This window comes from Staphylococcus sp. HMSC055A09 (assembly GCF_001809655.1).
GTDB classification, from domain to species: Bacteria; Bacillota; Bacilli; order Staphylococcales; family Staphylococcaceae; genus Staphylococcus; species Staphylococcus capitis.
The window spans coordinates 138,454-196,124 of record NZ_KV798369.1 but is presented as its reverse complement, the minus strand read 5'-3'; the positions used below and the strand labels follow the sequence as shown (position 1 = coordinate 196,124).

Here is a 57,671-nt window from a genome sequence, read left to right as displayed (position 1 = left end):
ATCCGTCTACTTACGGCTGAAGAAATCTATGAAGAATTACTCGAAGTAGGTGGCAACCATTTTAATCATGTCACTATCTCAGGAGGTAATCCAGCCCTAATTAAAGGAATTCAAGATTTAGTAGATTTGTTTGAAGAGAAAAATATTTATACAGCATTAGAAACACAAGGAAGTAAATTCCAACCCTGGATGACTCAAATTAATGATTTAACCATTAGTCCTAAACCACCTAGTTCAATGATGAAACCAAATTTAAATACATTAGATTCAGTTATTGATCAATGTGTACATGACACACTTAATTTAAAAGTTGTTATATTTAATGAAGAAGATTATGAATTTGCAACAATGATTCACCATCGTTACCCTTCAATTCCATTTTACCTTCAAGTGGGTAATCCCTATTTAGAAGATGAAGTCGAAAACCATACTGATAAATTATTAGAAAGATATGAAGAACTAGTAGACAGAGTGATGGAAAGTGATGAGATGAACCATGTTTATGTACTTCCACAATTACATACATTATTGTGGAGTAATAAAAAAGGAGTTTAAAATAATTAATAAGTTAAAGTTTCTTGAGTGTTATGTAATGATTAAGTTTATGTTAATTGATATAATGTTGAGATGAAGAATTATGGATAGGAGTTCAACATGATTATATTTATATTAATTAATATTGCCGTTGTCATACTCGTTACCGGTTTAGACTTATATCGGCATCAATACAAACAACTTAAGTTTAGCTCCATATTATTATCAATATCAATCAACTGTGTGATTGATATATTTGTGATTGATAAGTTTAATTTCATAACTTTATTCACTACAATTTTATTTTTAGTATGGACATTTTTACAGATATATTTAAATCACAAATTATATCCATTTTTGATAAAAGAACAAAAATTTATCGCTACTATATTTGCCATAGTCATCAGTTTAGCTCAATTTATCACTGATATTTCTAGTGAACAATCTGTATACATGTCTTTACCTTATTTAGCCCCAGCGATATTTATTATTGGCGCTGTATTACTATTTGTAGGAACCTTTAAGTTATCTGAAATCGAACACCTGTCTTTATTGCGAAAAGTTAAAAGACCTATCACCACTGGTACAATTATTATAATTTTATCATTGACTTTAATGATGATTTTGACACCATTTTGGTATGTATTTGTGATTATTTACTTCCTATTCATAGCATATATTTTGTGGCAAGGTATCTTTTTTGTGAAAGGAAACTTATAATACTTATACTTTGTTAATCGTAATAAGAACTCTTAATTTCCTCACCTATTTCCAACATCTATATTTGGACTGAGATAATCATTGTTATCTCAGTCTTTTTTTACCTTCTAATCCTCCACTTTTCATTTTAATCTTTAAAATCACATTAATACTTAAATCTATAAATAAAAATTATTTTGATTTAATTCTTTTTTAAATGTAGTTAATAAAAAGTTAATGGTTTATATTTGTTACTCCGATTAAACTTATCTTAAATACAAATAGAAAAGAGGAATACATCATGAATACCAAATATTTATTAGCAGTAAGCGCAATTGTGACATCCCTTACTTTAGGAGCTTGTGGAAATTCTAATTCAAATAATGAACATGCTCACGACAAAGATAAACAACAAGAAGAAAGCAAAGTTAAAACTGATAAATCAAAAAAATTATCTGGTACATTTAAATCTAAAAATGGCGAAAAGGTCGAAGGTACAGCAAAAATTGAAAATGGCAAATTGATGCTTAAAGACTATAAGTCATCTAAAGGACCAGACCTATATGTATACTTAACGAAAGATGGCAATATTAAATCAGGAAAGAAAATTTCAACAGTGGATTACAACAAATCTCAACAAACATTTAATTTAAAAAACATTGATTTAAATAAATACAACGAAGTAACAATTTATTGTGAAAAGGCTCATGTCATTTTCGGTGGCGCAAAATTAAAATAACTTAATCACATATTCATATGTTTGTATTGAGAGAAAGAGAGAGGAAAAACTATGAACAAGTTAAGTTTATTAATAATTTTTATCATTCGCGTAGGTTCTGGAATTGTCATTTTCCGGCAAGGTTTGGAGAAGTTTACAGGCGATTTCACACTTAATGGTCTAGTACCTGTCATTCGCGATAATACAGATTCTCCGCAATGGTATAAATGGTTTTTCGAAAATATTGTCTCCCATTCCACAGGTTTATTTAACTTCATTATCCCGTTAGGAGAAATGGCAATCGGTCTAGGTTTAATCTTAGGCGTTTTGGCTTATACTGCAAGTTTCTTTGGTGCCTTTGTTATGATAAATTATATCTTAGCAGATATGATTTTTACGTACCCTTTACAATTAGCATTCTTTATAATCTTATTAATGAGTCACTCACTAATTAATAAGATTTCACTTAAAGAAGTTATCACTCAATTAAGAGTACGTAACAACCGAGGTGAAGACAAGCATGACCCACTTACTAATCGTAGATGATGAGCAAGATATTGTAGATATTTGTCAGACTTATTTTGAATATGAAGGTTATCAAGTAACAACGACAACAAATGGTAGAGAAGCCATCAAATTGCTGTCATCAGAAATCGATGTCATGATTTTAGATATTATGATGCCTGAAGTTTCAGGTTACGATATTGTAAAAGAAATGAAAGCACAGCAACTTGATATTCCTTTTATTTACTTAACAGCTAAGACACAAGAACACGACACAATTTACGCTTTAACATTAGGCGCTGATGATTATGTTAAGAAACCATTCAGCCCTAGAGAACTAGTATTACGGACAAATAATTTACTTGCACGTATTAGTAAATATCAATCTAATCATCAGACCGAGCAACTTGAATTTAACGGTCTCATTTTGAAAAATCAAAGTAAAACATTAACCATAAATAGTGAAGAAATTCCTATGCGTATTAAAGAGTTTGAATTATTATGGTACCTTGCCTCTCGTGAAAATGAAGTCATTTCCAAGTCAGAACTTTTAGAAAATGTTTGGGGATATGATTACTACGAGGATGCAAATACTGTTAATGTTCATATCCATCGCATACGAGAAAAATTAGAGAAACATCATTTCATCTCATATACAATAACAACGGTATGGGGGTTAGGATATAAATTTGAAAGGAGCCGATAAGCATGTTCTCTATTCGTAGCCAAATCGCTATCGGCGTTATTTCCAGTGTACTCTTAACAACCATTATACTGGTCATTGCGTATAAACTTATGTGGTTCAATGGTCACATGACCTTAAGCTTAAGCATTACGACAATGATTACAAGTTGTTTAACACTATTAATATGCAGTATCTTTATTAATCCTTTAATCCAGAAAATTAAACAATTCAACATTAAGACGAAACAGTTCGTCAACGGTGAGCATTTAATAGATGATGATACTTTCCAATCACCCAGAGAAATTAGAGAATTAAATGACTCATTCAATAAAATGGCAGATGAAATCACTAAACAAATGGACATGATTAAAAATGAACAACAGGAAAAAACTGAAATTATTCAAAATCTTGCCCATGATTTAAAGACACCACTTGCAGGAATTATTTCATATACTGAAGGTTTACGTGATGGAGTCATCCAAGAACATCAAGAAGTACATGCAGCCTATGAGACGTTAATTAAACAGGCCAACCGTCTATCCACCTTATTTGATGATATGACACATGTGATATCACTTAACACAGGTCGTTCCTATCCATTAGAATTAATTCAATTGGATCAGTTACTTGTAAATATATTACAAACCTACGAACAACGTATTAAACTTGAACATCGATCATTGGAAGTTAATTTCTGTAGTCGTATTGACGCTTTTTATCAATATCGTCCTCCTTTAGAGCGTATTTTGACTAATTTATTAGATAACGCATTAAAATTTTCTAATTATGGAAGTCGAATTGATATTATTATTTCTGAAAATGCTAATAAAGATAGCATTAATATAGCTATTAAAGATGAAGGCATTGGTATTATGCATGAACTTCAATCTCGCATCTTTGAAAGAACATTTAGAGTAGAAGATTCAAGAAATACGAAAACAGGTGGTTCGGGACTAGGATTATACATTGCCAGTGAACTTGCACAACAAATCGATGCCTCAATATCAGTAGAAAGTGAACTTAATGTGGGAACAACTATGATGCTTACATTAAAAAAGTTTAACTTTTCGTAAAAATTACAAAAGAGAGTATCAAAACTAATTTTGTTTTGATACTCTCTTTCCTTTAATAAACATGTTCTTTATAACGATCTTGTTGCTGACTAGCTTGGGTTTTAGACTTAACTTGCGCACTTTCCCTACGATAAGTACTCAATTTATAATAGTCATCTCTATTTTTATATTGTGGTGTTTCAACTTTATTATGTGTTTGTTTCTGACTAGATTCATTATCAATAGGTTTAAGATTAGTCGCTTGTACAATATATTTCGGTCTATGTTTAACTTCATAGTATATACGACCGATATATTCACCTATCACGCCAATAGATATAAGTTGTATCCCCCCTAATAGGAGGATCGCAGCAATAGTTGTGAAATAACCAGGTATGTTAATACCTGAAATTAAAATATTAATAAATAAATAGACGATATATAAAATACTAATTGAGAAAGTAAACATTCCTAAATAAATCATCATACGCAATGGCTTATTATTAAATGAAATCAAACCATCAATACCATAATTTAATAGTTTTCTGAATGTCCACTTCGATTCGCCTGCTTCACGTGTCACATTTTCATAAGTGAATATCTTAGTATTATAACCTATCCACTCAAATAATCCTTTCGAAAAACGATTATACTCATCAAGTGATGTTAAGGCTTGCACCGCACGTTGGCTTAGTAATCTAAAGTCACCCACACCATCCTCAAATTGAATATCCTCTACAAAAGTATTGATCATTTTATAATAAAAACGAGACATAGATTTGCGAGCGAAGTTTTCACCTTTACGGTCTCTTTTAGCAATAACTTGATCATATCCCTCTAAATATCCTTCAACCATTTGAGGTATATATTCAGGAGGATGTTGTAAATCGCCATCAATCATCACTACAGCATCATGATCAGTGCTATTTTGATAACCAGCAATCATTGCAGCTTCTTTTCCGAAATTTCTACTAAATGATAGAAACTTAACATGGCTATCGTAAGCAGCAAGATTTTGTAAATGGTCAATCGTAGTGTCCTTGCTACCATCATCAATAAATAATAAATCGTATTCATAGTTTTTAACTGAACTATCCTTCGACATAATTTCAGTCAATTTGTCATAAGTTTTTAATACGACTTCGCCTTCGTTATAACAAGGAACGATGACTCTGACTTTCATCTGATTACATCCTTTTCTATAAATTGATTTAATAATATTTTATCAATTTCTTAATAGTATATTCTAGCCAAAACTATTTATTTACATAATCTTAACTTTAGCTCAATACTTATTTCTACCCTTTATTATAAATTAATAAATATATTTTCTTCAAAAATAATGTAAAAAATAGAACTTTTTAAAGTTTACGCAGTCAATCATCACTATGCTTGATACTATTTCAAATCTCCTATACTCACCTCATCGGGGTCTTTACCTTGACGTGCACCTTTATTTAAACTATCAATTTCCGCAACATCTGTGAGTTCTAAGTTAAAATCCAATATATCAAAGTTTTCTTCAATTCGTTCTGGTGTCTTAGATTTAGGTATAATCATTCGATTATGTGCTAAATGCCAGCGTAAAACAATTTGAGCAGGCGTTTTATCATAACGTTTCGCTATATCTACTATTGTCGGATCATCTAATAAACCTCTATTTCTCATTAGAGGCATCCATGCAGTTACCTTAATGTCATGGTCATCACAAAATGCTTGAACGTCTTCCTGGTTGAAATAAGGATGTAATTCTATTTGGTTAACTTGAGGAACTACTTCCGTTTCCTTCATTAACTTTTCCAAATGATGCTTTTTAAAGTTGCAAACTCCAATAGCTTTAATTTTACCTTCTTCATATAGTTTTTCTAAGGCTTTATAAGATTCTATGTACAAACCATCTTTTTCGCATGGCCAGTGAATTAGAAATAGATCAATATAGTCTAAACCTAAGTTTTCTAAGGACTGATTAAAATATTCAATCGTATTGTCATATCCTTGATAATCATTCCATAATTTAGATGTAATAAATAAATCTTCTCTATCTACTCCTGAATTCTGTAAAGCTTTACCTAATGCTACTTCATTTCCATAAAAATATGCAGTATCAAAAGCACGATAACCTGTTTCTATAGCAGTATTCACTACATTTTCCATATCTTCATCAGTAATTTTATAAACACCTAAACCAATTGAAGGCATTGGATATCCATTATTTAAAACTTGTGTATCATTTACCATTTATATTTCTCTCCTTTTTATCCAAACTTTTCATAGGTTTGGAACAAAAATATAATTTATTAAAATTAATTTTGTAGTTCTCTCCCATCATGAATGATTTGAAATATTTCTTTTAAATTGTGTCATTAAGCATAACTTATCGCCTATATGAGATACAAATAAAGACGCTTAAACATTAAGTTTAAGCGTCTTAAAAGCATTATGAATCAGAATTTTCACTTTCATCTTCTTCATCTACAGATGGTCGATGATTATTAAATTCATATTTTAAATTGATCCAAATAATTTGATGATTGTCGATTTCAGTAATAACCCAACGATCATACTCAGTATCAACATAATCATCTTTTTGTAAATTCGTATTGCGTGATTGAAGCCAACCACCAATTGTATCTATGTCTTCAGAATCTTCAAATTCGATACCATATTGTTCATTAAGATCATCTAATAGTACACGACCATTAATCTGATATGTTGAATCGTCCAATTTAACGATGTCATTCACTTCATCATCATCAAACTCATCACGAATTTCACCAACGATTTCTTCTAGAATATCTTCCATAGTCAAGATACCAGCTGTGCCACCATATTCGTCAATGATTAAACTAATATGCACATGTTCTCTTTGCATTCTTATAAGCGCATCACTTATGCGAGTAGTTTCTGAAATCATTGGCAACTCATGAATGTAGTTTGCAATTTTAATCGGTTTACCTGAAGCATATTCTGTTAAAAATTCTTTAACGTTTATAAATCCTTTTACATGGTCTTTATCCCCATCTTCAGTGATAGGATAACGGGTAAATTGATGTTCTTTTATCGTTTCAAGTAACTCATCCACGTTAAATGGTTCATTGAGTGTAACCATTTGCGTACGTGGTACCATGATATCTTTTGCATGGCGTTCGTCAAATGAAAAGATATTCTGCATATATGCAAGCTCTGTTTGATTGATTTCTCCGCCGTTATAACTGTTATTTATAATAATTTTAATTTCTTCCTCTGACATCGCATCCGATTGAGCGTCTGGATCGAAACCAAACATTCTTACAATCACACGTGCCGAACCATTCATTAACCAAATTAATGGTTTCATGATATTACCGAAGTAATAAAGCGGTCTTGAATAAAGTAATGCGAGTTGTTCAGTATGTTGAATCGCAAATGATTTAGGTGCTAATTCACCTAATACCACGTGTAAATAAGTCACAGCAATAAATGATATAACAAATGAAATTGTCGTAGTTAATGCATCAGGTAAATGCAATAAGTCGAATAGAGGATGTAATAACTTTTCAAAAGTGGGTTCCCCTAACCAACCTAAACCTAATGATGTAACTGTGATACCTAACTGACATGCAGATAGGTAATAATCTAAGTTAGCTATCATTTTTTTGACTATTTTTGCGCTTCTATTTCCTTCTTCAACTAATTGTTCAATTCGCGTCGATCTCACTTTAACAAGTGCGAATTCAGATCCAACGAATACCGTAGTTAATGCAATCAAAAGAAAAAATGTGATTAAACTAATTATGGTCGAAGTTTCCAATTAATTCCCTATTTCTAGGGATTCACCTCCATATTATATGTGTCACGCATAGGTAACACGTTTTTAAAATCATCGTTATTAAATAAGTGACGACTACATGTTAAGACCTTCCCATCGTGACACCCCCCGAAAAAAATGTAATTTCTTCTATTTTATCATACATCGTTTCTAGAATGTTAAATATAAACTCAATGCTATATTATAATCAAAACAATTGTCCTAATCAATGTTACACATTACTTTCCAAAATGATGTGGCACACCGTTTTTAATTGTTGTTTTTACATTGCACTCATCGTCTAATATAACAATATCTGCATCTTTACCCATCTCAATGCTTCCTTTAACATCGTCTATGCCTAAAGCAATAGCTTGATTTAAACTAGTTACGCGCCATAAACGTTCTAAACTGTCTCCTGTAAAATTAATCAAATTTCGTAGGCCGTCATTCATTCTTAAGATACTGCCAGCAAGCGCGCCACTTTCTAAACGTGCTTCTTTATCTTTTACAATAACGTTTTGACCTCCTAAATCATATTCACCCTCCGGCATACCTTTTGCTCGCATCGCATCAGTAATTAGATAGCAATTCTTATTACCTTTAAGTTGGTAAGCAAGAGCGATAGAAGCAGGATGTGAATGTACACCATCAACAATCATTTCAGTTTTCAAATTTTTATTTAACCACGCAGCACCAAAAACACCTGGATCACGATGAGCAAATCCAGTAGCAGCATTATATAAGTGGGTCACGTGTTTAGCGCCACTCATAACAGCTTCATTAGCCTCATCGAACGTCGCTACAGTATGACCAATAGAAAATATAATATTATCCTTTAAGGCCTTTAACGTTTCTTGTGCTCCTTCAACCTCTGGGGCAAATGTAATGATTTTAATTAAACCATCTGCCACTTTTTGGAAAGCGTAAATTTGATCGGCGGAAGGACGCTGAACATATTTAGGATGTTGCGCTCCTACTTTATGTTCTGAAATAAATGGTCCTTCTAAATGAACTCCAGCTATTTCTGCTGCGTTAGCAATGTCTTGATGTGCTTTATAAGTCACAATATTTTTCAAAGCTCGGTTAATATTCTCTGTAGATTGAGTCATTGTTGTCGCTAAGAAGGAAGTGGTACCTTCAGATAGTAGTGATTCTGCTAAATGTTTAAGTCCGTCATATGAGGCATCCATTGCATCTTCGCCATATCCACCATGTATATGTATATCTATAAATCCTGGTAAAATATGTTGTCCCTTAGCATCGATATATTGAATTGATTCATTAGTATCTGTTTCTTCCTCTTGAAAATGCCCGGACCCGACGCTTAAGATTTTGCCTTCTTTAATGTGAACGAAACCTTTGTCAATCGTTTGTTCCTCTGTGTATATTTTCCCATTCGTTATTACATATTCTGACATTCTTTAAACCTTCTTTTCTTTATATTGTCATATTGTTCTTCAGCTATTTTATTATATCTTTATTAGCGCCTCTTATCATTCATTTCTATTTATACCTGATACCTATCTCATATTAAATGCATTTTCTCTACTTAGAAAAATGCATTAAAAAAGCCCTTGCCAAACAACAATGTTCTAGCAAGAGCTCTTCATAATTTATATTATTCATCCATAGCTTTAGATGCTTGGATTTCATTTTTAGTAACTTTTGGTTTTAAGAAACCGTATAATAGTGCTGAAACTAACGTACCTACAACTAATGCAAGTATAGTTTGTAAGACATGACTGAAGTCAGTTGCAAGAATTACGATAATACCACCATGTGGTGCGTTAATTCGAGAGCCTAGACCTAGTGCAATTGCACCTGCAACTCCTGAACCGACCATCATTGATGGAATCACACGTAACGGATCAGCTGCAGCAAACGGAATTGCACCTTCAGTTATAAATGATAATCCCATTACATAGTTCGGAACGATTGAACCTCTTTGTTCTTTCGTAAATTTCTTTCTAAAGACTAACATTGTTGTAGCAATAGCTAGTGGCGGAATCATACCACCAATCATAGCTGCTGTAATTGGCGCAGCATTTCCTTCAGTTAATGCTGCAGTAGCGAATACGTATGCAGCTTTATTGAATGGTCCACCCATATCAATTGCCATCATCGCACCTACAACTAGTCCTAATAACATGATGTTTGAACCTGATAAACTATTTAAACCATTTAATAATAAATGATTAAGCCATGAAGCTGGAGGATTAAAGACATAAACCATTAAAAGACCAGTAATTGTTACTGAAAGCACTGGATAGATTAAAGTTGGTTTTAACCCTTCTACTGCTTGCGGTAATTTACGTGTAATATATTTTATTCCTTGAGTTAAGTAACCCGCTAAGAAACCTGCAATAATACCACCGATAAATCCTGAACCACCTGAAATTGCTAGCATACCACCAACTAAACCGGCAGCAAAACCTGGTTTATCTGAAATACTACGAGAGATGAAACCTGCTAAAACTGGAATAATTAATGCGAAGGCACTATTTTTACCAATGTTCCATAATTGTTCTGCAAACGCATTGTGCTCAGAACTTTTAGGATTAAATGAATTTGGCCCGAATAAGAATACTATCGCCATTAAAATACCACCAGCAATTACAAGTGGTAACATATTAGAAACACCATTCATTAAGTGTTTATAGAATGCTTTACCAGGGCTAAGTTTCTCTTCGTTTTTATCGTCATTCTCTTTTGCACTATCGCCACGAGCAACAAATGGTTTGCGACTAGTGTCTAATGCAGTGTTAATTAATTCCTCAGGACGTTTTATTCCATCTGCCACTGGCACTTCAACAACATTCTTACCATTAAAGCGATCAGTCTCTACATGAACATCTGCCGCAACTATAATACCAGTTGCACGTTCAATATCTTGTTCAGTTAAATGGTTTTTCACACCACTTGAACCATTAGTTTCTACTTTAATTTTAACATTCATTTTTTCAGCTTGTTTTTTCAAAGCATCTCTAGCCATATACGTATGTGCAATACCCGTTGGACAAGCAGTTACAGCTAGAACATATGGCTCATTACTATCATTAGCATGCTCACTTGCTGAGGTACTTGCCACAGCACCTGAAGCATTTGCTTCATTTTCTTGCGCTTCTGCTTCTTCCTCTTTAGTAGCTTCATCATCAGCTTCATCTATAATTTGTAATACCTTTTCAGGAGATTCAGCATTAATTAACTTCTCACGTACATTTTCATCCATTAAAATGCCTGAAAGTTTAGCAAGTGCATCTAAATGAGTTTGTGCGCCACCTTCTGGAGCAGCAATCATAAAGAATAAATGTGCAGGTTGCATATCTAAACTTTGATAATCTACACCTTCTTTAGATTTACCAAATGCGATTGCAGGAGATTTTACAGCTGCAACTTTTGCGTGAGGAATCGCAATACCTTCACCAATTCCCGTTGTACTTTGTGATTCACGGTTATGAATAGCCTCTTTAAATGAAGCAACATCACTAAGTTTTCCTGCTTTATCTAATTGATTGACTAATTCATCTATAACCCCATTTTTATCTGATGCAGATAAATCCATTGCAATTGTATCTTTAGTTAATAATTCTGTGATTCTCATTAAATTCACTCCCCATCAAGTACAGAAACCGTAACTTGAGATTTAATTTTTTCTATAGCATCCCTAGTTGCTAAATCTTCTTCAAACGCAGTTGCTGTTCCTGAAGCCACTGCTTGTTTAAAAGCATCTTGGATAGACAATCCTGATTCTAAGCCTGCTACCATTCCAGCAACAGTACTATCTCCAGAGCCTACAGTATTAATGACTTTACCTTGTGGATTCTCAGCTTTAATACTTTGGTGTTCGTCCACATAAATCGCACCGTCGCCACCTAGAGAAATGATCACGGATTGTGCACCTTTTTTAAGAATTTCTTTACCGTATTTAACAACATCATGATCACTTGATACAGTCGTATTAAACATTACTTCAAGCTCATCTTTATTTGGTTTAATAAATAGTGGTCGGTACGGTAATACAGTATCAACTAAATCTTTTTCAGCATCTACTACAAGCTTAGCGCCTGTGTTTTTAGTTATCTCAGCAATTTGAGCATAAGCATCACTTGGAATACTATTAGGAACACTACCAGCTACAATAACTGTATCTTCACTAGTTGTATTTTTGATTTGAGTTATCAGAGCTTGAAATTGCTCTTGTGTCACCTTAGGACCTGGAGCATTTATTTCAGTCTCTTGACCAGATTTGAGTTTTACATTAATACGAGTATCCTCATCTACTTCAATAAAATCTGTATGAATTTTACTTTCTTCTAAAGTTTTTGATATAAATTTTCCTGGAAAACCACCAGCAAAACCAAGTGCAGTTGAATCAACATCTAGAGTTTTTAGTACTCTTGAAACATTTATCCCTTTACCACCTGCAAATTTATACGTTTCTTTTGCTCTATTTAATCCTTTTAATTCGAAACCATCTGTAAACATGATGTAATCAATTGAGGGATTAAATGTAACTGTATATATCATGATTGTCCTCCTAAAAAATGATATTGATTGGTGTACGCTTCAGTGACTTTATTTTTTAGCGCCTTCTGTGAAGTAATGATTTTAGTTCCATCTAGTAATGGTACTCTTGCAAAATAAACTTGGTTAAATTTCGTTTGATCGACAAGTACATATTTCTCACTAGATAATTTCATTGCCGTCTCTTTAATTAAAGCTTCTTGTTCATCTGGTGTTGTAAAACCATACTTCGAATCCATACCGTTCATTCCGATGAATGCACGATCAAAGCAATATCTTCTTAACGTTTCCAATGCATTTGCACCTACAGTTGCCATTGTTGTTTCTTTCACTTGTCCACCAATCATTAAAGTGTTTATCCCATTCTTTAATAACTGTTCCACATGTGTCATCCCATTCGTGACAACAATGATATCTCTCGCATCGATATATTGAATCATTTCCAAAGTAGATGAACCTGCATCTAAGAAAATGCATTCGTTGTCTTGGATTTCTTGAGCGGCACGTTTACCAATTTCTTGCTTTTCTCGTAGGTTCTGTGTCAATTTCTCAGTCAATCCAGGTTCTACTACACGATTTTGATTAAGGGTTGCCCCGCCATGAACACGTTGCAATTTACCTATCTTTTGTAGTTTGGATAGATCTCTTCTGATCGTTGAAGCACTACACCCTGTTCTATCTATTAATTCTTGGAGTGTTAAGAAGTCTTTTTTAGCTAATTCTTGCAATATCAAATCGTGACGTTTTTCTGAAATCACTTTTATCACCCCATCTCAATTATCATTATAATGAGTGCGCTTACATTTTTCAATCATAAATTATCATAAACAATCAAAAACATTCATTTTGTGACAAAATAAAAAACATCTAAATTAATAGATGTTTTATAAATAATCAATATGAACGCGTAAATACGGGAGTTTAGTATCAATAATCTATTCTTTCAAAACCAATCATAATATTACACATATCCCCTCTTATTTATGTGTAATATGTGCCACTTGCGCTTGAGTTATCTCTATAAGATCGTCTACTTGGATGATGATTTGCATACCACGTTGACCACCACTAACATATAGTTTGTCTAAATTTTTGGCAGAAACATCAATAGTAGTTGGAAATAAATGTTTCATACCTATAGGTGAGCAACCACCTCTTACATAGCCAGTAACTTGTTTTAGTTGCTCTAATGGCATTAAGTGAAGTTTTTTCTCGTTTACTACATGAGCCGCTTCCTTCATATCTAATGACGCATTGACTGGAATTACAAAGACGTAGTGGTCATGATTCGCGTTTTCAAGCACAAGTGTTTTATAGACTTCTTCAACATTTGCACCAACCAATTTAGCAATTTGTTCACCATGTTGATGTTTATCCGAGACTTCGTACGTATTCATCTCATAATTAATTTTTGCGCGATCAAGCATACGCATCGCATTTGTTTTTTTAGTTTTAGCCATCTTTCCACCCTCAATATTGTAGCTTTGATTCAATATATTTTAACATGTCCAACAACAATTCGTATTCTTTAAACGAATTGCTATATTTTCTGCATATATAAAAATTCACTCTTTCTAGAATTATTGAAAGAGTGAATTATTATCTCGAATGAGATTGTTCATTATTTACATGGCCATCTTCATCTACTGAAATATTTGTGTGTTGTTTACCATTAGCATCTGAGAATGAATATTTAGCTTTAGGTGATTCACTCTGCATATGGTCAATTTTATAATTAGTTTTCAAATGATGATCTGCGTAGTTTAAAGCTATCACGTTGCATTCTTGTGGTGTGAATTTATAAGATGTTTGATTGTTTGTAGTTTTATTATTGAATTTATTATACGTTATCTCATTATCTTTATCGTTCTTATCTTTTTCAGATGCTTTAGCCGTATAGTTTGAATGTAAATTAAATGTATCTTCGATATAAGAGACTTTATTTACTTTTGAAAATGTACATATCGTTTGATGTACTTTTGCTAAAGCATTTTGGTTTGTAGCTAGGAAAATTAATCCTACTAAACAAATTGATAGTATTACGGCTACAACACTCAATAATATATTTTTCAAATTCATCCCCTTACCCACATTTCTCTTAAGATTTTCATCTATCTTAACATATTAATTTTTGAAAAAAGATATGTAGGTTACAATTTAAATAGATTGTAATGTTTGTAACATTTATATTAATGAAGTTGTTACTTTTGTTACATAAAAGACGCATATAAACTTATTTAGGTACTTAAAATTTACGGTTCTCAATGTCTATAAATTAACAAAACACTCTAAGTTGTACGTTTTTCGTAATCTTAGAGTGTTTAATGATTTATATTTTTATGAAGATTGTGATTGCTTACGCCTAGTTCTTAGCCACTTTTCAATAAAGATAATTACAATACCACTTAAAGAAACTGCTATAGCCATATATAATGGAAACTCTAAGTTTACATCGAATAAGGCTCCTGCTACTAAAGGTCCAATAAAATTACCCATACTGGTAAAAGTGGAATTAAGACCTCCAGCAAATCCTTGGCGATCACCTGCAATATTTGAGAAATAATTCGTTAAAGCTGGACGAATCATATCAAAACCTATAAATACAATGAAACTAATTACCATAATTGTCCAGTAACCATTGGCTAGTATCAACATCACAAGAACTATTGCTGAATAGAGTAAGGAGCTTGCTATAAAATTAAGTTCAGTCATATACTTCATAAATTTATCAAAGAAGAAAACTTGGAATACAGCACCAAAGATGCCCCCACCCGTAATCGCAATTGAGATATCTTTAGGTGAATAATTGGCTTTCTCAGAAGTGTATAATGAGAATAATGTTTCAAAAGCTGACAAACCAAATGCCAAAACTAACGTTAATATAACGGGTGTAATGAACACTTTCCAATTGATTTTAGTAAATAATTCAGGTTGATATTGATGAAAGCCATCTGTCGTTTCTTTTTTAGGATTATGAATTAAAACGAGAGACATTGTAAACGCGATAGCTCCTAAAGATCCTGCAAAATAGAACGGCAATCTATGTGAGATTTCAGCTAGAAATCCACCAAACCCAGGTCCTAATATAAAGCCAGAATTAATAATGGCTGACATATACCCGAAATTCTTAGCTTTATCTGCGCCTTTAGAAATATCAGCAATCATGCCTGTGACGCCTGGCATTACCATTCCTGCACTAAATCCACCTAACACACGTGAAATCATAAGAATAGTAAAAGTCTGTCCAGCAGCAAACATAAATTCTGAAATTGAAAATAAAACAAGGCCTATGCAAATGATGAGTTTCTTGCCTAATTTATCCGCCAAAGTACCTCCAAATGGAGAAATAACCATTTGTGACAGTGCAAATGCGGCAACTAATACTCCTAAATCGCTCCCTTTTAAACCTAAATCTTTTAAATAAACTGGTAATACTGGGATAACAAGGCCAATTCCTAAGAAAATTAGAAATATATTAAAGTACAATGTAAATAATTGCTTTCTCATAAGATGCCCTCCTCTCTACATGTAAGACTGAAAACTCATTTTAATTCACGACGTTTGAAAATATCTGTTATCTATCAAATTAAAAATGTACTTATTAATGCGTCTTGTTTAATTAACTTAAAGTTTCTACATTGTATAATATTTCATTAACATTTTACAATAAATATTCCTAATGTTTTAAGCGCCTTGCAATTGTGTTTAGTATAATTAAGTTGCTATAAATATAAATAAAAGTCTATAATGATGGAACATCAAATGAATAGCAGTACCATGTACTTTGATTAGAGAGATGAAAATAGTGTAGGTTCAATCACTGATATTGCACAATAAAATGAAAGATTATGAGCAGTGAGTCATTTAGAAGCAAGTACGATAAGGTGACTTTAAACTTTTAATTTTAAGGCTCAAAAATAAGAATCTAAAGATATCAATGAAATTTAGAATGAATTACTTTATCACATAATAACTCATTTATTGATGATAAACTATTTGCTCATTTATAAGCTACTTTCATACCTTAAACCTATGAATCACATCGTGTATATCTCTATATAGCTAAAATATCAACTACTGCATAAAGAATGATGACAATGACATCTATAGCTATTAATCTAAAACATCATTTAGTCATAGGACTTAATTTATTAAATCTATAATACTCGTATACTACAAGTTCTAGAAAGAATTTGTGGCTACATTTTTATGTGAACCTCATATTATTTGATATGACAAGCATTTACAGTTACCATTAAAACTCGACAATTCAATTAATTATTAAAATCTTTAAGAAAGTAGTGCATGATAATGCAACCACGTTACATTGCAAGGATATACTTTATAATTTTATTTATTATTTCTCTTGCTGAAACAAGAGTTTTTAATTTCATGACATTAAATTTATTTTTAGCCTATGTGCCCTTTGAACTTTGCTTACTTTTAAAATTATTTAAACCAAAGAAAGCATTCGAATGGCCACTATTTATTGTCTTTGGATTGATATTTTTACTTTTAGTACCTAATACGTTTTATATGATTACAGATTTAATACATTTGAACCAATTTCAATTTAATTTTCTTGTAGGGTTGAATCTCACTGAATGGGTATACTTTACTTACCTCATGTTAGGCGTTTTCTTAGCGATATATGTTATGATTTTAATCTTTATGGAAATAGGACATTTAACTTCTCACTTATGGTTAAATCGTACACTTATCATTGTACTTATGTTCTTAAATGGATTAGGCATATATATCGGCCGATTTTTAAGACTTCATACGGTTTATTTAATTGATGAACCTTTAAAGATTTTTACCCAAGTACTCTCTGTGTTTAATATTAAAACGTTCATGTTTGTACTTTTAATGGTAATCATGCAAAGTACGATTGTTCTATTTGTAAAAGGGGTGAGACTACAAAAATGATATTCAGTATTATATTATTAATCGTCATTCTCATCATTTTACAGCTCATTATTGGTCATTTCTGGCACGACGTTGGATTTAATTATAGTAAAAGTATTCAACTCATGTTTTTACCATTAGGTATAGGACTATTTATCATGCAGATTGCTTACTATGAAAGACATTATCCAAATTGGGATGTTCCTTTCAAAGTTAAGCTTAGACTCAAATATATGTATATTATTACTTTCTTTGAATATGTAGCAGTTTATATTTGTCTTTTTAGATTAAGCTAACACAAAGGCACGTGTAAAAAACTCAGAAATTACATAAAATCACTCCATAAAGTTCATTTATGGAGTGATTTTTCAATTGTTTACACTTTTTTATTCCATTGCTTTAAATTCCGACATTACATGATCTCGGCTCTCACTGTGATTTACCATTTGTTTTGGGTAATCTTTTCCTAACTCAATACCTTGTTCTTTAATTTGGCGCTCATGTTTATAGGTATCGTGTAAATATTTAGCATCAACATCATTAAGTGTCGGTATAAATTTTTTAATATATAATGCCTTTTTATCAAAACGTTCGCTTTGTCGCACTGGATTAAACATTCTAAAATATGGCACAGCATCTGTTCCTGTTGAAGCAGACCATTGCCAACCATGCACATTTGAAGCAGCATCATAATCGATTAGCTTTTGTCTAAAATACTCTTCGCCCCACGTCCAATCAATAAATAAATCTTTTGTAAGAAATTGTGACACAACCATTCTCATTCGGTTATGCATATATCCTGTAGTGTTAAGTTCTCCCATTGCAGCATCAATAATCGGAAATCCTGTCATACCTTTTCTCCATAAATCAAAATTATCTTCATTATAAGACCAATTCAAATTTTGATATTTTTCTTTAAATGCAATATGTGCTGTCTTAGGATATTGAGTCATCAAGACATAATAAAACTCTCTAAAAATTAATTCACGAATAAATGCTTCATAATTTTGTTCATCTTTATCATAACCATCTAGTAAGTCATTAAATATCTGAATAATATCGAGCACTCCATATGCTAAATATATACTTAATTGACTCGTAAGGACTTCAGGCAAGTATTCACGATTTGAATCGTAATCTTCTATGTCTTTATCTAGAAAATCAGACCATTTGTACTGGGCAGTTTCCTCACTTATACCACTTTGACTATAGTCCCCTTTTAATTTTTGTTTTGATTTAACCCCTACTTTAGCTAAATCTTTAATATCATAATTATAAACTGTTCTTTTCATTAAATAAGGGCGCCATTTTTTATAAAAACTCGTAAATACTTTATAAGGTTCACCTTTATTATTTCGTGTTTTACTTGGTTTAAAATAATGATTTGCTCTTATTGTTGTTACCGATATATCTTCTTTTTTAAAATTTTCTCTCTGATGTAAAATGTCATACTCTTCCTTGTGATAACTCATTATATCGCCAGCAATAACCACTTCATTGATTCCTTTTTCTTTAAAGAAATCAACCAATTCATCATAATCCATTAGAAATGGTTGAATATCGTTTTCATAGAGCGCATGAACAAATTTTTGTAATGTTCCATAATAATAATTACGCTTCATTTTTGCTTCATTACCAAAATCTTCTTTAGGAATAATGTAATAGCATTGATCTATATCTTCTATATTTTGATAGACATATTCAAATAAAGGATTGTTATCCGTTCTAAAGACTCTATTTAAGATGACTCCTAATGCCATGATTGTTACCACCTAACATAATTTTTTATTAATTTACCCTGAAAAGAGGACTTGAACACAACGAGAATTTCATTAAAATAGACTGAGACAATCATTTGCCTCAGCCTATAAAATGTTACTTATTTTTTATAATTTATCTTTTAAACTAAGCCCAACCATTTCCAGTAGGTTAAGCTAAACACTATTACTAGAATGTAACCAATAATCGTTAAAGGTACCCCCGTTTTCAAGAAATCTTTGACTGTAAATGTTCCGGTACCGTATGCAAGCATATTTTGCGGAGCACTTACAGGTAACAAGAAACCAAAACTAATTACAAATTGTTGAATTAACACAAAGCCAATTGCATGATCGCCTAAATGAAGTGTTGATGTTAATGAAATGAATACTGGTATTAAAGCAGATGATAGACTTGTCGCACTGGCAAACCCTAAGTGAATTAATATGTTAAATAATGTGATTAAAGCAATTGTTGCAATAATTGGTAATCCTTTAAGCCCCATTAACCCAAATGTTTGGTCACTTAACCATTGTGCCGCACCAGTTTTTAATAAAACATTACCAAGAGAAATTCCTACACCAAAGACTATAATGGTACCCCAAGGAATTTTCTTTTCAACACCTTTCCAAGTAATAACCCCGATTTTAGGCATTAACATAATCCCTAATGCAATTAACGTAATTGATGCTGAATCAATCGGATGTAATAACTTTTCAGTAGACCAAAAGAAGAGTAATAAAATTGAAATAGCGATTAAACGCCACTCTCTAGCACTCACAGGACCTAGTTCATTTAATTCTTTCTTGATTAATTCCTTTCCACCTTCTATTGAATCTCTTTCTGGAGGCATTACTTTAATCATAATGAAATATAACGCTACAGACATTAAAATAGACCATGGTGCTGCATATAAAAACCACTCTCCCCAAGAAACATCATGCCCTAAATTTTGATTGATAAAATTAATAGCTACAATGTTCTGAGCAGCGGCAGTTTTTATACCAATATTCCATATGGATACTGCTTGTACTGCAGTAATAACTAGTAGAGAAGCAAGCTTACTCTCCTTGCTCATTTTAAAAGCTGCAATCATTCCTAATAAAATAGGTACTACAGCGCCAGCACGAGCGGTAGCTGAAGGTACGAAGAAAGCTAAAACAATAGATACTACTATCGCACCGATAACAATATTCCGGGTTTTATTTCCAACTATTGAAAGAACTATTAATGCTAAACGTTTATGTAAATTGGTTTCTTGCATAGCTGAGGCAAGGAATAATGCAGCAGCTACCAGTGCAACTGCAGATGTTGAAAATCCACTAAAAGCATGAGTAAGCGCGTTGTTTGTACCTAATAATTCGCTTCCTTTTAAAATAGCATCTCCACTTTTAGGATTCCCCAACTTTTCAGATAAGTTCTGAACAGGGCTAAATCCCAGTAATAAAATAATTAAACCTAATATGAGTGTGGCAGATACTGGATACGAAACCGCTTCTGTCACCCACATAATCACAGCAAATGCTAATATTGCTAACGCTGCTTTCGCCATAATAGGTAAACCAGAAGGCGTTGGTAATAGTAAGATTCCAATCAGTAAAGCAAAACTTATAATAATCCATATAGGTTTATAACCCTTGTTACTTTGAGTGTTTTGATTCTGATTTTGTGAATGTGTTTGTGGTTTCGCTTTAGTCATCCCTATCAACTCCTTGAACTATGATTTCACTTAGATTATATCAAGAAAGCGCTTTAATAAGTTACTGTTGTGATAAAATACACATAATCATCAAAATATTTGTAAATTGTAATAAATAACTAGCACAAATTTTAAAATCAAAATGATAAATAAGCCTCTTTTGCAAGATTAGAAACCATGCAAAAGCGGCTTATTTCAACTTCCTATTTATTTTTTAATGCATTTTTCACATTTTCGACTGACTCAGCTGAATATTTTAATTGTTCTAGTTCTTTGTCATTTAAATTGACTTCAACAATTTTTTCTATACCCTTCTTGCTAAGAATAGTTGGAACACCTAAACAAATATCTGAGAATCCATATTCACCCTCTAAATATGCAATGCTTGGCAACAAGCGTTTTTGATCCTTTAAAATAGCTTCTATCATTTCATATATAGCCGTAGCTGGTGCATAATATGCTGAACCTTTACCTAATAATTCTACAATTTCAGCTCCGCCTTTTCTTGTTCGCTTTACAATACGATCTAAAACATCTTCCGCAATTAAATCTTTGACTGGTACGCCATTAACTTGAGTTGATTCCACAAGTGGCACCATTGTATCTCCATGTCCTCCAAGCACAAGACCATTAATATCCTTTACTGAAACATTTAATTCGTCAGCAATAAAACTTTGATAGCGAGCTGTATCAAGAACACCAGATTGTCCAATTACACGTTCTTTTGGAAAACCTGAGGCTTTTAATGCAGTATAAGTCATAGCATCTACTGGGTTGGTTAATACAATAATCGTAGCATTAGGTGCGTACTTCGCTATATTAAGAGATGTTTGATAAACTATTTCTTCATTTGTTTGGACTAAATCATCTCTTGTCATTCCAGGTTTTCGTGGTATTCCTGCAGTCATCACGACGATATCTGAATCTTGAATATCTTCAATTTCAACAGAACCTTGAACGTTTGTATCAAATCCAAAAATAGGTCCACTTTCTAAAATATCCAATGCTTTTCCTTTAACAAATCCCTCTGATTGCGGACGATCAATCATTACAATATCTGCTAATTCCTTTTGAGCCAATACAAAAGCTAAAGTTGATCCAGTGTTTCCTGCTCCAATGATTGAAACTTTTCTTCTAATATTCATGAACAATAGCCTCCTAATTTATATTTATCTATCTAAAAAATAAAAAGCTTTGTTATTTCAATTAAAGTATAACATTGAAATAACAAAACTTCTCAAATATCATTATTCATTTTTACTAAATAAACTTTTGATTAAACAACAATTAATGTCTTAAACCAAACACATATAATAATGTGAAGAAAGCTGCACCACTTAGAACAGTTAATACTAAAGTTAAAATTAACGTGCGTTTGAAATGTCTGATGAAAGCAATAAATAGTAGTCCTAAATTATATGCAAAGAATAATCCAAATAGAGCCATAGATACTTTAATATCTGGATAAAAAATATTAAATAACAACACAACTATAGCAAATCCTAAATAAGGAAATGTGATTAAGTTTTTCTCAAATTTAATTTGTTGTTCACGTTTATCTTCATTATTCATAACCATACTCTCCTTAATTATGAAAATTGTATCATATCGAGCTTATTTTTTAGCCTATTAACGTCTAATTGCTCTCCAATAATTACAATGGTTAGAGGCAAATCTTTATCAATAACTCCATAATCTGGCATACCATATGCATACTGGAATTCATAAGTTTCATTTGGTGTATCACGGAATTGAACGTATCCTTTCAAACGTAAAACGTTATCAGGTAAGCGTAAAATAAATTGATAAAAAAGTTGCCGATCAATTGGTCCACTAAACGTATATTGCATACTATTTATACCATGATGATGTGAATGTGTGTGTGTCGTTACGAGATCGTCACGAAATTGTGATATTTCATCGATGTTTACCTTTCCATAACTTGTTAAAATAATTGGAACCTGTGCATTGATTAGATTTAATTCATCTTTTAATTGTTGCTGTTTGTCTTCGCTAATCAAATCTGTTTTGTTCACAATTAATATATGACTCACTTCAAGCTGTTCTTCCATTAATCTCATCGTTGACTCCGAATACTGCATTCTATTTATAAAGCGCTCTGCATCAACGACACCAATGACTTGTGGTTGGCGTACATACTTTACAATTCGTGGGTCTTGGCAGGCCATTATAATTTCAATAGGATGTGCGATACCTGTAGCTTCAATAATGATATGATCCGTTTCATTACCTTGTACAAGTGATTCAATTTGATTCACTAAATCTATTTTTAAATCACAACAAACACAGCCATTCAATATTGAACGTACATCTACGATATTACTTAAATGATTACCATCAACGTCTAATGAGCCAAATTCATTCATAATAACTTTAACTTTCTCATCAGTTTTTAATATTTCACTAATATAATGTGTCAGTAAAGTAGTTTTACCACTACCTAAAAATCCGCTAATGATAGAAATTGTTATTTTTTCATCTTTATTATTTCTCATATTATATTCCCTTTTCTATTACAAGCATTTTTGAAAATGATAACATATATATTTAATTATCTTTTTACTTGATTTAATGTAAGATATCTTCTAAACTTTAAGCATACTTTAATTTTAGCATGGCATTGAATCAAAGTGTTGTATAAATTATATTTTGTACAACATAGACGGATTCCAATCCGAAAAAGAGAAAAAACGGATAGAATGTCTGGAGGAGAACTTTAATGTCTGATCAACATAATTTAAAAGAGCAGCTATGCTTTAGTTTGTACAATGCTCAAAGACAAGTTAATCGCTACTACTCTAACAAAGTCTTTAAAAAGTACAACCTAACTTACCCACAATTTCTTGTATTAACGATTTTATGGGACGAGTCACCTGTTAATGTCAAAAAAGTCGTTACAGAATTAGCACTAGATACAGGGACTGTATCACCATTACTTAAACGAATGGAACAAGTTGATTTAATTAAACGCGAACGTTCTGAAGTGGATCAACGTGAAGTATTTATTCACTTAACAGATAAGAGCGAAACAATTAGACCTGAATTAAGCACAGCATCGGAGAAAGTTGCAACAGCTTCATCTTTATCTAAAGAAGAAGTCAAAGAACTTAATCGCTTATTAGGTAAAGTCATCGATGCATTTACTGAAACGAAAGAATAATAGAAAGTTTCTGTCATGAAATTAAAGTTAAACTAAGGAATTAATATACATTTTAATGAAACAACAGACAAAGTCGTATCGATTACCGATACGACTTTATTTGCTATTAATGTACATTTTTAGAACTATGGTTGATCTCAATCATCTGAGATAAATAGCCATTACCTTCTAATAGACTTTCATAAGAACCACTTTCTTTAATTTCTCCATCAATCATAACTATAATTTTATCAAAACGTGGAAGCACATCTAAATCATGTGTGGCAATAACTAACGTTTTTGAAGATGCTTCAATTAAATTCATCGTTTTAGTAGTATTTTCTAAATCTAATGCAGTCGTTGGTTCATCTAAAATCCATATATCAGCTGAATCTCTGAGTAAAAGTCTAGCTAAGCTCAACCTTTGTTTTTCGCCACCAGATAAATTTTCTCCATCTAATGTTACATTTCTTTCTAGATCCAGGTACCCAAGTCCTACAGATTGAAGAGCTTGTTTTAATATAGCATCCTCTTTTTCTGAAAATAAATTATCTCGTACCGTCCCATCAAATATATGTTGAGACTGTAACATACCATTCATCTTATAATACTTGTCTTCCTCATTAATATCAGTAACTATTTGGTGTTTTAATTTTACAGTACCTTGATCAACATGATATAGACCTAACATGACTTGTAGTAAAGTACTTTTCCCGGAACCTGACGGACCAATGATAGCTACTTTCTCACCTTCTTGAATAGTTAAATCAATATTGTTGAGCACTGGTGTTTGTTGGTTCCAATAACCAAAGGTGACATCATTTATTTCATCAAGCGCTTGATCAGTATCAGCTTTATAATATGCAACATTACTCATTGGTACTGCCTGTTCAAATAAAGTTAATATCATTAGAACAATACTAGTTAAATAAACGACATCCAAATGTCCAGATTGAATCTGTTGCACGCCAATAACTAAACTAAGAAATATTGAAATCATCGCTATAATATTTAACATATAATCATATAAAGATAGAAAACGACGTTCTTTTGATTGCATAGTGTCATATTGTTTCAAACGTTGTAAGACATCTGTTTTAAATTCATCTCTTTGGCGAAAGCGTCTTAATTCATCATCACCTTCTTTATAATCATAAAAACGCTGTAGAAAGTGACTTTGATGTAGAGCTACCTGTCTTTTGAGTGTTCGTGCTTTTTTAGCACTTAGCCATGGAACTATACAAAGAGTGAGGATCATACTTAACGTAATAAGAAATGAATGCATCGGTGAAATGAAAATAAATGTAATTACAGACACGATTGCAGTTAAACCTATCACTATTGGGGGATAATAAACTCTTAAATAAATATTTTGTAACGCCTCTACTCGGCTTACCATACGAGAAATTAAGTCGCTAGAATTAAATTTCCGATAGATATCAGGTACTGCTGGAATTAATTTTTTAAGAAACTGTACTCTTACATCTCTTAGCATAGTAAAAGTCGTTCTATGTGATAACAATCTCTCAATATATCGTGTAATCGCTCTTAGGAAGCCAAACATTTTTACAGAAACCACTAGAACCATTAATGCATATAAGGGTGCGCCTAATGCACTTTGTGTCACCATATAACCACTTAAAAAGAACATTGCTAACGCCACAAGTCCACCTACTACCCCAACCAAAATAGCTAGAAGTAAATCTTTATCTTTTCGAAAATGAATTTGTGATTTCATGCTTATTCATCCACCTCACTTTGCGATACTGATATCGTCGTGTCATCTTTTATAAGATGCCCATCTTCTAGATAAATACGACGTTGAGCTTTGTTAATTGTAGAATCACGATGAGCAATAATGATCATCGTAGTATCTTTAAAATGATTTTGAATTACATTTTGGATTGTACGTTCTGTTTCAATGTCTAGACCAATAGCCGGCTCATCAAATATAACTAAATCTGGATTCATCACTAATAACCGACACAACTCTATTCGTCTCATTTGGCCACCAGATAGCATTTCGCCACCTTCTCCAATTGGTGTATAAATAGTATCTTTCAGAGATAACACTTTATCTTTTAGACCGACTTCTTCTAAAACTTGAATAATAGTTTTATCAGAAATTTCATTATTAAACATCGCTATATTATTCTTAATGGAATCTGTAAAAATATAAGGATTTTGGCTCAGAAATCCGATACGTGTATCTTCATTATTAAATGATACACTGCCTTCTGTTGGCGTTTTAATTTGACTTAGAATATGAGCTAACGTAGTTTTACCTGCACCACTTGGACCAACAATTGCAATTTTATCACCTGAATGTATCACCATATTAATATGAGTAAGAGCGTTCTGATTACTATTTGAGTACTGATATGACACGTCTTCTACTTTGACCTGTGATTTTTGATAAGCCTCTATATTTGGATGTGGGTGTGGTGGTTTATTTTCAGAGTCTAAGAACTCGAAAACAACATCACTCGAACCTTCACTTTGTTTACCAGTATGGAACGCTTGTCCTAAATCTTTAATAGCATTATAAAATTCAGGAGCTAGAATGATTGCAATAGCCGCTGTAATGAAGTTAATTTTATTGAATACGACTAGACTTAACGCCGCTTCAAGCGCCACAAGACCAATACCTAACATACTAATAAATTCAAGCATTAATCCTGATAAGAATGCACTTTTTAAAATTTTCATAGTTAAATCTCTAAATTTAGTACTATCTTCATAAAGGCGCGCTTCAGTATTCTTAGTTTGATTTAATAATTTAAGCGTAATTAAACCTTTGGCAGTGTTTAAAAACCTTTGACTAAATTGATTTAAATATGTCATTTGGTCCTTTGACTCATCTCTTGTTTTCAAACCAAAAATGATATAAAACATAGGAATAAATGGAGCTGTAACCATCATAATTATTGCAGTTGATAAGTGTACATAACACATAGCGACTATAATCGCGACTGGAATCATCATTGATTTAAATACTTGTGGCAAATAACTTTGAAAGAATGGTGCAATACCATCAATACTTTCTGTTAAAATATTCATTTGTTCTCCAATTGCTCGTGTACTATTTTTATTTATCACTTGTTGTCTTAAATCATATTTCACTTTAGTAGCCATATGATCACCGATACGTTGATTCAACATATTGAAAGTTGCACGTGCTAGAAGAATAACTAAAATCAGTATAAAAAGTCCTATAAGTGAATGCTTATGATGGTACAACATATGATTTAGTAATTTGGCAATAGAAACATTTTGAATAACTACCGATATAGATAAAAAAACGCTCATGATTAACATGAGTGCGGGATATATTTTATATTTGAATACTAAATTTGTTAGTTTTTTCACAATAATCTCACCTACTTTCATTATAAAAGGTTTGTTAGAAATTTAAATTAATACGCTCATTCTTTTTTTGAGTATTTTGTTTCAATTATTAAAATAATTATTATGTCATACTTTGGTCCAGTGTTGATGATTAGGTTAACACCATATTAATTTAATATGCTATGATAATATGGTAATTTTGAAAAATGAAAGAATAAATAAATGTTTTACGAAAGTGGGTAAATTATGTTTTTACTTGAATTGATAAAAGGCATCATTTTAGGTATCGTCGAAGGACTTACTGAGTTCGCCCCTGTATCTTCTACAGGACATATGATACTAGTTGATGATATGTGGTTAAAGTCCACTAAATTTTTAGGTGAACAATCTGCGTTTACCTTCAAAGTTGTTATACAACTTGGGTCTGTCTTTGCAGCGGCATGGGTATTTCGTGATCGTTTCTTAGAAATATTACATATAGGTCATCATAAACCCGAAAATGAAGGCAGTGTTCAACGACGTTCCCAACCTAAGCGTTTGAACTTATTGCATGTATTAGTAGGTATGATTCCAGCGGGTATTTTAGGGTTCTTATTTGATGATTTAATTGAAAAATATTTATTCAGTGTTCCTACTGTAATGATTGGCTTATTCATTGGTGCAATCTACATGATTTTAGCTGATAAATATTCTGAGAAGGTTCAACACCCTCAAACAGTAGATCAAATTAATTATTTCCAAGCATTTGTCATTGGTATCTCGCAAGCTATAGCAATGTGGCCAGGTTTCAGTAGATCTGGTTCTACGATTTCAACTGGTGTATTTATGAAATTAAATCATAAAGCAGCATCAGATTTTACATTTATAATGTCAGTACCAATTATGCTTGCAGCAAGTGGTTTATCTTTACTAAAACACTATGAGTATATTCACTTAGCTCATGTACCTTTCTATTTACTAGGATTCTTAGCAGCATTTATAGTTGGTTTAATTGCTATTAAGACATTCTTACATTTAATAAATAAAGTTAAATTAATTCCATTTGCGATTTACCGAATCGTATTAGTTGTAATTATTGCAATCCTTTACTTTGGTTTTGGCATTGGCAAAGGAATTTGAAGCAACATTTGGATTTTTAATCCTTAGTGTTGCTTATGCAATGGACTCTGTTCATTGTAATCCTCTATTCACTTGGATTTTTAATCCTTAGTGTTGCTAACTTTAGATAGTACTCATTTAATAATTTTCAATAAACACTAGTAGGTTTATATTAAACTCGCTAGTGTTTTTTAGTTTTCCAAAATTAAATTATCGGTTTCCATTGATAACAATCGTTTAGTATGATGTATCATAGGGTATGGAAAAGAATAGTAAAATTAATGGAGGCAACGAGTATGGACAAAAAGAGACTCATTAAGACTTTAATCAATGTATTACCTATTGTTATTGTACCGTTAGTCGTTGAACGTAAACGTATTAAAGAACATCCTGATGTACGTAAAGCTACTGATGCTACAACTAAAGCTACATCAAAAGCTACTTCAACTATTTCAAACAAGGCTTCAGATGTTAAAGAATATGTGGGCGATAAAAAACAAGAATTTGATAACAAACGTGAATTGAAGAAAATCGCCAAAGAAAACGACCCTGCTTACATCGAGAAAAAAGGCGAAAAGCTAGCTAAACAAAATCGTAAAGAAGCAGAAAAAATGAATAAAAAACTTCAGAAAAATATTGAGAAACGTCATAAAGAAGAAGAAAAGCAACGTGAAGAAAATAAAAAGCAACGTATTAAAGATATGAAAAAATCTCAAAAGTACGAAGAAAAAGTAGGTCTTACTCCAGGCAAGTTGGACGATAAAACTGAGAAAAAAGGCGAAAAACTTGAAAAAGATAATCGTAAAGATGTAAAAAAATTAGATAAAAAGCTTCAAAAAAATATTGAAAAACGTCACAAACAAGAAGAAAAACAACAAGAAGCAGAGAAAAAGGCTAGAAAAAAAGAATTTAAAAAATATGATGATTACGTGGCTGGCAGCGTTGTAAAACAAAATAAAGAATCTGATAACACTCAAGGTTAGTTGTTAATGGTCAAAGTAATCACAGATGGAGATGCTTGTCCTGTTGTTAATTCAGTGATTGAATTAACTAAAGGGACAGGCATTTTTGTTAACGTTTTAAGAAGTTTTAGTCACTTTTCTCATCAAATTCAGCCTGAACATGTAAAAACTGTGTATGTTGACGATGGGACAGATGCTGTTGATTATAAAATTGTACAATTAGCTAGAAAGGAAGATATTGTCATTACTCAAGATTATGGCCTAGCTAGTTTACTTATAGACAAAGTACATATTGTAATGCATCATAAAGGAAGTATATATCGTGCTGATAATATTCAAACTCTGTTAGACCAACGTTATCTTAATGCACAAATTAGAAAGCAAGGTGGCCGACATAAAGGTCCTCCGCCTTTTACTAAGAATGACAGATTAAAATTTGAACAAACATTTACGAATGTTATTAAACAACTTTAGGAGGTCTCACATGATTAAAAGAATTGCAGTTTATTGTGGAGCAAGCAAAGGTAAAGATCCTTCATATGTAAAAGAAGCTTATGAGTTAGGAAAGTATATGGCAGAACAAGGCTACGAACTTGTATTTGGAGCTGGATCAGTAGGAATAATGGGTGCTATTCAAGATGGTGTCCTAGATCACGGCGGTAAAGCTATTGGTGTTATGCCTAGGATGTTAGATGAGCGAGAAATCACGAGTCAAAAAGTAAGTGAACTTATTTTAGTGGATTCAATGCATGAAAGAAAGAATAAAATGACAGAATTAGCAGATGCCTTTGTTATGGCTCCTGGAGGTGCTGGTTCTCTTGAAGAATTTTTCGAAATGTATAGCTGGGCGCAAATTGGTATTCATCAAAAACCTATAGGTGTCTTTAATTTAAATGGCTTCTTTGAGCCTTTACAAGCACTCATTGACCATATGATAAAAGAAGGCTTTATTGATAAAAAATATCAAAAATTAGCACCATTATTTGATACTAAAGAAGCGCTGTTAGAAGGTCTCAATAATTACAAACCACTTGGCGTACGTACATACGATTAAATAAATAACGCGTCTATAGGTTATTCTATAGACGCGTTTTGATATTAAAAAGGTTTCATCTTATTATGTTTGTATCGCAGTATGCGATTGGCTTTGAAGCACATTTAGAAATGGTACTTCAAAACCTAATCGCACTTGCGGGAGCAAGACAACGAAATCAATATTTACTGATTTCTGTCTCGCTCCCAATTGCACTAAGAACTACTAACCTTCACTTTGTGAAGGAAGTATCTTCAAGGTTTACAATTGCTCTTGCAATTGCACTAAGAACTACTAACCTTCACTTTGTGAAGGAAGTAGTTCTATGTAATATCTAACATGGCGTTTGAGGGGATGGTATTTGCTTAGGTTTGGAAATTCGAAGTTATCTAAGAAGGTCATTCCTATTTTCTCCATTACCTTTCTTGAAGGTAGATTTGTTTCAGATGTAAAACTATATAATTCAGTAATGCCTTTTTCTTTTGCGTATGACAATACAGCCTGTGCACCTTCAGTAGCTAATCCGTTACCCCAAACTTCAGGAATTAATCGCCAACCAATTTCATAAAAAGGTAGTTCTTTAAAAGGATATTTGCTGTCTTCGGGGATGTAGTTTACTCCTATAAACCCTAACCATTCACCTGTTTCCTTTAATTCAACCGCAAAAAGGCCGATTCCATTATCTTTGATAATTTCATCCATTTTTTTCATATCAAGTTCTGAACGACGGTAACTTAATAAACTTGGAAAATACCTACGGACTTGCTGATTTGCATTCATTTTCTGAAATGGTAATAAATCCTTTTCTTCCCAATCACGCAACTTCAAACGTTCAGTTTCAATGTAAGTTCCCATGTTAAACACTCCATTTTACCCATAAAGCTTAATTCAATATTATTCTAATACAAAATTAACGCGTTATGAAGTTGTCCCCACATTCATATCGCGCTAATCATTTCTGTCATTATGTTTAATTTTTATGCTTTAGAAATATAACTAATTAATTTTACGTGAACAGGAATTTCTTTTAAACGATCACGTTGTTCTTTAGGTGCAGTAAATGTTGCATCAATAAAATCATTTTGATGGTTTAAACGATATGTTGCAACGAATGTGTCTGTATCAGATTCAAAGTTTGGTAAATGTGCAATCACACGTTTAATTTCACTAGTTGAATCAATAATAGTACGTCCAGTAATATTTTCTAATTCTCTGCCCAATTCAGGTAACGTAATATTTTGTTCTTCTAAAATATTAAAATCTTGTTCGTGCATCGTTAATCTCTCCTCTTATAGATGTGTAGTATCAATCATCTTTCATAAATTTAATTCAAAATAGTATTAAATACTCACTTTGTAAATTGATTTTGTGTAATTTATCAATTATATTACCCTATTCAAAACTGCATCAAACGTTTATTGATCTGAGTTTTGTGTATTGGAAGTAGTTTTAGAATCGTTATTCTTACTTGTAGAGTCACTTTTTTGTGTCTCTTTGTTAGGCGTTTGTCCTTGGTTAGATTGCTTCGATTTTGTAGAATTTGTTGATTGTTCTGAATTAGTCGTTGAAGAATCTTCTGAATTTTTATCTTCACTTGAATTAGATGAATCTTTTTCAGATGAGTTACTAGACGAATCTTCAGCCGGCAATTCGTTGATATCTTTTTGAAGATTATCTTGCTGATCTTTAAGTTTGTTTTTTTGGTTTTCTAAATCTTTTTTCTGTTTCTTTAAATCTTTATTTTCTTTCTCTAATTGGTCAATGCTTTTTTCTAAAGAAGCTTTCTCGTTACTTTTACCACATGCTGTTAACATTAAAGTTGATGCTAAGAGTAAAGTGAACCATTTTTTCATGATAGACTCCTTTGTTTAAACTTATAAATACAATTTATTTTAACATGCTTTTTTAATTTATTCATTTTTTCCCTTTAATTTTTTAGACATTTTTAGATGCGACGTTTGATAGCCTAAATTTTCATTTAATTTTACCATGTCGTTGTTTTCTTTATTAACTGTACTTTCAATACTTATAGCATCCATTGAATTCGCCCACTGCTCAATATCTCGTTTTAACTTTGAAGCAATTCCTTGTCTTCTAAAGTCTGGTTTTACATATAGTACTTCAATTTGTACTATTTTGAGCTGCGGTTCATAATGCGCCCAAATAAATCCTTTAAGACTACCCGCATGTTCATTTATTAAAATAATATCATTCGCATATTTTAGTCTTGAAATAATCATTTCATATCTTAATGCCATTGATGTTGAAGTCACTTGATAATTAAATTCATTTTCTGAGATTAAATGTTCATGTATTCTAGCTATTTCGTTAATCCAACTCTCATCTTCCAATGTCATTTTCTTCATATAAAGAACTCCTCAATTGTTAATGATATTAATAACACTTATATGATATTATTAGTCATAATAACACGTCATATATTTTATTTATAAATAAGAATTGTCTATGAGGTTTTACTTTTAGAAAATGAAGGAGCACTTAAATTATCATGAAATCTACAGCACAATTAACTAAGGAGAATAATGTTAAATCTTTACGACTTAACAACACCGATCGTGAAATATTTGAGAATTACATGACGTATATTCGCGCTGACTTAAGCGTGAATCCTCATGATTCAGAACTTATGTTAAATCGCATTTTGAAACATTTGATTCGTGCTGAAGATAAAGGCATGCTAGCGATGGAGTTCTTTGATCATGATCCTAAAGCACATGCTAAAAAAGAAATTAAAGCGCTACCCAATGAAACCATTAAGAACATTTTTAAGTATATATATCATAATTTTATATTTTTAATAGGCATGTTTTGCTTCTTAAAGGGATTTATTGGCTTTTTTATTGGAGGAGATAGTAACTACTTGTATCTATATACTTTCCCAATAACTGTAATCGTAGGTCTCTTTATAATATTCTTATTTATATGGATGAGTTTTAGGACAATTCAATTACAATGCTTTAATAATTCACATTGGGTTTGGTGGTTAACATATGGCGTTATAGCTTTGCTATTAATTACCCTGTTTTATGTATTTTTTATTCCTCAGTCATTTTTAGCATTTGGGCCTTATATTAATGTAAGTAATTGGACGTTTATTATTATTGCAATTTTAATTACGCCTATTGCGTTTTATGTTGACCATCATTTTTATAATAGAGACGCTAACACACGCATGTAAAAAGACTTAGTTTCAGTCTTCCCACGGGAGAATTTTACTGAAAGTAAGTCTTTTATTTTCAACAAAGCATTAATTAATTAAGAACACATCTACAAAGAACCAGATTACCATAATGACCATAATGATTGCTTGAGCTACTGTACTAGCTAGAAAAGCTACAACAGAGCCTAAACTCACCTTTAAAGCTTTCTTAAAATCAAAACCATTTAATAATTCCACAACAAATACTGCAATTAAAGGAACTAATATTATGCCAAATGGTGGAAATACGAAACACCCAACGATAACACCTACAAGCGCAGTATACTCGCCCACTTTACTTCCACCAAATCGATTAACAAAGTATTTATTCATCATGAAATCAGCCACGAGAATAAATAAAGTAAATAAAATCATAGCTACGTAAAATATCCATGATAAACGGCCATCGTTAAAACCTATTTGATAAATTAAAAAACCTATCCACATGACTAGCATTGATGGAATAATCGGCTTAATTAAGCCTACAAATGCTAAGACAAACATGAGGATAATAATTATCCATAAAACTGCTGTCATCTAAATCTACTCCATATCTTCTTCAGTTATTTTTTGATCTTTTGTAAAGAAAATAAGTATCATACCAATTAGAATTGACGTCGCTGATACAAAAAAGACATTTTCCAAACCAACCCAATGGCTCATAACGCCACCTAATAAATTTCCACATAATTGACCTATAACCATTGCATTCGCAAATAACGTAGAGGCATAACCCGGGAAATCAGGTAAAATATTTTGAAAGTAACTAATTCCTAATCCTAATAGTATAGCTAAGAAAATTGCTAAGAAAACTTGACCAGCTAACATCATGTAAAAGTTTTTAAATACACCAATGCTAAAATAAAATGCGCCGCCAAAGAGCGAACCAAAAAGTAGTAAAGTTCGTGTTGGAAATTTGGCTGATATAATACCTAATATAACCATGAAAGGCACTTCAAGACCAGCACATAAACTCGCTAAATATCCTACATAACTATCACGTTCTCTTAGATAATTTGTGACGAATAATGGCATATTCATCGTGTACATCCATTGTCCAATATGTAAAAGAATAAACGCGATAAACGGAATAAATAATGCTTTATCTTTAAACATATTTGGAGCGGATTTCTCAACATGATGTTGCGATGAGACTTGGTATTCAACTGGTAAATTCTGATAGAAAAAGACTTGTAGAATTAAGGTGAACAATAGAATAGCTACCGTTCCACCAAATAACCCAGAATATCCATTTAATTCGATTAATTGTGACCCTATAAAAGGACCAAATAAAAATCCTAATGAAAACATGGAACGTAACACGGTATTTGCAAACTTCGCACGATCTCGCGAACTTGAGATATTAATTGACTCTCTTGCAGAAGCATATAATTGCGGCATTGCTGGAGCAAATAAACCTTGGAAAATTGCATATAGAACTATAAATAACCAGATTTGATGAACATAAAAATAAATAGAAAAGCTTACGGCACCCATGAATAGTGCACTAATAATAAGGACTTTCCTATTAACATTATGTGTATCAGAAAACCTAGCAATAATTGAATTCACTACGAATTGACTAACTGCAGCTAATGCTAATAATAAACCATATTGAGTTGTTGTCATTCCTAAATCTTTTGTAGCGAATAAGACGAGGTATGGTACAGTCACTGCTATACCCATGCCGAGTAGCATCATATTCACAACAAACAGTTTATAGTTTTTAATATGAAACAGTGCTGTAAACAATTTTCAAACCTCTATTCTTTTATTAAATTGTACTTTTTTTAAAATAGACTAAATGGCAATACCTTTTAAAAATTTATCGAATAAAATTCAACATTAGATTTACAAATGAATCTACTTGAGGCAGTTGCAACATACTTCCATCATAACTCATATAAGTTGAGCGTATGAGAGGTTCTTCATCAATACTAACCTTCTCAAATTCAAACATATTTTTATCGATATGCTTCATCATAATTTCAGGTAAAATCGTTACCCCCACACCACTTAAAAGCATTTCCTTACAAGTTGCAACTTGGTCCACCGTTATCGTTGCATGATAATCTTGACCTAAATTATCATTGTACCATTGCTTAATTTGATTAATATAAATAGGATCTGCTTGAAATTCAATAAATGGTAACTTTGTAACATCCTCACGTCGATCTTTGGGATAAATAAAGTAGTGGTCATCATTAAATAGGTGTGTATTAGATAGATTCATGACTTTATTCCCTCTGGTAATCATGACGTGATAATCTCGATGATTTGCTTTAATCTGTTCAGTAGATCCTACTTGAACTTGGATTTCTACGTTAGGAAACTGTGTATTGTATAAACTCAATACTTCGGGTAATAACGTTTGGCCGATTAAAGACGAACATCCTATTGAAATCGTACCATTCACCTCTCCGATATGTGCCTGCATTTTATCGAAGAATAAACGTTCACGTTTCAACATATCACGCGCATGGTCAATAATCATAGCGCCTTCAGTTGTAGTGATCAATTGTTTTTTTGTACGAATAAATATTTCTACTCCAAACGAACCCTCAATCGCTTTTAAACGTTGAGTTACAGCTGGTTGTGAAATATATAATATCTCTGCCGCTTTACGTAACGTTTTTGTTTCATCTAGAGTGATGAGTAAACGATAATCATCAATTTTCATAGCGTCCCCCTAAATATTTCTATCCTTAAATCTTTGCTATGATGATTTAGCTTTAGTTGATTAACCTTCAACCACATATCCTTTTAATGTCATTACTTTGCTTTACGTCGGTGATGTTTATGCTTATTTTTGGGTTTAAAAGGACGTTTATGCTTATTTCTTAGAGATTTATGATAAATTTTATTGTAACAATGCATGACCTTGTCTTGAACCTCTGAAAAGTTCTCTTCTATTTCAATCATTAATTGATGAGCAATAATATAAGCCTCATGATATTGTTTCTTAGAAATTTGCTTATTTTGCAAGGCATACATCAAATCATCTTCGTCTACAAGTTCATATTCCCCAGTAGGTAACACCAGCACATCTAAACATAAATCTAACGTACGTGCATTTCCCTTTTGAGTGATATTTTTAATATTAATATCAAAATAATATTCTAGCGGATTACCTTTATCATCAAACATGACTGTAATACTATATCGCTTTTTTTCTGGTAGTATTTGCAACCATCTATAATTGTCATCTGCAACTATTATGTTTTGTCCAACTACCGTCACCTCTAAAGGCTCACGAACCTTTTTCATCGTGACCAAGCCGATAATACCTTTAAATCTATTATTATTAACTTTAACCTCTGTATACTCTCTCTCTACCAGGCGACGCCAGTGACGTTTGTCTATATATTTTACTTTCACAGTCACCAACTCCTTATTTTTATTATATAAAACTGGTTAGTTAATGTCATCTTAATGTTTTTAGATTAATGACTTTTACACTGTTATTTTCAAAATTATATTAAAACTATTTTACTATAAATTGATGTAATTTACTTAAAATTGATAATGTTACTATGTTTTAATATTAACTCTAGATATTTCCAGAATTTTCTAATTAATGAGTGGTAAGTCTTAAATGTTATTTTGCCTCAACAAAAGAAAGAAATAAATTAATTGAAGAAAAGTAATGAAAGAACTTGAATATATTGTAGATGTTGCGAAAAAACTCTTTGACTCAGCCAATTAACAAACTTATTTTGACACTAAAAGTTTAATTTATATTAAAAAAACCTTTAAACGGACTAAGTTTAAATCCATTTAAAGGCTTCATTTATTACAATACAGCGTATTTTCTTATAATATTTTCTAAGTCGGGATAATGCTTTAACAATTGGTCTTGTTTCAACAATTCGAAATGTTCAAATTCGAAGGCAGGTTGACACATGCATCCGACAAGGCTATAACCCTCATTATCATCTATAGAAGATGCAAATATTGTACCTTTAGGAACACAATATTGTAATACATCTCCAGCGGATATATTTTGACCTAATTTCACACTACGATACTTACCTTGTGGTGTAATCATGTGAATAGTTAATGTTTCTCCGGCATGATGATACCATACTTCATCTGCGTCAATTCGGTGAAAATGAGAAATATTGTCATGTGTTAAGAGGAAATATATACTACTATAAGGTGCTCTATTAAGCGTATCTTCACGTAGTGTTTCTCTATAATAACCGCCTTCAGGATGAGCTATTAATTTAAGTTCTTGAATCCACTCTTTTGAAGTTTTCATTATTTTAAATCTACATTGTGGAATACGTTTTGAACATCTTCTAAATCTTCAAGTGCGTCCACTAACTTCTCAAATGTGGCTTGATCTTCTTCAGATAACTCAATATCTGTTTGAGGCAACATTTCAAATTCTGCTACTTTAAAATCCTCAACCCCAGATTCACGTAAAGCATCTTGAACTTGAGCAAATTGATCAGGTTCTGCATAAACAATTGTTAATCCATCTTCATCAATGACATCTCTCACATCAACATCTTGTTCCATTAATGTTTCTAAGATTTCATCTGCAGATTTACCTTCTACACCGAAAGTCGCTGTATGATCAAACATGTAAGCTACTGAACCAGAAACACCCATATTTCCGCCATTTTTACCGAAGGCTGCACGCACATCTGAAGCTGTACGATTCACATTATTTGTTAAGGCATCAACAATTAACATTGAACCACTTGGTCCAAAGCCTTCATATCTTAAATGATCGTAATTTTCCTCACCAGCACCTTTAGCTTTATCAATAGCTCTATCAATAATGTGATTAGGTACTGAATATGTTTTAGCACGTTCCAATACTAATCTTAGTACTTGGTTAGATTCTGGATTAGGTTCTCCAGATTTTGCTGCTACATATATTTCTTTGCCGAATTTGGCATAAATTCTACTCGTATTTTTATCTTTTTGGGCCTTTTTCTCTTTAATGTTGTTCCATTTACGTCCCATAATGTCATCTCACTTTCGTACTCTATGTTCTTCATTATATATTTAGCAGTAATTTTTGTAAAATCTCTTAAACAGATGTAAACTACTGCTATATCAATATTTTTAAAGTGATATTTAACTGAATTTATTCTGTTTTCTACAATTATTATTAAAAAACAAAGATGCTTTTTTAGTTCCTCTCATCTTTGTGCTAAAAATTTTGTGATTTATATCAGTCTCTATCTAGCATAATACTTATGTATGTATACATGGAATAAACATAAAAAGTGTCGATTTATAATATTTATAAATCGACACCCTCAATTAGATATTTAAAAAGTTTTCAACGTCATCAAATAAAGCATTAAATATTTCCAAGTTTTCTTCACTCATATATAGAAAAATTTTTCTTTCATCTCTAGTTGATCTTACTTTGCTTAATTTCTCTTTATCTATTAATCTTCGAATTGATACTAGTAACTTTGTTCTACTTAATTCTAATTCACTTATGCAATCATTTTTAAAAATGATTGCATAAGTATTTGTTCATCCGAACAATACTTTCTAGCTAAGTCTAGTACAGCAAGATCATTTAATGTCAACTTATATTCTTTATCTATATATTCAGATAATGCTTTATATTGTTTGTAAAATCCTAGTAGTTTTTCTAGCTTCTGTTCATTCAAGACGCGCACCTCCAAATATATCTAGACAATGTATAGTAACATTATCCTAAATATCTGGATAATTGTCTTTGGCATTTGTTTTTAATCATATGTCAAAATTACCAATAAATTTAAATTGAATTGTGTTACGCCTTTTTTATTTTGTTATTTTTTTTATAGATTTTTACAAGATAAGCCGAATTGTACTTCAAGCTTAGCTTTAATGACGATTCTGTAAAATCATGCTCAAAAATTTCAATATTAGGTCTAAAATTATCTTCTACTTTGATTAAAAATTTAGTAGACCATTGATATTTATTCCGTAAATTAGGTGGAATAATATGATTAATGTTCCCACTCTCATTATCAACTTTTACAATCATACATATATATTCATCTTTAAGTTCTTCTTCACAAAAATTAATGTAAATATCAATATTATTAAAGTTGTCTATGCTTGATTCGCTTTCAACTACTCGCCAATCATATAAATAAAGGAGATATCTATCGCTACTATCAATAATGTTATAGAACCCATTTTTAACTTTGTTTTGATTAATCATCCAACTTAAATCATTAAATATTAACCCATATGTTGTTTTAAAACCATTTTCATCAAATAAATGAACAGAATTAAATAAATCTGGATGAGAAAATAAATTTAAGCCGTACCCTGAAAAATGCTCTTTTAATTTAATAACAGACAGATATAAGAGTGGTGCACTATGACTTAAATCAATCTCTTCATTATTTAACAGTTGGTGATTAACTAAGTTTAAAAAGATGAGGTTTTCTTTACTAAAATCAAATTGATTTAAATTTACACTTAAGTGTTTCAACTGTAGAACATTTTTCAATAGAAGACCTTCATTGCTATCCATTAAATAAGGAGATGTCAATTGTGCATTGTCTATATAGAGATAATCAAATTTTAGTCTTTTAATTTGCGCTTCTAAAGATTTAAATTGAGCTGGATCGTCGACCATACAACTAATATCTAAACCGATAGTATAATTTATGTGTGTATTCTGCATTTTTAAAATATCTCTATATACACTACGTATATCTTTATCATTTAAATTGAAAATAAATTGAATCTCATAATTAGAATTGTGATTTTTCTTGTCCAATTGCTTAAGACTTGTTTTAAAACTCTCTATTAAGTCATTTATATGTTCAATTTCATTAACATTGAAAGCTATATGTAAATCATTTTCAATAATAGTTTGGCTAATATAATTTTTTTCATTTTGTGTTAATAATTTGCCATACTCATATAAATAAGGCATAAAGTAGAAGATAATATTAGACCCTTCATAACCCATTTTCTGATAAAGTCCTTCTAAAAATAGCAACTTCATTTCTTCAATAGTATGAATTTGGATGACTGAATAAAAAGGAGAAGCATTTACAATTTGTGAATTATCAATTCTAATTTCATCATATATATCTGAAACATCGTTAGGTATAACTGAACGGATGAGTTTTTTTAATGGCCTTTTTTTGTTTTCTGGCACCGTTTCATCTGTACAACCATTATATTTATCATATTTTTTCATAGTCCGATATTCATTAGGTGTCACACTTAGATAATTCTTGAATAATTTAGAATAAGTCGAGGCGTTACTAAATCCTAGTGCATCACTAATTTGACTAATCGTTTTATTCGTGGTTAATAACATTTCTATAGATTTACTAATTTTCAATGTATCAACGTATTTTTTAAACCCCATTCCCATTAGAGTGTGAAATTGAGAAGACAGATTAGATTTTGATATGTAGAGTTGGTTCGAGATATCTCTTAAAGTTAACCTTTCACTCATATGATTGTATATGTAATCTAATTCATCTTTTAAGTCACCATAAAAGGCATAAATGTATTGATCTTCGGCTATTTTTTTATCTATACTCGCTTCCTGAGCAAGCATTTCAACAATTTTATTAATAAGTTCATATTCTTTTTCAGTGTTCCCATCAATATAATTTAATGCAAGTTGAGCCATCAAATATTTAATTTCATTTGTAGATTTAATCAACTCAGCAGTGTAGTGGTAATCAAAAAATGCATATCCTAATTCTGCAAACCAATCACTAGAAATGTACATTTCTAATGTAGTTCCATTGTCATTGATTCCAAAAACATCCATATTATTAACAATATATAATTCATTATTAATCGTTCTTTGCTTTCTGAATTGTTGAAGATGCATACTTCCCTCAATTGGCCAAAATAAGAGTATCCCATCTTGGCATCTTGTTGTTGAATACTCGTTCTTAGAAAGTATATGCAAACAGGAATGTGACATTACTTTACCTCTTTTCCTATTTTAAATAGCCTACTATAAATAATACTTAACCATTGTTCACATTCGATAAACGCCAATTTAACACAATATGAAAATTATATCAAAAGCGAAATTATATATATAATCAATTATTTTTTATGTATCTGTTCTATCTAATTATACATTAAAAAAAGATGTGGCGTTAAAATTCCATAACTCAAACAATTATCAAGCCATTTAATAACTCAAATGCTCTCATTAGGAAGAAATACGCCCACATCTTGAATATTAAACATTATAGATTTAATTTTTGAAACGATTAGCTAATCTTAGTATATCTTCTATTATATTTAATAAATTGATAAATAGGTTAAAGCCCATTTCTCGTGGTGAAAACTGACCTCTTTTCATCCTATTGAAATCATAAAGTGTATATAATAGGAACAATAACAAGCTAATAACTGTGATTACAGTATGGAATATAGGGTTATGAATAAATAATCCTATTAAACTAGCAATAATTAATGCTATTAAAGTAACAAATAAATATTTTCCCATACTTGATGCGTCATTAATTAAGAAATACCCTACAATACCAAACGCTATAAATGCACCTATTGCAAGTAAAATATTTTTATAAAATACTTCTGCACCTAAATTTTGTAGATATGCAGTAAACATCGCATATGAAAGTAGTCCGACAATAATAGCGTATATATGCGAGATGATGAGACCATATTTACGCGCCCGTTTTATAAATAATGTAGCCAGTAAAATAACAAATAACGCTATAGATAGAGGTTTTCTCCAAGACATAGGTAAGTATTGACCGAAGTAACAACCTATTCCAAAAATAATCCAATAGTACATAAAGAACAGCCATACCTTACCGTAAGCATGGGATTGGTGCTTATCTTTAGAGTGATTTTGTGATTTGTTTGCACTTTGAGTCGATTGGGACATTTTTTAATCTCCTTTTATACTAAAAAATTCTCAATTACTAAAAGTTTACAATAACCAATAAAAATTCTAAAGTGTTTAACTTAGTAATATCTAAATATAAAGAAGTTTCCGAAAACTTATCTATAATTAATATTACTTTATTACAATTTATAAAACTTTCATGAATTAATTTTAATCAAAAAAGTCTATAAATCCTTTAAAATCAACTAATACAGGTTATATGTACTTTTCGTAAAAATTGTTAACAATATTACAAGATAATAACAAAGCCCACAGAGGCTATTATTTTTGTTAGTATTGGGTACGTAATAAGAAAGTATAGTCAAAAGTAATTAAAGAGTTAGGTTCATGTTTTAAGACTTGTGGGGACAAATGTCTACATAATAAACACAATCAATTTAATTTAATTACATTTAAGGAGGAGTCACTTTGAAAAAGTTAGCCTTTGCAGTAACAGCCGCTTCAGGTGCAGCCGCAGTACTTTCACATCATGATGCTGAAGCTTCAACCCAGCATAAAGTTAAATCAGGAGAATCTTTATGGAGTATTGCTCAAAAATATAATACTTCAGTAGAAAACATTAAACAAAATAATAATTTAAATAATAACATGGTGTTCCCTGGACAAGTTATTAATGTAGGTGGAAGTGCTTCACAAAGCTCTAATTCAAACGCTTCTTCTAACACAGGTTCAGCTTCTACACACACTGTAAAAGCTGGAGAATCATTAAACATTATCGCCAATAAATATGGTGTTTCAGTTAACGCTTTAATGAAAGCAAACAATTTAAATGGTTATTTAATTACACCTGGCCAAACATTAAAAGTACCTAATGGTGGATCAGGCGCTGGTGCAGCTGGTACAGCTACTCCATCTACAGGAAATGATTACAACTCACCTTCATTTAACCACCAAAACTTATATACTGAAGGTCAATGTACTTGGTACGTGTTCGATAAACGTGCACAAGCTGGTAAACCAATTAGCACATATTGGTCAGATGCTAAATATTGGGCAGCAAACGCAGCAAATGATGGTTATCAAGTAGATAATAACCCAACTGTAGGTGCTATTATGCAAAGCACTCCAGGACCATACGGTCATGTTGCTTATGTTGAACGAGTTAATGGAGACGGAAGTATTCTAATCTCAGAAATGAACTATACTAATGGACCATACAACTCTGATTATCGTACAATTCCAGCTTCAGAAGTATCACTTTACGCTTATATTCATTAATTCAATAGATTTATTGATTACCACTTAAGGCATCTACCCGTCTTAAGTGGTTTTTTATGCCAAATTCTCTTCTATTATATATGTCGTAGTTATTTATACTCCGCCATTACTAATAATAATGAAAAATTTAACCATTCAGTTAAATATTTCCTGGGTATAAACATTAATCCCCCTCACAAATTTATTATTCAAAACACAAAAATACCAACAAAACCTTTGATTTTGTTGGTATTTTGCTACTTATAAGCTTATTAAAGTTACAAGTCTTTATATCTAATATTGCTATGTTATATCTTATTTTAAAAATAGATGCATGATAAAGTACACAATGCCAGCCAATAATGCTGAAATTGGTAACGTAATTACCCAAGTAATAACCATTCGTTGAGCTGTACTCCATTTTACACCTTTAGCGCGGTTAGAAGCGCCTACACCAAGGATTGATGAAGAGACAACGTGAGTTGTTGATAACGGGAAGTGTAGTGATGACGCTACGAAAATTGTTAATGCAGAAGAAAGATCTGCTGCTGCTCCGTTAGCCGGACGAATTTTCATAATGTTACCACCAACAGTTTTGATGATTTTCCAACCACCTACTGCTGTACCCAGACCCATTGCAGTGGCACAAGCAATTTTAACCCATAACTGAGGTTCTACACTTGAACCAGTCTGAAGATTCGCAACGATTAATGCTAAAGTGATAATCCCCATTGATTTCTGAGCATCGTTCGTACCATGTGAGAATGATTGTAATGCTGCAGTAAAGATTTGGAAAAATCTAAAGTTACGATTTGCACGTGTTAAATTTGCGTTTTTAAATACGACTTTCACGATAGAATACATAATAAAACCAACACAAAATGCAATGATTGGTGAAATAATTAATACAATAATTATCTTCGTGAATCCTTGATAATGTAGTACTGCAAATGAACCTTGAGAAGCTATAGCCGCACCAGCAATTGACCCAATTAATGCATGTGATGAAGAACTTGGAATACCATATAACCAAGTTACTAAGTTCCAAATAATTGCTGCAATAATTGCTGCTAAAACAACAACTAGACCATGTTGTAATTTAAATGGATCAACAATATCCTTTGTAATTGTTCCGGCTACCCCAGTAAATGTTAAGGCACCAATAAAGTTCATTACTGCTGCTAATAAAATAGCAGATCTAGGAGTTAAAGCTCTTGTAGAAACAGCAGTTGCTACAGCGTTGGCAGTATCATGGAAACCATTGATAAAGTCAAATACTAATGAAAATATAACTATAGCTATCGTGACGATTAAAATATATGACATAAATGAGGACTCCCTTAGCTATTTTTCATAATTATAGTTTCAAAGTTATTAGCAACTGTTTGGCATTTATCAGCAATTTCTTCCATACTTTGATAAATATCTTTTATTTTAATTAATGTGATTGGATCTGTTTCACTGTTAAAGATGTGTTTCATTGACTGTCTTAAGATTCCGTCACAATTTGTTTCAAATTCTTTAATATTAATAGAATGAATACGCATGTGAGATAATTTTTTGTCTACTAATAATCCTACTGCTAACTTCATTTCAGCAACTGCTTTTTGAATATTTTCAACAAATTCAGCCATGTATTCATCTGTATATTCAATTGAATACATTTCAAACATAGCAGATGTCTCTTCCATCGCATCTAAAACATCGTCGATTGCATTACATAAAGATAGGATATCTTCACGTTCGATTGGTGTAATAAACGTTTGATTCAAGTCAGTAATAACTTGGTGCATCAACTCGTCACCATGTGACTCATACGTTTTAATATTATCAGAATAAGCTTTCAAATCTAAATGTGTGTTGAAATCCATTTTTCCGAATTCAATTGCTGCACGATCTAGGTTGAATACCATTTCTTCTAATTGAACCATGAACTTATCCTTTTTCTTACTAAACATTCAAAATCCTCCATTTTGAGCGATTGTCACCAATCACATTCATAAATTTTTAATCCGTAAGACAAGTGGTTTAGGAACATATTTACAATTTTCAGAAAAAAGTAGTAAGCAATACTCTTATTGTAAAAAATATGTAAATTAATTATAAAGTTAAAACAAGCTGATGTTCTTAAATATCCCGTTTTGTCCCTACTTGAAAATAGCACAAAATTTACATAACTACAATTCTATTTACAAATTCTTAACAAATAAGAAACTTAAACTTTACATATTTTCCTGAATAAGATGTTCATAGTCCTATTTTTAAATTAGTGATCAAATTCTAAAACGAAATTCTAATTTTAGAAATCAATCAAAAAATTAATTAGAGCGCTTAAATTCTACTCCATTACAAAGTTAACGATTTCTCTCTTAAAATTCAAATATTTATAAAATGATGCTAAACAATATTGATATGTAACTAAACATGCACTTCCAAATGCATTTATTTAAGCTATGTGATTTAAAAAATAACCATTATCCATAAATTAAGGCTCAGCATCAAATTGTCTTGTGATGCTAAGCCTCATAAATCATAATATTCTATTCTATAATAGGTGAATTAAATTGAATGTCTAATTGTTCGCTTAGAATGATTATAGCCTATAATCGCGAACACTGCGTAAATACCTGTATATAAAGCCATAACAATAAATATAGGTAATTGATTAGTTACACCCATTAAATGCATGTAGGCAATCGACGCAAAATAACCATGTAATAACGCAATAATCAAAGGTAAACCGAAATTAAAAATGACTTTTAACTTCAACCCTTTTGCCATATCTTGATGCGTAAAACCAAGTTTTCTCAATATAGAATAGTTTTCTAACTCATCTTCAGTTTCATCAATTTGTTTAATATATATAATACAGCCAGCAGCAATTAAAAACGTTATTCCTAGGAATGATGTTACAAATAATAGTACGCCAGTTAAACTCGATATTTCACTTGCAGCTTCACTACGTGTTTCAATATCTTTACTAATACTTTGGACGATTTTCTCCAATTCAGGTAAGTCCTTTTTGTGTTTTATATCAAACCCATATTGAGATACAATATGTTTTCCTTTAGCGTGTTCTCTCAATCTCTGATAATCCTCATCATTTAACACGAGTGTTGCTCCACCTAAATCTACACTAGACATAAAGTAAACTTTATTAATTGCTTTTCTGAGTTTTACTTTAACATAATTATTTTTTGTACCTATAAGAGTTGAACCTTTACGATCAACTTTAACTACATCTTTAATTGAACCTCTAGGGACTATGATATCTGTTTGACCACTACCAATATTAACATTAGGGATGTATTTATCACTTGTTACAGCAATCACACTTGGCCTTGAAATACCTTCTGTAAACATATGATCTTTATACAAATGAGCATAGACAACTTCTTTATAATTATAGTAATGTTCAACGTTACGATTGTTTAATTCATATGCTAACTGATTTGCCTGCTTTTGACTTTTCAAAGTGACGTCATGAGGTGAACTTAGTAAGACTTCATTCGTTAAAGTACTTCTACTTAAAGCCGCAAAACATAGCACAGAAACTGTAATCGCCGACACAACTGCCATCACCGTTAATGAAAAAGCATTTTTTCTGATACGGTAAATGATAGATGATGTAAACATGACATCTGTCACACTGACATTGCCATTTCTAAAGTATTGTATAGTTTTTAAAATTAAAGATACAGTACTTCTAAAGAAAAAGTATGATCCTAAAACAGTTAAAAATAGAATAACGAAAGGTTGTAAAATTGAATCAACATTTTCAACTAATTTAGTTGATAAAAAGTATCCAACACAAATCATAATAATCCCAAGTAAACCTAAGATAACTTCACTCAATGTAATTTTAGTATCATTTACTTCTTTTTTAGTAAAATCATGTGCAAGCTCATGAATCGAACGTTTACGTATAAAAATGTAACTTTGAATAATAATAAGTATATACGCTACCAAAATGAGTAAAAGAGTCTCTAACACTGCATGAAAATTAAAAATAATAGACACACTAATATTTATGCCCAGTAATCGAAGCACAATCATTAAAAGTATTTTCGAACCAAAAATACCTACAGCAATACCAATAATTACTGTTATTACAAATGTCATTAATTGCTCAAGCATAATCATTCTCATTATGTTTGATCGCGTTAGTCCTATAATTTGTAAAAGTGAAAGCTCACGCCCTCGTCTTTTCATAAATAAAAAATTTGCATAAAGTAGAAATACAATAATAATTATAAAAAGAAAATAACTACCAACTTGAGAACCTTCTTTAATAATCGGGTAGGATTGATTTCCATGAAGATGGTGAGCATATTTTAATGTAACAAAACTAAAATATAATACCACGCTTATAATTAGTGATAATAGATAAATGGCATAACGCGCAATATTTTGCTTAAAGTTTTTAAAGATAATCTGATTAAAACTCATAATTTACTCCACCAAGTACACTTTGTGTTCTGATAATTTCTTTATAAAAAGTTTGTTTATCATCATCACCTTGATATATTTCAGTAAAAATTTGTCCATCTTTTAGCATAACGACTCTATTTGAGAAACTTGCTGCAACTGGATCATGCGTAACCATAATAATCGTTGTTTGAAATCTTTCATTCATATAGGTCAATCTTTTGAGTAGGTCTTGAGTACTTTTAGAATCCAAAGCTCCTGTTGGTTCATCAGCAAATATAATTGAAGGTAAATTAATGAATGCTCTTGCTGCAGAAGTACGTTGACGTTGGCCGCCAGATAACTCGGATGGATATTTATCACTAATATCACTAATATTTAACGCTTCAACAATTCGATTATAACGTCTAGCCATTTCTTCTTTTCCAACTTTTTGAACAGATAAAGGTAGCATAATATTCTCTTTTACCGTTAAAGTATGTAGGATATTATAATCTTGGAAGATAAAACCAATATCTTTTTTTCTTATTTCAGAAAGTTGCTTATTAGATAATCTTTCTAATTGTTTACCATTCAATGTAATTGAACCTTTTGTCATATAATCAATTGAGCTTAGGACATTTAACAATGTTGTCTTCCCTGAACCAGATGGTCCCATAATTGAGATGAATTCGCCTTCATCTACACTCAAATTAATATCTTTTAATACTTCTTGAGCTACATTTTTACTTCCATATATTTTTGACAATTGTTTAACTTCTAATATAGTCAAATCATCACTCCTGACTTACTTTAAACATTTATGCTCTCTAATTCAGCCAAAGCTAAACAAGTTCAAATTATCATCACTTTATACACTTATATTATAACGACTAAAAATTACAATTGTGATAATTGTAAGTAACAAAACGCATGTTTAAAATGACAATCTTGTCACTTTAGACATGCGCTCTACAATTTCATTTTGTTGAGGGAAAATTAAATAAAATGTAGTGCCTTCGCCTACTACAGACTTAACCTTCACGCCAATGCTCAATTGATCTTTAACACTATTCACTAAATATAACCCCATCCCCGAAGAAGCTGTTTCATTTCGATTAAGAGTAGATGTGAATCCTCTATCGAATATACGAGGTAAGTCTTTCTTACTTATTCCTCTTCCATGGTCTTTAATTTTTAGAACAACGTGACCATTTTTCATATAACTTGATAATTCAATTGTAGTATTATCACTATATTTCAATGAATTAGATAAAATTTGTCTAATCATCATTCTGCACCATTTCACATCTGTAAACACTTTATCGACATCTTCAAAGTCTAGATCGAATCCTATCCCTTTCGCTTGACTGATATGACGTGTTAATTGTATTTCATCAATCACCATACGTTTTAACTCCACATGATCGAAGTACATATCACGATTCTTTGATTCTAAACGCGTTAAATATAATTGCTTATCTAACATCTCATTAATTCTCGACCACTCAAATAATAACGCTTTTTTACGTTGTTCATCGGTTTCTTGATCGATTAATAATTTCATTGCTGTCACAGGTGTTTTAATATCATGTACAAACTCTGTGATTGTTTGTTCATGGTTATTAATTTGTAATTGTTGCTCAACGACCTGATCTTTTTGTGCTGTGATATGACGATATAAGTAATCAATTGTTAGTTGTTGAAATGGCGTTTCCGCTAAATCTTTATGTTTGATTTCCTCTATTTCTTTGTTTTTATAAAAGTGCTTTGACAAGCGGACTTCCTTTACGAAAGTAAATATTAAGAAAAGGACACTTAATCCTAGATTGAGCACAACAATATAGCCTACACTCTCAACTGAAATATCATAATCAATGTAGGCGATACCCAACATAATTACATTTAAAAATATAATCCATAGTATCCAATTACTCCGAGACCTAACAAATAACCAAAACCATTTAAAGTTATTCATGAGCCATATATCCTTTACCGACTTTCGTCTCTATCGCATCATCCATACCAATTTCTGCCAATTTTTTTCTAAGGCGATTCACGTTAACGGTAAGTGTATTATCACTCACAAACGCTTCATCATCCCATAGTGCTGTAATCAACGTATCTCGTGTCACAATTTGATTCTTTTTATTAATAAGCATCTCTAAAATAATCATCTCTGTCTTAGATAAGAAGATTGTTTTGTCGGCTTTTTGAATGCTATCTTTTGATAAATCCACTACAGTATCTTGCCAATTTAAAGTGCGTTTCTCTTCGACGCCAAATTCATAGACACGTCTATAAATAGCTTGTAACTTCGCAATAAGTACATTAGTATAGAAAGGTTTTTGCATGTAATCATCTGCACCGAGTTCCATACTCATAACTTGATCCATTGGATTATCTCTTGATGAGAGGAATAAGATAGGAACATTTGATTCTTGTCTCATTTTTCTACACCAATAAAACCCGTCATATTTAGGGAGTTGAACGTCTAGAATAACGATTTCTGGATTAAATCTCTCAAAAGTGTCCATTACATTACCAAAATCTTCCACACCTACTACGTTGAAATCCCATTGCTCTAATTCTTTTTTTAATTCTTGAAATAGCGTATTGTCATCTTCGACCAATAGTATTTGCATAACAAATCACCTGAAATTATTTAGTATATTTAAATTTCTCACCTGATTGAACACGTCCTTGAAAATGCTTAATCCTGCAATCAATCTCAAACCCTCGCATAAGTAAACCTTGAATAGGTGCTTGAATAAAGTAATAAATCGGCCAGAATAATTTAGGTATATAATCATATAAGTGAACCATCACTAAAGACGTTCCTTTAAGAAGTCTAAATTCTAACTTACCTTGCTTTTTAAGATTGGGTTTGGCTAACTTACCACCAACAAGATGTAACGTAATGATATCTTCGGCAGTCTGTTTTTTCTTAAAAATTGCTAAAGGTTTTCTACTATTTTTACGATAAATAATATAATCTTCATCTTCTTTTTTGGTATGTACAAACGTACCTTTAGTTTCATCTAACCATTGACTATAGTAGTCTACAAGTTGATTCAAAGTCCACTTTTTCGGCAGGACCATTTTCATCGCTGTACGAACATCATCATATTTGGAAGTTTGTAATTCAACATTAATATGCGGACGTTTCACTTCTACATTTGTACGTTCTACAGGAGCACCATAAGCGCCTAATCTTTCCATCGTTTCATTGTCGTGACGACTTCCAGGTATATAAATTAATTTTTTAATTTGATTTATTGCTGCTGCTCTACCAAAGTTATCTGCAGCTATTAAATTTAAATCACGAGCGGTTGCTTGAGTTAGTTTTGCAGAGTTTTTAGTTGGATCTAAATAAAACACAGCTACATCCATGCCTGCCATAGATTGAACTACATTTTCATAATTAAAAATATCACTCTTCAACCATGTAATCTCTTCTGTAGATCCTTTATCAGGTTTAGGATATTTAGATAATGCGTAAAGCTCAGCATCTTTTTCTATTACTCTACTCAAATATTTACCGATATAGCCGGTTCCACCTGCAAGCAAAACTTTAGGCTTCATGGTTATCGACTCCTTAACTTTTTCTAATAATTAATAAAATATCACTGATTCAAGCATAAAACTTTAAACTATACTATAATGAAGGAAACTATTTACTTAATTGAAAAATGGAGTGTTTTCATGGCCCACGTAATTCGTGAGATTAGTATAAAAGACGTTGAAAACTTTATAGATTTGTTAAGCAAAATTTATGATGAATCAGATTTTACGTTTTATAACCCTGGTGAGTATTCACCAAGCATTGCTTCTGTTAGTCAAAGTTTAGAAAGTTACATCACAACACCTTCAAAAGCAATTTTTGTAGCAGAAAGTGACGAACAACTCGTTGGTTACGCATTTGTGAATACAGAGACTTTCGAACGTACACAACATGAGGCTGTAGTCTATCTTGGTGTAAAAAAGTATTATCAAAAACATGGTGTTGGTCAAGCGCTCATCAATTCAATCGAAGCTTGGTCACTTAATCATAATATTAGACGCATAGAAGCTACAGTTGTCACTGAAAATTCACGAGCTATTGAACTTTTTAAAGGTACAGGTTTCACTATCGAAGGTGAACTTAAAGATAAACTTTTTATAAATGGTCGTTATTTCAATGAGTACGTAATGGCTAAAATATTAAATTAATTTTTAGTCTTATTTTAAATTTTACCACATATTACAAGTTTTAAATAATAACTATAAGTTGTGAATTTGACTCTTTTACTTGAGTTTTATTCTAATCCAAAATTTCTTAGTGAGTATTTAAAAACTATATGCATTCATACCTTATTTAATTGATAAAATAAAGGCAAATCGTTAGGCTTTAAACTAACCTTAACGATTTGCCTTCTTTATATTATTCAAATGGATATAGCGATACACTATTATTTGTTTGATTACCGGATTTCACATCTGTTGATTCTCCACTTTCAACGCCGGAAGATGAAGTATTTCTACTTAAAAATAACAATACTTTTTTAATATTCTCTTTTGATTCTGGTTTATCTAAATGAAACTGATATTGATGATGTAAATGATGTGTTCCATCATAAAATAGCGTATCTACAGGTACATTTTCTGATTTAAGTGCTTTATAGAATTCTTCATTTTGACTATAAAATGGATCAGCATCTCCAACTGATAAGTAAGTTGGTGGATATTGTTTAGTGACTTGATTTATCGTCGACATTTGAGATAAATTCTTAAAATTAGTTTCCCAGTTATTCATACCTGTATAGCTTTTCATAAATAATTGAATTCTTGGAAATTCTGTTGCCTTCACTGTTTTCATATCATAGAAACCACCAAAGAATATAGCTGCTTTGATTTGTGATGGCTTGAATTGTTGTTTGAAATTCATTTCTTTGCGTAAACTTTTATTAGTTTGCATTGCAACGTACTGACTCGTTAATTGAGCTCCTGCTGAATCACCACCAATAACAACTTGGTTGAAATCAATGGGTAGTTCGTGTTTATTCTGCTTTATAAATTTAACTGCCTCATTCATTTGCTCTAGCGGTGTTGGATACTTATATTGTGGAGCTAACGCATAATTCACATTTACTACAATATATCCTTGTTCAGCTATTTTAGACAGAAGTGGATTTTTATATTGCTTATCACCTGCTATAAAACCACCACCATGCATCCAAAAAATTACTGGCAATTTGGTATCTTTACTCATATCAGAAGGCGTAATAATATCTAATTTACTATTAGGTAGTCCTTCGCCATAAGAAATATTTTGAAATAATTTCACGCTCTTATTATTAATTTGAACATGCTCTCTACCTTGTTGTTTTTCCTGTCCTTTATCATAGTGATTTTTCAAAAGAAAACCCAAGACGATTGCAATGATTATGACGATGAATAACGTTATCAACAACCATTTATATTTTTCTTTCATTATTGGTAATCCTCTCAAATCATGACTTCTTTCAATAATTTATATCTTAGATGACTTAGGTCATTAACTTTTTCTGAAAAATAAAGAAAAAGCAATTCACCTTTTAATTGAAAGATGAATTGCTTTTAAGATTAAATCAATCATTTTAAATTGTAAAGTGTATACGAAATAACAACTTATGCAATGTGTTTCTTGTCATCATTTTTACGTTTGAAGTACTTGATTAGTACTGCTACAACGATAAACATACCAACAACGCCCATAAATTTATATAACACGTTAATTAAATCTGCGAATCCTACGAAACTTAAAACATAAGCTGCAATCATCATAATAATGATAAAGATATGATATTTCTTGCTATATGGTTCAGTAAAACGTGCCGCGAATGAATAACAAAGTCCTAAAATAGTGTTATACATTACAGCTAACATAATAACAGTTAATACTAAACCAATCCATGGATTGATTGAGTTGGCTAAGTCTAATGTAGGAATATCTGCGTTTTTAATTTTTGGATATTCTGTTTGTAGTGAAAAGTTAATTAGTGCAAGTAAGATGGTATAAATAACGCCACCGAACATCGCACCAGCACCTGAAACTCTACGCTTAGACGCATCGCCACCAATAGCAACGACTGTACTAAAGCCAACTGCAAAAGCAAGACCTCCGTATACAAGTCCCCAGAATATACCTTTCCATGCACTTGTTTCTGGTACTGTATTATTTACTTGGGCAATTGAGATATCACCAGTAAATAAATAATAAACTGCAATAAGGATAACCATTATAATTAGAAATGGTGTAACAATCCCTAAAGCTCTAACAATCTTATTAAAATCAAGTAATAATGTTAAATAAATTACAATTGTCATGATCAAGGCGCCTAGCCAAGTAGGTATATGAAAGCTTTGGTTAAACGTTGATCCTGAACCGGCAATCATTGTTACAGCGATACCAAACAAGAAGAAGACTAGAATATAGTCAAATACTTTACTAAATTTCTCACCAAATACATATTGTAAAGTAGATTCATGATTGGTAGCTTCGAAGGCTGTACCAATTTTAGCTACTTGTCTACCGATAAATCCTAGAATGAAACCTGAGATTAAAACACCGATATAAGACCATAAACCAAAAGGTGTAAAGAATTGCATAACTTCTTGACCAGTTGAGAATCCTGCCCCTACAACGATGCCGACATAAGCAAATCCTATTTTTATTGCTTCTTTATTCAGCCCCATTTAAAAAATTACCTCCTTAGATTTTCACAGTGAGAATTATAACGTACTGTTTTTTATTTTCAACCCCACCTATTAGACTTATACATTAATGCATAAAAGTAGGGAAATTTGTATAAAAATAGCCATTAAAGTGTGGTAACTCTAATGGCATTATAAAGAGATAAATACGTTTAACTAACGTGCATCTCTATGTTTGTTTAATTCATTAATATCGACAACAATGTTGTCCATACGTTTTGCAGTGTCTTTAAGCACATTACGTGCTACATTATTATTAGGATCAAGTTTAAGAATACGTTTAGCTACATCAAATGCTTTCTTATCAGAAATAACAGGCTCTGGAATTGCGTGAAGCAATAGCATTTGTAGTAAACTTTTAACTTCATTTCCGTTAGTGAGTTTTATGGAAGACTCAGCATGATAGTATGCAGAATCTAAAGCACCTTCGTATTCACTCATCGGATAAACAAGTAGTAAGAATGCTAAATCATGCAATTCAGATGTTTCTTCATTTCTAATTAAATCTAAAATGCATGTATAAAACATCATACTCTCTACTTCATGAGCGCTAGAAATATATGCCTCTTCAAATTCCATAAAATCTGTTTCGGACATTAATTGTCGTATCTGCTCGAATTCGCCATTCAATACATGTCTCTTTATAAGGTGTTGCATGGCTATGTCCTCCTATTATCCAGATTTTATTTAACAATTATAACTATAATATCATAATTTTAGTTAATTTTCACTTGAAAAAGACGTACGATAAACTTCTTCAATTGCTTCTTCAACACTACCACCAGTAGACAGCTTAACAGACGCAGTAAAACTACCTTCAACGAGTGGCGCATTAACTTTTAAAACTTGATGGTCGCCTTCATACATTTCTATTGCCATGTCTAAATTCATCTCAGCAGATCCTAAATCAAAAAAGCATAACGCATCGTCTTCTAAATGATTGATTGCATCTTGGATGCTATTAAAAGAAGTACCTATACCACCATCATCTGTGCCACCACATGCTAAGACGTCAACGTCACTCACCATTTGTTCAAGCAATTGTTTCGTCCCGTTTGCGATATCAACACTATGACTTACTAACACTATTGTAGGCATATTTACTCATCTCCTATTAAAGCATTAAGTATATAAACCATACTTTGTGCACCCGGATCAATGTAACCTTTAGAATCCTCTTTAAAATAAGCAGCTCTACCCTTCGTCGCTGTCATATCTTTAGTATCGTCAGCATAACCTTGTAATTTATCTAAGGTCACTTTTTCATCATGTTGTAGCGCTTCGCTTGCCCTTTCGACAACATCATACATAGTCTTTTCATTTAATTCAACTTTACCTCTTTGAGCTATTGCATCTGCAAATGTTTTTAATAATACTTTTAGGTTATCCTTATCGATTTCATCCTTAACAACACTAGACATTTTGACAAAACTAAAGCCATATAATGGTCCGGATGCTCCGCCAATGTTAGACATCAATGTCATTCCAGTTGATTTAAACAATGAAGCCATATCTTTATCATCGATATTATCTTTCAAATGAGAGAAACCTCTTTCCATGTTTACGCCATGGTCACCGTCACCTATCGATCTATCTAAATCGGTCAATTCTGATTCTTTATCTTTAAAAGTATCCGCTAAACTTAATAATTGAGTTTTCATTTTTTCTACATTCATAGCTAACACCTCTATATTGTATATTTATTCACAATTATTTTTTATGAGTTAAAATAACGACTTGTTGTAGGTGCTAAAAATGCTGTTAACCACTCTTCATTAGCAGGAACTAATGTGATAGAAAAGCCTTGCATATCAAGTGATGTCATAAAATCACCTACATACCAATGTTTTACCCCATAATGCTTCTTATCAAATAAATCTTTGAGATATTTAGTTACAATATTGAGTTCAGATAGTGGTGTGCCACCCATACCATTAACCATTACTATAAATTCTTCTCCTGATATTTCTTTATCTAATTCTTCTACTAATGTTGAAACAATTTGATCTACTGGTTGTATAGCTTCACGATGCAAACCTTTTTCACCATGGATGCCGATACCAATCTCCATTTCATTGTCATCAATATCAAACCCATATTGACCTGTGGTTGGAACCATAGGAGGTGTTAAAGCCATACCAATTGTTTTTATTTCAGACATCATTAACTCTACTTTTTCTTTTATTTCAGTTAATGGTACTCCTTTTTCAGATAAAAAGCCTGCATACTTATGAATTAAAACTGTACCAGCTACACCTCTTCTTTGTTCTGGCGTACTAATCGCAATATCATCTCTAACTATTACTGTTTCAACTTGAATATCTTCCATTTCAGCCATTTCTTGGGCCATTTCAAAGTTCATCACATCACCAGCATAGTTTTTAACAATGAGTAAAACACCATCACCAGTGTGAACGGCCCTAATAGCTTCTAAAATTTTGTCTGGAGTTGGAGAAGTAAAAACTTCACCACAAACTGCAGCATCAAGCATACCTTGCGCGACATAACCAGCATGTGCAGGTTCATGACCGCTTCCACCTCCTGATACAAGTGCTACACCATTTTGTTTTTTATCTTTTCGTACTACAACTGTATCTTCAATTACATCTAATTCAGGATTTGCTACTTTTAAGCCATCTAACATATCACTTAAAAACTGTTGTCTATCTTTTATTAATTTCTTCATAAAAAATCCCTCCTTATCAATTTATCATCAGTATAAAACAGCTTTATAGACAATCGCTAATATT

Annotated in this window: 59 protein-coding genes and 1 pseudogene (1 of these 60 running past the window's edge); 17 read left to right on the top strand and 43 right to left on the bottom strand. The window is 31.7% G+C overall.

Going from position 1 to position 57,671, the window contains the following annotated elements:
- The 6 genes from queE to HMPREF2642_RS06515 form a co-directional block, all read left to right on the top strand.
- Positions 1-555, top strand: the 3' portion of a protein-coding gene (gene queE, locus HMPREF2642_RS06540; RefSeq protein ID WP_030063457.1) for a 7-carboxy-7-deazaguanine synthase QueE. 159 nt of this gene lie to the left of the window's left edge; 555 of the gene's 714 nt are visible here — the last part of the coding sequence; its start codon lies off the left edge, out of view; its stop codon occupies positions 553-555.
- A 99-nt stretch (positions 556-654) separates the two neighbouring features.
- Positions 655-1,254 carry a hypothetical protein gene (locus tag HMPREF2642_RS06535; protein ID WP_002433459.1) on the top strand — a complete coding sequence of 200 codons (600 nt, stop codon included), beginning with the start codon at positions 655-657 and terminating at the stop codon, positions 1,252-1,254.
- A gap of 280 nt (positions 1,255-1,534) precedes the next feature.
- Positions 1,535-1,972 (top strand): DM13 domain-containing protein, encoded by a 438-nt coding sequence (locus tag HMPREF2642_RS06530; RefSeq protein WP_030059103.1) that lies wholly within the window; start codon positions 1,535-1,537, stop codon positions 1,970-1,972.
- A gap of 51 nt (positions 1,973-2,023) precedes the next feature.
- Positions 2,024-2,497: a DoxX family membrane protein gene (locus HMPREF2642_RS06525; protein ID WP_002433139.1), complete on the top strand. Its 474-nt coding sequence runs from the start codon at positions 2,024-2,026 to the stop codon at positions 2,495-2,497.
- Positions 2,472-3,161: a response regulator transcription factor SaeR gene (saeR, locus tag HMPREF2642_RS06520; protein ID WP_030059105.1), complete on the top strand. Its 690-nt coding sequence runs from the start codon at positions 2,472-2,474 to the stop codon at positions 3,159-3,161. Before HMPREF2642_RS06525 ends, saeR begins: the two co-directional genes overlap by 26 nt.
- 2 nt (positions 3,162-3,163) lie before the next feature.
- On the top strand, positions 3,164-4,213 hold the full coding sequence (locus HMPREF2642_RS06515; protein WP_030059107.1) for a sensor histidine kinase: 1,050 nt from the start codon (positions 3,164-3,166) through the stop codon (positions 4,211-4,213).
- A gap of 52 nt (positions 4,214-4,265) precedes the next feature.
- On the opposite strand, the gene HMPREF2642_RS06510 is transcribed toward HMPREF2642_RS06515, so the two are convergent.
- The 10 genes from HMPREF2642_RS06510 to norA all read right to left on the bottom strand — a co-directional run bounded on the left by HMPREF2642_RS06510 (position 4,266) and on the right by norA (position 16,013).
- Entirely contained in the window at positions 4,266-5,375 is a 1,110-nt protein-coding gene (locus HMPREF2642_RS06510) for a glycosyltransferase family 2 protein (protein WP_023350684.1), read from the bottom strand.
- Between the two features lie 215 nt (positions 5,376-5,590).
- Entirely contained in the window at positions 5,591-6,430 is an 840-nt protein-coding gene (locus HMPREF2642_RS06505; protein ID WP_030059109.1) for an aldo/keto reductase, read from the bottom strand.
- Positions 6,431-6,629: 199 nt separating this feature from the next.
- Positions 6,630-7,982 carry a hemolysin family protein gene (locus HMPREF2642_RS06500; RefSeq protein ID WP_002432987.1) on the bottom strand — a complete coding sequence of 451 codons (1,353 nt, stop codon included), beginning with the start codon at positions 7,980-7,982 and terminating at the stop codon, positions 6,630-6,632.
- Positions 7,983-8,218: 236 nt separating this feature from the next.
- Positions 8,219-9,400 (bottom strand): N-acetylglucosamine-6-phosphate deacetylase, encoded by a 1,182-nt coding sequence (gene nagA, locus HMPREF2642_RS06495; protein WP_049428796.1) that lies wholly within the window; start codon positions 9,398-9,400, stop codon positions 8,219-8,221.
- A 200-nt stretch (positions 9,401-9,600) separates the two neighbouring features.
- The gene (locus HMPREF2642_RS06490; protein ID WP_037548336.1) at positions 9,601-11,583 is read right to left on the bottom strand and encodes a PTS fructose transporter subunit IIABC; all 1,983 of its coding nucleotides are present in this window, start codon (positions 11,581-11,583) and stop codon (positions 9,601-9,603) included.
- 5 nt (positions 11,584-11,588) lie between these two features.
- A complete protein-coding gene (gene pfkB / locus HMPREF2642_RS06485) occupies positions 11,589-12,509 on the bottom strand; it encodes a 1-phosphofructokinase (RefSeq protein ID WP_030059112.1) in 921 nt (306 codons plus the stop codon).
- Positions 12,506-13,264, bottom strand: a complete 759-nt coding sequence (locus HMPREF2642_RS06480) for a DeoR/GlpR family DNA-binding transcription regulator (protein WP_002433491.1) — start codon at positions 13,262-13,264, stop codon at positions 12,506-12,508. Before HMPREF2642_RS06480 ends, pfkB begins: the two co-directional genes overlap by 4 nt.
- Before the next feature lie 219 nt (positions 13,265-13,483).
- Positions 13,484-13,966: a Cys-tRNA(Pro) deacylase gene (ybaK, locus tag HMPREF2642_RS06475; RefSeq protein WP_030059113.1), complete on the bottom strand. Its 483-nt coding sequence runs from the start codon at positions 13,964-13,966 to the stop codon at positions 13,484-13,486.
- Between the two features lie 139 nt (positions 13,967-14,105).
- A complete protein-coding gene (locus HMPREF2642_RS06470) occupies positions 14,106-14,585 on the bottom strand; it encodes a hypothetical protein (RefSeq protein ID WP_002433156.1) in 480 nt (159 codons plus the stop codon).
- Between the two features lie 258 nt (positions 14,586-14,843).
- Positions 14,844-16,013, bottom strand: a complete 1,170-nt coding sequence (gene norA / locus HMPREF2642_RS06465; RefSeq protein WP_002433129.1) for a multidrug efflux MFS transporter NorA — start codon at positions 16,011-16,013, stop codon at positions 14,844-14,846.
- A gap of 804 nt (positions 16,014-16,817) precedes the next feature.
- On the opposite strand from norA, the gene HMPREF2642_RS06460 reads away from it, so the two are divergent.
- On the top strand, positions 16,818-17,435 hold the full coding sequence (locus HMPREF2642_RS06460; RefSeq protein WP_002433397.1) for a DUF1361 domain-containing protein: 618 nt from the start codon (positions 16,818-16,820) through the stop codon (positions 17,433-17,435).
- A complete protein-coding gene (locus tag HMPREF2642_RS06455; protein WP_002433221.1) occupies positions 17,432-17,710 on the top strand; it encodes a hypothetical protein in 279 nt (92 codons plus the stop codon). Before HMPREF2642_RS06460 ends, HMPREF2642_RS06455 begins: the two co-directional genes overlap by 4 nt.
- A gap of 90 nt (positions 17,711-17,800) precedes the next feature.
- Here the strand turns inward: HMPREF2642_RS06455 and HMPREF2642_RS06450 are convergent, their stop codons facing one another.
- From HMPREF2642_RS06450 to HMPREF2642_RS06430, 5 genes are all read right to left on the bottom strand, one after another.
- Complete coding sequence (locus HMPREF2642_RS06450) at positions 17,801-19,174, bottom strand: cryptochrome/photolyase family protein (protein WP_030059118.1); 1,374 nt, start codon at positions 19,172-19,174, stop codon at positions 17,801-17,803.
- A 140-nt stretch (positions 19,175-19,314) separates the two neighbouring features.
- Positions 19,315-20,871, bottom strand: a complete 1,557-nt coding sequence (locus HMPREF2642_RS06445; protein ID WP_030059120.1) for an SLC13 family permease — start codon at positions 20,869-20,871, stop codon at positions 19,315-19,317.
- A gap of 203 nt (positions 20,872-21,074) precedes the next feature.
- Positions 21,075-22,016, bottom strand: coding sequence for a malate dehydrogenase (gene mdh, locus HMPREF2642_RS06440; protein ID WP_070597735.1), 942 nt, complete (start codon positions 22,014-22,016; stop codon positions 21,075-21,077).
- 142 nt (positions 22,017-22,158) lie between these two features.
- Complete coding sequence (locus tag HMPREF2642_RS06435; protein WP_002433193.1) at positions 22,159-22,443, bottom strand: hypothetical protein; 285 nt, start codon at positions 22,441-22,443, stop codon at positions 22,159-22,161.
- Positions 22,444-22,460: 17 nt separating this feature from the next.
- Positions 22,461-23,387: a CobW family GTP-binding protein gene (locus tag HMPREF2642_RS06430; RefSeq protein WP_030059123.1), complete on the bottom strand. Its 927-nt coding sequence runs from the start codon at positions 23,385-23,387 to the stop codon at positions 22,461-22,463.
- Between the two features lie 224 nt (positions 23,388-23,611).
- Here HMPREF2642_RS06430 and mgrA point away from each other — a divergent pair, with 224 nt between their 5' ends.
- Positions 23,612-24,052 carry a global transcriptional regulator MgrA gene (mgrA, locus tag HMPREF2642_RS06425; protein WP_002433445.1) on the top strand — a complete coding sequence of 147 codons (441 nt, stop codon included), beginning with the start codon at positions 23,612-23,614 and terminating at the stop codon, positions 24,050-24,052.
- Between the two features lie 106 nt (positions 24,053-24,158).
- Here mgrA and HMPREF2642_RS06420 read toward each other — a convergent pair whose 3' ends face one another.
- Positions 24,159-25,769, bottom strand: coding sequence for an amino acid ABC transporter ATP-binding/permease protein (locus tag HMPREF2642_RS06420; protein WP_070597734.1), 1,611 nt, complete (start codon positions 25,767-25,769; stop codon positions 24,159-24,161).
- Between the two features lie 2 nt (positions 25,770-25,771).
- Complete coding sequence (locus HMPREF2642_RS06415) at positions 25,772-27,400, bottom strand: ABC transporter ATP-binding protein/permease (protein WP_002433172.1); 1,629 nt, start codon at positions 27,398-27,400, stop codon at positions 25,772-25,774.
- A 225-nt stretch (positions 27,401-27,625) separates the two neighbouring features.
- Here HMPREF2642_RS06415 and HMPREF2642_RS06410 point away from each other — a divergent pair, with 225 nt between their 5' ends.
- The 5 genes from HMPREF2642_RS06410 to HMPREF2642_RS11605 all read left to right on the top strand — a co-directional run bounded on the left by HMPREF2642_RS06410 (position 27,626) and on the right by HMPREF2642_RS11605 (position 30,810).
- Complete coding sequence (locus HMPREF2642_RS06410; RefSeq protein ID WP_002433118.1) at positions 27,626-28,498, top strand: undecaprenyl-diphosphate phosphatase; 873 nt, start codon at positions 27,626-27,628, stop codon at positions 28,496-28,498.
- 275 nt (positions 28,499-28,773) lie between these two features.
- Positions 28,774-29,460: a hypothetical protein gene (locus tag HMPREF2642_RS06405; protein ID WP_030059127.1), complete on the top strand. Its 687-nt coding sequence runs from the start codon at positions 28,774-28,776 to the stop codon at positions 29,458-29,460.
- A 6-nt stretch (positions 29,461-29,466) separates the two neighbouring features.
- Entirely contained in the window at positions 29,467-29,913 is a 447-nt protein-coding gene (locus HMPREF2642_RS06400; protein WP_070597733.1) for a YaiI/YqxD family protein, read from the top strand.
- A 13-nt stretch (positions 29,914-29,926) separates the two neighbouring features.
- Positions 29,927-30,493: an LOG family protein gene (locus HMPREF2642_RS06395; protein WP_030059132.1), complete on the top strand. Its 567-nt coding sequence runs from the start codon at positions 29,927-29,929 to the stop codon at positions 30,491-30,493.
- A 65-nt stretch (positions 30,494-30,558) separates the two neighbouring features.
- Entirely contained in the window at positions 30,559-30,810 is a 252-nt protein-coding gene (locus tag HMPREF2642_RS11605; RefSeq protein ID WP_064212333.1) for a hypothetical protein, read from the top strand.
- Here the strand turns inward: HMPREF2642_RS11605 and HMPREF2642_RS06390 are convergent.
- The 4 genes from HMPREF2642_RS06390 to HMPREF2642_RS06375 form a co-directional block, all read right to left on the bottom strand.
- Positions 30,767-31,327, bottom strand: coding sequence for a GNAT family N-acetyltransferase (locus HMPREF2642_RS06390; protein ID WP_002432980.1), 561 nt, complete (start codon positions 31,325-31,327; stop codon positions 30,767-30,769). The genes HMPREF2642_RS11605 and HMPREF2642_RS06390 overlap by 44 nt on opposite strands.
- Before the next feature lie 122 nt (positions 31,328-31,449).
- Positions 31,450-31,746, bottom strand: a complete 297-nt coding sequence (locus HMPREF2642_RS06385; RefSeq protein ID WP_030059136.1) for a hypothetical protein — start codon at positions 31,744-31,746, stop codon at positions 31,450-31,452.
- A 141-nt stretch (positions 31,747-31,887) separates the two neighbouring features.
- Positions 31,888-32,325 carry an SA0632 family lipoprotein gene (locus tag HMPREF2642_RS06380; RefSeq protein WP_030059138.1) on the bottom strand — a complete coding sequence of 146 codons (438 nt, stop codon included), beginning with the start codon at positions 32,323-32,325 and terminating at the stop codon, positions 31,888-31,890.
- A gap of 57 nt (positions 32,326-32,382) precedes the next feature.
- A complete protein-coding gene (locus HMPREF2642_RS06375) occupies positions 32,383-32,838 on the bottom strand; it encodes a GNAT family N-acetyltransferase (RefSeq protein WP_030059140.1) in 456 nt (151 codons plus the stop codon).
- A 143-nt stretch (positions 32,839-32,981) separates the two neighbouring features.
- On the opposite strand from HMPREF2642_RS06375, the gene HMPREF2642_RS06370 reads away from it, so the two are divergent.
- On the top strand, positions 32,982-33,671 hold the full coding sequence (locus tag HMPREF2642_RS06370) for a DUF1129 family protein (RefSeq protein ID WP_023350700.1): 690 nt from the start codon (positions 32,982-32,984) through the stop codon (positions 33,669-33,671).
- Between the two features lie 69 nt (positions 33,672-33,740).
- Here HMPREF2642_RS06370 and HMPREF2642_RS06365 read toward each other — a convergent pair whose 3' ends face one another.
- From HMPREF2642_RS06365 to HMPREF2642_RS06325, 9 genes and pseudogenes are all read right to left on the bottom strand, one after another.
- Entirely contained in the window at positions 33,741-34,229 is a 489-nt protein-coding gene (locus HMPREF2642_RS06365; protein ID WP_030059142.1) for a DUF456 domain-containing protein, read from the bottom strand.
- Positions 34,230-34,235: 6 nt separating this feature from the next.
- Positions 34,236-35,393: a sugar efflux transporter gene (locus tag HMPREF2642_RS06360; RefSeq protein WP_176744846.1), complete on the bottom strand. Its 1,158-nt coding sequence runs from the start codon at positions 35,391-35,393 to the stop codon at positions 34,236-34,238.
- 124 nt (positions 35,394-35,517) lie between these two features.
- On the bottom strand, positions 35,518-36,372 hold the full coding sequence (locus tag HMPREF2642_RS06355; protein WP_002433389.1) for a LysR family transcriptional regulator: 855 nt from the start codon (positions 36,370-36,372) through the stop codon (positions 35,518-35,520).
- A 92-nt stretch (positions 36,373-36,464) separates the two neighbouring features.
- Positions 36,465-37,070 carry a ribonuclease FAU-1 family protein gene (locus HMPREF2642_RS06350; protein ID WP_002433428.1) on the bottom strand — a complete coding sequence of 202 codons (606 nt, stop codon included), beginning with the start codon at positions 37,068-37,070 and terminating at the stop codon, positions 36,465-36,467.
- A 415-nt stretch (positions 37,071-37,485) separates the two neighbouring features.
- Positions 37,486-37,953 (bottom strand): cupin domain-containing protein, encoded by a 468-nt coding sequence (locus tag HMPREF2642_RS06345; RefSeq protein ID WP_030059146.1) that lies wholly within the window; start codon positions 37,951-37,953, stop codon positions 37,486-37,488.
- On the bottom strand, positions 37,953-38,669 hold the full coding sequence (locus tag HMPREF2642_RS06340; protein ID WP_070597731.1) for a YebC/PmpR family DNA-binding transcriptional regulator: 717 nt from the start codon (positions 38,667-38,669) through the stop codon (positions 37,953-37,955). Before HMPREF2642_RS06340 ends, HMPREF2642_RS06345 begins: the two co-directional genes overlap by 1 nt.
- 303 nt (positions 38,670-38,972) lie before the next feature.
- Positions 38,973-39,334, bottom strand: a pseudogene (locus HMPREF2642_RS06335) (MarR family transcriptional regulator).
- 125 nt (positions 39,335-39,459) lie between these two features.
- Complete coding sequence (locus HMPREF2642_RS06330) at positions 39,460-41,619, bottom strand: helix-turn-helix transcriptional regulator (RefSeq protein ID WP_070597730.1); 2,160 nt, start codon at positions 41,617-41,619, stop codon at positions 39,460-39,462.
- 282 nt (positions 41,620-41,901) lie between these two features.
- A complete protein-coding gene (locus HMPREF2642_RS06325; RefSeq protein ID WP_002433380.1) occupies positions 41,902-42,561 on the bottom strand; it encodes a Bax inhibitor-1/YccA family protein in 660 nt (219 codons plus the stop codon).
- A 429-nt stretch (positions 42,562-42,990) separates the two neighbouring features.
- On the opposite strand from HMPREF2642_RS06325, the gene HMPREF2642_RS06320 reads away from it, so the two are divergent.
- Positions 42,991-43,800 (top strand): LysM peptidoglycan-binding domain-containing protein, encoded by an 810-nt coding sequence (locus HMPREF2642_RS06320; protein WP_002433301.1) that lies wholly within the window; start codon positions 42,991-42,993, stop codon positions 43,798-43,800.
- Positions 43,801-44,094: 294 nt separating this feature from the next.
- Here the strand turns inward: HMPREF2642_RS06320 and HMPREF2642_RS06315 are convergent, their stop codons facing one another.
- From HMPREF2642_RS06315 to graX, 7 genes are all read right to left on the bottom strand, one after another.
- Positions 44,095-45,105 carry an inorganic phosphate transporter gene (locus HMPREF2642_RS06315; protein ID WP_002433186.1) on the bottom strand — a complete coding sequence of 337 codons (1,011 nt, stop codon included), beginning with the start codon at positions 45,103-45,105 and terminating at the stop codon, positions 44,095-44,097.
- A gap of 14 nt (positions 45,106-45,119) precedes the next feature.
- On the bottom strand, positions 45,120-45,737 hold the full coding sequence (locus tag HMPREF2642_RS06310; RefSeq protein WP_002433514.1) for a DUF47 domain-containing protein: 618 nt from the start codon (positions 45,735-45,737) through the stop codon (positions 45,120-45,122).
- Between the two features lie 601 nt (positions 45,738-46,338).
- Complete coding sequence (locus HMPREF2642_RS06305) at positions 46,339-48,228, bottom strand: FtsX-like permease family protein (RefSeq protein ID WP_023350706.1); 1,890 nt, start codon at positions 48,226-48,228, stop codon at positions 46,339-46,341.
- Positions 48,218-48,979, bottom strand: a complete 762-nt coding sequence (gene vraF / locus HMPREF2642_RS06300; RefSeq protein ID WP_002433512.1) for an ABC transporter ATP-binding protein VraF — start codon at positions 48,977-48,979, stop codon at positions 48,218-48,220. Before vraF ends, HMPREF2642_RS06305 begins: the two co-directional genes overlap by 11 nt.
- 144 nt (positions 48,980-49,123) lie before the next feature.
- Positions 49,124-50,164, bottom strand: a complete 1,041-nt coding sequence (gene graS / locus HMPREF2642_RS06295) for a histidine kinase GraS/ApsS (RefSeq protein ID WP_002469826.1) — start codon at positions 50,162-50,164, stop codon at positions 49,124-49,126.
- On the bottom strand, positions 50,157-50,831 hold the full coding sequence (graR, locus tag HMPREF2642_RS06290) for a response regulator transcription factor GraR/ApsR (protein ID WP_002433229.1): 675 nt from the start codon (positions 50,829-50,831) through the stop codon (positions 50,157-50,159). Before graR ends, graS begins: the two co-directional genes overlap by 8 nt.
- 16 nt (positions 50,832-50,847) lie before the next feature.
- Positions 50,848-51,771 (bottom strand): auxiliary protein GraX/ApsX, encoded by a 924-nt coding sequence (gene graX / locus HMPREF2642_RS06285; RefSeq protein WP_002433148.1) that lies wholly within the window; start codon positions 51,769-51,771, stop codon positions 50,848-50,850.
- Between the two features lie 120 nt (positions 51,772-51,891).
- Here graX and HMPREF2642_RS06280 point away from each other — a divergent pair, with 120 nt between their 5' ends.
- Positions 51,892-52,398, top strand: a complete 507-nt coding sequence (locus tag HMPREF2642_RS06280) for a GNAT family N-acetyltransferase (RefSeq protein WP_002433205.1) — start codon at positions 51,892-51,894, stop codon at positions 52,396-52,398.
- Positions 52,399-52,609: 211 nt separating this feature from the next.
- On the opposite strand, the gene HMPREF2642_RS06275 is transcribed toward HMPREF2642_RS06280, so the two are convergent.
- The 6 genes from HMPREF2642_RS06275 to dhaK form a co-directional block, all read right to left on the bottom strand.
- A complete protein-coding gene (locus HMPREF2642_RS06275; protein WP_002433382.1) occupies positions 52,610-53,659 on the bottom strand; it encodes an alpha/beta hydrolase in 1,050 nt (349 codons plus the stop codon).
- A gap of 176 nt (positions 53,660-53,835) precedes the next feature.
- Positions 53,836-54,903 (bottom strand): YkvI family membrane protein, encoded by a 1,068-nt coding sequence (locus HMPREF2642_RS06270; protein WP_002433414.1) that lies wholly within the window; start codon positions 54,901-54,903, stop codon positions 53,836-53,838.
- Positions 54,904-55,077: 174 nt separating this feature from the next.
- On the bottom strand, positions 55,078-55,578 hold the full coding sequence (locus HMPREF2642_RS06265) for a hypothetical protein (RefSeq protein WP_002433134.1): 501 nt from the start codon (positions 55,576-55,578) through the stop codon (positions 55,078-55,080).
- 63 nt (positions 55,579-55,641) lie between these two features.
- A complete protein-coding gene (gene dhaM, locus HMPREF2642_RS06260; protein ID WP_002433105.1) occupies positions 55,642-56,019 on the bottom strand; it encodes a dihydroxyacetone kinase phosphoryl donor subunit DhaM in 378 nt (125 codons plus the stop codon).
- A 2-nt stretch (positions 56,020-56,021) separates the two neighbouring features.
- On the bottom strand, positions 56,022-56,597 hold the full coding sequence (dhaL, locus tag HMPREF2642_RS06255) for a dihydroxyacetone kinase subunit DhaL (RefSeq protein ID WP_030059161.1): 576 nt from the start codon (positions 56,595-56,597) through the stop codon (positions 56,022-56,024).
- Between the two features lie 41 nt (positions 56,598-56,638).
- A complete protein-coding gene (dhaK, locus tag HMPREF2642_RS06250) occupies positions 56,639-57,607 on the bottom strand; it encodes a dihydroxyacetone kinase subunit DhaK (protein ID WP_002433253.1) in 969 nt (322 codons plus the stop codon).
- Positions 57,608-57,671 lie beyond the last annotated feature (64 nt).

Excerpts from the sequence above, each read along its gene's own strand:
- HMPREF2642_RS06430 (WP_030059123.1), bottom strand. The coding sequence starts at position 23,387 with ATGAGAAATAATAAAGATGAAAAAATAACAATTTCTATCATTAGCGGA.
- HMPREF2642_RS06490 (WP_037548336.1), bottom strand. The coding sequence starts at position 11,583 with ATGAGAATCACAGAATTATTAACTAAAGATACAATTGCAATGGATTTA.
- mgrA (WP_002433445.1), top strand. The coding sequence starts at position 23,612 with ATGTCTGATCAACATAATTTAAAAGAGCAGCTATGCTTTAGTTTGTAC.
- HMPREF2642_RS06400 (WP_070597733.1), top strand. The coding sequence starts at position 29,467 with ATGGTCAAAGTAATCACAGATGGAGATGCTTGTCCTGTTGTTAATTCA.
- HMPREF2642_RS06405 (WP_030059127.1), top strand. The coding sequence starts at position 28,774 with ATGGACAAAAAGAGACTCATTAAGACTTTAATCAATGTATTACCTATT.
- HMPREF2642_RS06275 (WP_002433382.1), bottom strand. The coding sequence starts at position 53,659 with ATGAAAGAAAAATATAAATGGTTGTTGATAACGTTATTCATCGTCATA.
- HMPREF2642_RS06370 (WP_023350700.1), top strand. The coding sequence starts at position 32,982 with ATGAAATCTACAGCACAATTAACTAAGGAGAATAATGTTAAATCTTTA.
- graX (WP_002433148.1), bottom strand. The coding sequence starts at position 51,771 with ATGAAGCCTAAAGTTTTGCTTGCAGGTGGAACCGGCTATATCGGTAAA.
- HMPREF2642_RS06525 (WP_002433139.1), top strand. The coding sequence starts at position 2,024 with ATGAACAAGTTAAGTTTATTAATAATTTTTATCATTCGCGTAGGTTCT.
- HMPREF2642_RS06315 (WP_002433186.1), bottom strand. The coding sequence starts at position 45,105 with ATGTCATATATTTTAATCGTCACGATAGCTATAGTTATATTTTCATTA.
- HMPREF2642_RS06345 (WP_030059146.1), bottom strand. The coding sequence starts at position 37,953 with ATGAAAACTTCAAAAGAGTGGATTCAAGAACTTAAATTAATAGCTCAT.
- HMPREF2642_RS06460 (WP_002433397.1), top strand. The coding sequence starts at position 16,818 with ATGCAACCACGTTACATTGCAAGGATATACTTTATAATTTTATTTATT.
- HMPREF2642_RS06455 (WP_002433221.1), top strand. The coding sequence starts at position 17,432 with ATGATATTCAGTATTATATTATTAATCGTCATTCTCATCATTTTACAG.
- HMPREF2642_RS06360 (WP_176744846.1), bottom strand. The coding sequence starts at position 35,393 with ATGATGCTACTCGGCATGGGTATAGCAGTGACTGTACCATACCTCGTC.
- dhaL (WP_030059161.1), bottom strand. The coding sequence starts at position 56,597 with ATGAATGTAGAAAAAATGAAAACTCAATTATTAAGTTTAGCGGATACT.
- HMPREF2642_RS06515 (WP_030059107.1), top strand. The coding sequence starts at position 3,164 with ATGTTCTCTATTCGTAGCCAAATCGCTATCGGCGTTATTTCCAGTGTA.
- HMPREF2642_RS06310 (WP_002433514.1), bottom strand. The coding sequence starts at position 45,737 with ATGTTTAGTAAGAAAAAGGATAAGTTCATGGTTCAATTAGAAGAAATG.
- HMPREF2642_RS06330 (WP_070597730.1), bottom strand. The coding sequence starts at position 41,619 with ATGTCACATTCCTGTTTGCATATACTTTCTAAGAACGAGTATTCAACA.
- HMPREF2642_RS06280 (WP_002433205.1), top strand. The coding sequence starts at position 51,892 with ATGGCCCACGTAATTCGTGAGATTAGTATAAAAGACGTTGAAAACTTT.
- HMPREF2642_RS06510 (WP_023350684.1), bottom strand. The coding sequence starts at position 5,375 with ATGAAAGTCAGAGTCATCGTTCCTTGTTATAACGAAGGCGAAGTCGTA.
- HMPREF2642_RS06385 (WP_030059136.1), bottom strand. The coding sequence starts at position 31,746 with ATGCACGAACAAGATTTTAATATTTTAGAAGAACAAAATATTACGTTA.
- HMPREF2642_RS06340 (WP_070597731.1), bottom strand. The coding sequence starts at position 38,669 with ATGGGACGTAAATGGAACAACATTAAAGAGAAAAAGGCCCAAAAAGAT.
- HMPREF2642_RS06380 (WP_030059138.1), bottom strand. The coding sequence starts at position 32,325 with ATGAAAAAATGGTTCACTTTACTCTTAGCATCAACTTTAATGTTAACA.
- nagA (WP_049428796.1), bottom strand. The coding sequence starts at position 9,400 with ATGTCAGAATATGTAATAACGAATGGGAAAATATACACAGAGGAACAA.
- HMPREF2642_RS06535 (WP_002433459.1), top strand. The coding sequence starts at position 655 with ATGATTATATTTATATTAATTAATATTGCCGTTGTCATACTCGTTACC.
- HMPREF2642_RS06505 (WP_030059109.1), bottom strand. The coding sequence starts at position 6,430 with ATGGTAAATGATACACAAGTTTTAAATAATGGATATCCAATGCCTTCA.
- graS (WP_002469826.1), bottom strand. The coding sequence starts at position 50,164 with ATGAATAACTTTAAATGGTTTTGGTTATTTGTTAGGTCTCGGAGTAAT.
- graR (WP_002433229.1), bottom strand. The coding sequence starts at position 50,831 with ATGCAAATACTATTGGTCGAAGATGACAATACGCTATTTCAAGAATTA.
- HMPREF2642_RS06450 (WP_030059118.1), bottom strand. The coding sequence starts at position 19,174 with ATGGCATTAGGAGTCATCTTAAATAGAGTCTTTAGAACGGATAACAAT.
- ybaK (WP_030059113.1), bottom strand. The coding sequence starts at position 13,966 with ATGGCTAAAACTAAAAAAACAAATGCGATGCGTATGCTTGATCGCGCA.
- HMPREF2642_RS06365 (WP_030059142.1), bottom strand. The coding sequence starts at position 34,229 with ATGACAGCAGTTTTATGGATAATTATTATCCTCATGTTTGTCTTAGCA.
- HMPREF2642_RS06270 (WP_002433414.1), bottom strand. The coding sequence starts at position 54,903 with ATGGGGCTGAATAAAGAAGCAATAAAAATAGGATTTGCTTATGTCGGC.
- HMPREF2642_RS06445 (WP_030059120.1), bottom strand. The coding sequence starts at position 20,871 with ATGACTAAAGCGAAACCACAAACACATTCACAAAATCAGAATCAAAAC.
- HMPREF2642_RS06375 (WP_030059140.1), bottom strand. The coding sequence starts at position 32,838 with ATGAAGAAAATGACATTGGAAGATGAGAGTTGGATTAACGAAATAGCT.
- pfkB (WP_030059112.1), bottom strand. The coding sequence starts at position 12,509 with ATGATATATACAGTTACATTTAATCCCTCAATTGATTACATCATGTTT.
- HMPREF2642_RS06470 (WP_002433156.1), bottom strand. The coding sequence starts at position 14,585 with ATGAATTTGAAAAATATATTATTGAGTGTTGTAGCCGTAATACTATCA.
- saeR (WP_030059105.1), top strand. The coding sequence starts at position 2,472 with ATGACCCACTTACTAATCGTAGATGATGAGCAAGATATTGTAGATATT.
- HMPREF2642_RS06410 (WP_002433118.1), top strand. The coding sequence starts at position 27,626 with ATGTTTTTACTTGAATTGATAAAAGGCATCATTTTAGGTATCGTCGAA.
- HMPREF2642_RS06355 (WP_002433389.1), bottom strand. The coding sequence starts at position 36,372 with ATGAAAATTGATGATTATCGTTTACTCATCACTCTAGATGAAACAAAA.
- HMPREF2642_RS06530 (WP_030059103.1), top strand. The coding sequence starts at position 1,535 with ATGAATACCAAATATTTATTAGCAGTAAGCGCAATTGTGACATCCCTT.
- dhaM (WP_002433105.1), bottom strand. The coding sequence starts at position 56,019 with ATGCCTACAATAGTGTTAGTAAGTCATAGTGTTGATATCGCAAACGGG.
- HMPREF2642_RS06435 (WP_002433193.1), bottom strand. The coding sequence starts at position 22,443 with ATGAATAATGAAGATAAACGTGAACAACAAATTAAATTTGAGAAAAAC.
- norA (WP_002433129.1), bottom strand. The coding sequence starts at position 16,013 with ATGAGAAAGCAATTATTTACATTGTACTTTAATATATTTCTAATTTTC.
- HMPREF2642_RS11605 (WP_064212333.1), top strand. The coding sequence starts at position 30,559 with ATGTTTGTATCGCAGTATGCGATTGGCTTTGAAGCACATTTAGAAATG.
- HMPREF2642_RS06305 (WP_023350706.1), bottom strand. The coding sequence starts at position 48,228 with ATGAGTTTTAATCAGATTATCTTTAAAAACTTTAAGCAAAATATTGCG.
- dhaK (WP_002433253.1), bottom strand. The coding sequence starts at position 57,607 with ATGAAGAAATTAATAAAAGATAGACAACAGTTTTTAAGTGATATGTTA.
- HMPREF2642_RS06420 (WP_070597734.1), bottom strand. The coding sequence starts at position 25,769 with ATGAAATCACAAATTCATTTTCGAAAAGATAAAGATTTACTTCTAGCT.
- HMPREF2642_RS06390 (WP_002432980.1), bottom strand. The coding sequence starts at position 31,327 with ATGGGAACTTACATTGAAACTGAACGTTTGAAGTTGCGTGATTGGGAA.
- mdh (WP_070597735.1), bottom strand. The coding sequence starts at position 22,016 with ATGAATATTAGAAGAAAAGTTTCAATCATTGGAGCAGGAAACACTGGA.
- HMPREF2642_RS06325 (WP_002433380.1), bottom strand. The coding sequence starts at position 42,561 with ATGTCCCAATCGACTCAAAGTGCAAACAAATCACAAAATCACTCTAAA.
- HMPREF2642_RS06265 (WP_002433134.1), bottom strand. The coding sequence starts at position 55,578 with ATGCAACACCTTATAAAGAGACATGTATTGAATGGCGAATTCGAGCAG.